The organism is Aliiroseovarius marinus, from assembly GCF_050881025.1.
Lineage (GTDB): Bacteria > Pseudomonadota > Alphaproteobacteria > Rhodobacterales > Rhodobacteraceae > Aliiroseovarius > Aliiroseovarius marinus_A.
The window spans coordinates 166,350-223,010 of the sequence record NZ_JBNNXQ010000004.1 but is presented as its reverse complement, the minus strand read 5'-3'; the positions used below and the strand labels follow the sequence as shown (position 1 = coordinate 223,010).

General features: G+C 58.8%; 57 protein-coding genes, 1 tRNA gene and 1 riboswitch (1 of these 59 cut by a window edge). Of the genes, 26 read left to right on the top strand and 32 right to left on the bottom strand.

All coding sequences use genetic code 11. From position 1 onward, the window contains the following. Positions 1 to 672, top strand: partial view of a DUF2332 domain-containing protein gene (locus ACRY08_RS13705; protein ID WP_432450517.1) — the 3' portion only. 351 nt of this gene lie to the left of the window's left edge; the window shows 672 of its 1,023 coding nt (coding positions 352-1,023); its start codon lies off the left edge, out of view; it ends in the stop codon at positions 670 to 672. Positions 673 to 692: 20 nt separating this feature from the next. Next, positions 693 to 1,859, top strand: coding sequence for a serine hydrolase domain-containing protein (locus ACRY08_RS13700; RefSeq protein WP_432450516.1), 1,167 nt, complete (start codon positions 693 to 695; stop codon positions 1,857 to 1,859). Positions 1,860 to 1,861: 2 nt separating this feature from the next. Here the strand turns inward: ACRY08_RS13700 and trpB are convergent, their stop codons facing one another. From trpB to miaB, 17 genes are all read right to left on the bottom strand, one after another. Beyond that, a complete protein-coding gene (trpB, locus tag ACRY08_RS13695) occupies positions 1,862 to 3,109 on the bottom strand; it encodes a tryptophan synthase subunit beta (protein WP_432450515.1) in 1,248 nt (415 codons plus the stop codon). 20 nt (positions 3,110 to 3,129) lie between these two features. Beyond that, positions 3,130 to 3,774: a phosphoribosylanthranilate isomerase gene (locus ACRY08_RS13690; protein WP_432450514.1), complete on the bottom strand. Its 645-nt coding sequence runs from the start codon at positions 3,772 to 3,774 to the stop codon at positions 3,130 to 3,132. 6 nt (positions 3,775 to 3,780) lie between these two features. After that, a complete protein-coding gene (locus ACRY08_RS13685) occupies positions 3,781 to 4,131 on the bottom strand; it encodes a LapA family protein (protein WP_432450513.1) in 351 nt (116 codons plus the stop codon). 9 nt (positions 4,132 to 4,140) lie between these two features. Then, positions 4,141 to 4,422 carry an integration host factor subunit beta gene (gene ihfB, locus ACRY08_RS13680; protein ID WP_432450512.1) on the bottom strand — a complete coding sequence of 94 codons (282 nt, stop codon included), beginning with the start codon at positions 4,420 to 4,422 and terminating at the stop codon, positions 4,141 to 4,143. A gap of 287 nt (positions 4,423 to 4,709) precedes the next feature. Then, the gene (gene rpsA, locus ACRY08_RS13675) at positions 4,710 to 6,386 is read right to left on the bottom strand and encodes a 30S ribosomal protein S1 (RefSeq protein WP_432450511.1); all 1,677 of its coding nucleotides are present in this window, start codon (positions 6,384 to 6,386) and stop codon (positions 4,710 to 4,712) included. Positions 6,387 to 6,591: 205 nt separating this feature from the next. After that, positions 6,592 to 7,122 carry a hypothetical protein gene (locus ACRY08_RS13670; protein WP_432450510.1) on the bottom strand — a complete coding sequence of 177 codons (531 nt, stop codon included), beginning with the start codon at positions 7,120 to 7,122 and terminating at the stop codon, positions 6,592 to 6,594. A gap of 72 nt (positions 7,123 to 7,194) precedes the next feature. Beyond that, the gene (locus ACRY08_RS13665; protein ID WP_432450509.1) at positions 7,195 to 7,800 is read right to left on the bottom strand and encodes a (d)CMP kinase; all 606 of its coding nucleotides are present in this window, start codon (positions 7,798 to 7,800) and stop codon (positions 7,195 to 7,197) included. After that, positions 7,797 to 9,149, bottom strand: a complete 1,353-nt coding sequence (gene aroA, locus ACRY08_RS13660; RefSeq protein ID WP_432450508.1) for a 3-phosphoshikimate 1-carboxyvinyltransferase — start codon at positions 9,147 to 9,149, stop codon at positions 7,797 to 7,799. The genes ACRY08_RS13665 and aroA overlap by 4 nt, the downstream gene beginning before the upstream one ends. Positions 9,150 to 9,320: 171 nt before the next feature. Continuing rightward, complete coding sequence (gene trmB / locus ACRY08_RS13655) at positions 9,321 to 10,049, bottom strand: tRNA (guanine(46)-N(7))-methyltransferase TrmB (RefSeq protein WP_432450507.1); 729 nt, start codon at positions 10,047 to 10,049, stop codon at positions 9,321 to 9,323. A 73-nt stretch (positions 10,050 to 10,122) separates the two neighbouring features. Then, a complete protein-coding gene (gene metK, locus ACRY08_RS13650; protein ID WP_432450506.1) occupies positions 10,123 to 11,289 on the bottom strand; it encodes a methionine adenosyltransferase in 1,167 nt (388 codons plus the stop codon). Positions 11,290 to 11,294: 5 nt separating this feature from the next. Then, positions 11,295 to 11,343: riboswitch (SAM-SAH riboswitch) on the bottom strand. A 32-nt stretch (positions 11,344 to 11,375) separates the two neighbouring features. Next, a complete protein-coding gene (gene lnt / locus ACRY08_RS13645) occupies positions 11,376 to 12,932 on the bottom strand; it encodes an apolipoprotein N-acyltransferase (RefSeq protein WP_432450505.1) in 1,557 nt (518 codons plus the stop codon). Beyond that, on the bottom strand, positions 12,925 to 13,869 hold the full coding sequence (locus tag ACRY08_RS13640) for a transporter associated domain-containing protein (protein WP_432450504.1): 945 nt from the start codon (positions 13,867 to 13,869) through the stop codon (positions 12,925 to 12,927). Before ACRY08_RS13640 ends, lnt begins: the two co-directional genes overlap by 8 nt. Before the next feature lie 32 nt (positions 13,870 to 13,901). After that, positions 13,902 to 14,381, bottom strand: a complete 480-nt coding sequence (gene ybeY / locus ACRY08_RS13635) for an rRNA maturation RNase YbeY (RefSeq protein WP_432450503.1) — start codon at positions 14,379 to 14,381, stop codon at positions 13,902 to 13,904. Positions 14,382 to 14,443: 62 nt separating this feature from the next. After that, positions 14,444 to 15,511, bottom strand: a complete 1,068-nt coding sequence (locus ACRY08_RS13630; protein WP_432450502.1) for a PhoH family protein — start codon at positions 15,509 to 15,511, stop codon at positions 14,444 to 14,446. Between the two features lie 150 nt (positions 15,512 to 15,661). Then, positions 15,662 to 15,970 (bottom strand): hypothetical protein, encoded by a 309-nt coding sequence (locus tag ACRY08_RS13625; RefSeq protein ID WP_432450501.1) that lies wholly within the window; start codon positions 15,968 to 15,970, stop codon positions 15,662 to 15,664. 11 nt (positions 15,971 to 15,981) lie between these two features. Then, positions 15,982 to 16,563, bottom strand: a complete 582-nt coding sequence (locus ACRY08_RS13620) for an OmpA family protein (protein WP_432450618.1) — start codon at positions 16,561 to 16,563, stop codon at positions 15,982 to 15,984. Between the two features lie 218 nt (positions 16,564 to 16,781). Next, a complete protein-coding gene (miaB, locus tag ACRY08_RS13615; RefSeq protein ID WP_432450500.1) occupies positions 16,782 to 18,122 on the bottom strand; it encodes a tRNA (N6-isopentenyl adenosine(37)-C2)-methylthiotransferase MiaB in 1,341 nt (446 codons plus the stop codon). Positions 18,123 to 18,339: 217 nt separating this feature from the next. Between miaB and ACRY08_RS13610 the strand changes: the two genes are divergently transcribed. The 3 genes from ACRY08_RS13610 (at position 18,340) to ACRY08_RS13600 (ending at position 20,676) form a co-directional block, all read left to right on the top strand. Beyond that, positions 18,340 to 19,170 (top strand): heparin lyase I family protein, encoded by an 831-nt coding sequence (locus ACRY08_RS13610; RefSeq protein ID WP_432450499.1) that lies wholly within the window; start codon positions 18,340 to 18,342, stop codon positions 19,168 to 19,170. Between the two features lie 92 nt (positions 19,171 to 19,262). Continuing rightward, positions 19,263 to 20,126, top strand: a complete 864-nt coding sequence (locus tag ACRY08_RS13605) for a hypothetical protein (protein WP_432450498.1) — start codon at positions 19,263 to 19,265, stop codon at positions 20,124 to 20,126. A gap of 121 nt (positions 20,127 to 20,247) precedes the next feature. Beyond that, complete coding sequence (locus tag ACRY08_RS13600; RefSeq protein ID WP_432450497.1) at positions 20,248 to 20,676, top strand: FKBP-type peptidyl-prolyl cis-trans isomerase; 429 nt, start codon at positions 20,248 to 20,250, stop codon at positions 20,674 to 20,676. 207 nt (positions 20,677 to 20,883) lie between these two features. On the opposite strand, the gene irrA is transcribed toward ACRY08_RS13600, so the two are convergent. Further along, complete coding sequence (irrA, locus tag ACRY08_RS13595; RefSeq protein WP_432450617.1) at positions 20,884 to 21,300, bottom strand: iron response transcriptional regulator IrrA; 417 nt, start codon at positions 21,298 to 21,300, stop codon at positions 20,884 to 20,886. 189 nt (positions 21,301 to 21,489) lie between these two features. Between irrA and fabA the strand changes: the two genes are divergently transcribed. The 16 genes from fabA to ACRY08_RS13515 all read left to right on the top strand — a co-directional run bounded on the left by fabA (position 21,490) and on the right by ACRY08_RS13515 (position 38,025). Beyond that, complete coding sequence (gene fabA / locus ACRY08_RS13590) at positions 21,490 to 21,999, top strand: bifunctional 3-hydroxydecanoyl-ACP dehydratase/trans-2-decenoyl-ACP isomerase (protein ID WP_432450496.1); 510 nt, start codon at positions 21,490 to 21,492, stop codon at positions 21,997 to 21,999. 51 nt (positions 22,000 to 22,050) lie between these two features. Further along, positions 22,051 to 23,280 carry a beta-ketoacyl-ACP synthase I gene (gene fabB, locus ACRY08_RS13585; RefSeq protein WP_432450495.1) on the top strand — a complete coding sequence of 410 codons (1,230 nt, stop codon included), beginning with the start codon at positions 22,051 to 22,053 and terminating at the stop codon, positions 23,278 to 23,280. A gap of 29 nt (positions 23,281 to 23,309) precedes the next feature. Then, complete coding sequence (locus tag ACRY08_RS13580; RefSeq protein WP_432450494.1) at positions 23,310 to 24,098, top strand: enoyl-ACP reductase FabI; 789 nt, start codon at positions 23,310 to 23,312, stop codon at positions 24,096 to 24,098. Beyond that, the gene (locus ACRY08_RS13575; protein ID WP_432450493.1) at positions 24,095 to 24,898 is read left to right on the top strand and encodes an RDD family protein; all 804 of its coding nucleotides are present in this window, start codon (positions 24,095 to 24,097) and stop codon (positions 24,896 to 24,898) included. The genes ACRY08_RS13580 and ACRY08_RS13575 overlap by 4 nt, the downstream gene beginning before the upstream one ends. Positions 24,899 to 24,970: 72 nt before the next feature. After that, the gene (locus ACRY08_RS13570) at positions 24,971 to 25,798 is read left to right on the top strand and encodes an alpha/beta fold hydrolase (protein WP_432450492.1); all 828 of its coding nucleotides are present in this window, start codon (positions 24,971 to 24,973) and stop codon (positions 25,796 to 25,798) included. After that, the gene (locus tag ACRY08_RS13565) at positions 25,795 to 26,766 is read left to right on the top strand and encodes a threonine ammonia-lyase (RefSeq protein ID WP_432450616.1); all 972 of its coding nucleotides are present in this window, start codon (positions 25,795 to 25,797) and stop codon (positions 26,764 to 26,766) included. Before ACRY08_RS13570 ends, ACRY08_RS13565 begins: the two co-directional genes overlap by 4 nt. Before the next feature lie 40 nt (positions 26,767 to 26,806). After that, positions 26,807 to 28,006 (top strand): endonuclease/exonuclease/phosphatase family protein, encoded by a 1,200-nt coding sequence (locus tag ACRY08_RS13560; protein WP_432450491.1) that lies wholly within the window; start codon positions 26,807 to 26,809, stop codon positions 28,004 to 28,006. Beyond that, positions 28,007 to 28,804 carry a 3-oxoadipate enol-lactonase gene (gene pcaD, locus ACRY08_RS13555; protein ID WP_432450490.1) on the top strand — a complete coding sequence of 266 codons (798 nt, stop codon included), beginning with the start codon at positions 28,007 to 28,009 and terminating at the stop codon, positions 28,802 to 28,804. Between the two features lie 101 nt (positions 28,805 to 28,905). After that, positions 28,906 to 29,997: a zinc-binding dehydrogenase gene (locus ACRY08_RS13550; protein ID WP_432450489.1), complete on the top strand. Its 1,092-nt coding sequence runs from the start codon at positions 28,906 to 28,908 to the stop codon at positions 29,995 to 29,997. A gap of 4 nt (positions 29,998 to 30,001) precedes the next feature. After that, a complete protein-coding gene (locus tag ACRY08_RS13545; protein ID WP_432450488.1) occupies positions 30,002 to 31,246 on the top strand; it encodes a mandelate racemase/muconate lactonizing enzyme family protein in 1,245 nt (414 codons plus the stop codon). Positions 31,247 to 31,358: 112 nt separating this feature from the next. Beyond that, positions 31,359 to 33,692 carry a glycosyltransferase family 2 protein gene (locus tag ACRY08_RS13540; RefSeq protein WP_432450487.1) on the top strand — a complete coding sequence of 778 codons (2,334 nt, stop codon included), beginning with the start codon at positions 31,359 to 31,361 and terminating at the stop codon, positions 33,690 to 33,692. 283 nt (positions 33,693 to 33,975) lie between these two features. After that, positions 33,976 to 35,160: a tyrosine-type recombinase/integrase gene (locus ACRY08_RS13535; RefSeq protein WP_432450486.1), complete on the top strand. Its 1,185-nt coding sequence runs from the start codon at positions 33,976 to 33,978 to the stop codon at positions 35,158 to 35,160. Between the two features lie 124 nt (positions 35,161 to 35,284). After that, positions 35,285 to 35,965, top strand: a complete 681-nt coding sequence (locus ACRY08_RS13530; protein ID WP_432450485.1) for a hypothetical protein — start codon at positions 35,285 to 35,287, stop codon at positions 35,963 to 35,965. A gap of 104 nt (positions 35,966 to 36,069) precedes the next feature. After that, the gene (locus ACRY08_RS13525; RefSeq protein ID WP_432450484.1) at positions 36,070 to 36,297 is read left to right on the top strand and encodes a helix-turn-helix transcriptional regulator; all 228 of its coding nucleotides are present in this window, start codon (positions 36,070 to 36,072) and stop codon (positions 36,295 to 36,297) included. 134 nt (positions 36,298 to 36,431) lie between these two features. Further along, positions 36,432 to 36,653, top strand: coding sequence for a hypothetical protein (locus ACRY08_RS13520; protein WP_432450483.1), 222 nt, complete (start codon positions 36,432 to 36,434; stop codon positions 36,651 to 36,653). Then, positions 36,640 to 38,025 carry a hypothetical protein gene (locus ACRY08_RS13515; protein WP_432450482.1) on the top strand — a complete coding sequence of 462 codons (1,386 nt, stop codon included), beginning with the start codon at positions 36,640 to 36,642 and terminating at the stop codon, positions 38,023 to 38,025. Before ACRY08_RS13520 ends, ACRY08_RS13515 begins: the two co-directional genes overlap by 14 nt. A 74-nt stretch (positions 38,026 to 38,099) precedes the next feature. Here the strand turns inward: ACRY08_RS13515 and ACRY08_RS13510 are convergent, their stop codons facing one another. The 7 genes from ACRY08_RS13510 to lepA all read right to left on the bottom strand — a co-directional run bounded on the left by ACRY08_RS13510 (position 38,100) and on the right by lepA (position 46,037). After that, on the bottom strand, positions 38,100 to 41,552 hold the full coding sequence (locus ACRY08_RS13510) for a class I SAM-dependent DNA methyltransferase (RefSeq protein ID WP_432450481.1): 3,453 nt from the start codon (positions 41,550 to 41,552) through the stop codon (positions 38,100 to 38,102). 187 nt (positions 41,553 to 41,739) lie between these two features. After that, positions 41,740 to 41,816 (bottom strand) — tRNA-Arg (locus tag ACRY08_RS13505). A 167-nt stretch (positions 41,817 to 41,983) separates the two neighbouring features. After that, entirely contained in the window at positions 41,984 to 42,163 is a 180-nt protein-coding gene (locus ACRY08_RS13500) for a CTP synthetase (protein WP_432450480.1), read from the bottom strand. Between the two features lie 76 nt (positions 42,164 to 42,239). Next, the gene (locus tag ACRY08_RS13495; protein WP_432450479.1) at positions 42,240 to 42,434 is read right to left on the bottom strand and encodes a CTP synthetase; all 195 of its coding nucleotides are present in this window, start codon (positions 42,432 to 42,434) and stop codon (positions 42,240 to 42,242) included. 46 nt (positions 42,435 to 42,480) lie between these two features. Then, positions 42,481 to 42,987: a PhnA domain-containing protein gene (locus ACRY08_RS13490; protein WP_432450478.1), complete on the bottom strand. Its 507-nt coding sequence runs from the start codon at positions 42,985 to 42,987 to the stop codon at positions 42,481 to 42,483. A gap of 132 nt (positions 42,988 to 43,119) precedes the next feature. Beyond that, a complete protein-coding gene (locus ACRY08_RS13485) occupies positions 43,120 to 43,815 on the bottom strand; it encodes a hypothetical protein (protein WP_432450477.1) in 696 nt (231 codons plus the stop codon). A 422-nt stretch (positions 43,816 to 44,237) separates the two neighbouring features. Further along, positions 44,238 to 46,037: a translation elongation factor 4 gene (gene lepA / locus ACRY08_RS13480; protein WP_432450476.1), complete on the bottom strand. Its 1,800-nt coding sequence runs from the start codon at positions 46,035 to 46,037 to the stop codon at positions 44,238 to 44,240. Positions 46,038 to 46,209: 172 nt separating this feature from the next. Between lepA and ACRY08_RS13475 the strand changes: the two genes are divergently transcribed. After that, on the top strand, positions 46,210 to 47,595 hold the full coding sequence (locus ACRY08_RS13475; RefSeq protein WP_432450475.1) for a hypothetical protein: 1,386 nt from the start codon (positions 46,210 to 46,212) through the stop codon (positions 47,593 to 47,595). Positions 47,596 to 47,644: 49 nt separating this feature from the next. Here ACRY08_RS13475 and ACRY08_RS13470 read toward each other — a convergent pair whose 3' ends face one another. Continuing rightward, positions 47,645 to 48,100 carry an Lrp/AsnC family transcriptional regulator gene (locus tag ACRY08_RS13470; protein WP_432450474.1) on the bottom strand — a complete coding sequence of 152 codons (456 nt, stop codon included), beginning with the start codon at positions 48,098 to 48,100 and terminating at the stop codon, positions 47,645 to 47,647. A 124-nt stretch (positions 48,101 to 48,224) separates the two neighbouring features. Here ACRY08_RS13470 and ACRY08_RS13465 point away from each other — a divergent pair, with 124 nt between their 5' ends. Both ACRY08_RS13465 and ACRY08_RS13460 read left to right on the top strand, forming a co-directional pair. Further along, positions 48,225 to 49,274: a Glu/Leu/Phe/Val family dehydrogenase gene (locus ACRY08_RS13465; RefSeq protein WP_432450473.1), complete on the top strand. Its 1,050-nt coding sequence runs from the start codon at positions 48,225 to 48,227 to the stop codon at positions 49,272 to 49,274. A 110-nt stretch (positions 49,275 to 49,384) separates the two neighbouring features. Then, on the top strand, positions 49,385 to 49,750 hold the full coding sequence (locus tag ACRY08_RS13460; RefSeq protein ID WP_432450472.1) for a hypothetical protein: 366 nt from the start codon (positions 49,385 to 49,387) through the stop codon (positions 49,748 to 49,750). Positions 49,751 to 49,753: 3 nt separating this feature from the next. On the opposite strand, the gene ACRY08_RS13455 is transcribed toward ACRY08_RS13460, so the two are convergent. Further along, entirely contained in the window at positions 49,754 to 50,215 is a 462-nt protein-coding gene (locus ACRY08_RS13455) for a low molecular weight protein-tyrosine-phosphatase (RefSeq protein WP_432450471.1), read from the bottom strand. Positions 50,216 to 50,326: 111 nt separating this feature from the next. Here ACRY08_RS13455 and ACRY08_RS13450 point away from each other — a divergent pair, with 111 nt between their 5' ends. After that, positions 50,327 to 50,977: a winged helix-turn-helix transcriptional regulator gene (locus tag ACRY08_RS13450; RefSeq protein ID WP_432450470.1), complete on the top strand. Its 651-nt coding sequence runs from the start codon at positions 50,327 to 50,329 to the stop codon at positions 50,975 to 50,977. Then, positions 50,974 to 51,660, top strand: coding sequence for an NAD-dependent deacylase (locus tag ACRY08_RS13445; protein ID WP_432450469.1), 687 nt, complete (start codon positions 50,974 to 50,976; stop codon positions 51,658 to 51,660). The genes ACRY08_RS13450 and ACRY08_RS13445 overlap by 4 nt, the downstream gene beginning before the upstream one ends. Before the next feature lie 240 nt (positions 51,661 to 51,900). On the opposite strand, the gene ACRY08_RS13440 is transcribed toward ACRY08_RS13445, so the two are convergent. The 5 genes from ACRY08_RS13440 to meaB form a co-directional block, all read right to left on the bottom strand. Continuing rightward, complete coding sequence (locus ACRY08_RS13440) at positions 51,901 to 52,428, bottom strand: copper chaperone PCu(A)C (protein WP_432450468.1); 528 nt, start codon at positions 52,426 to 52,428, stop codon at positions 51,901 to 51,903. Positions 52,429 to 52,466: 38 nt separating this feature from the next. Further along, positions 52,467 to 52,814 (bottom strand): hypothetical protein, encoded by a 348-nt coding sequence (locus ACRY08_RS13435; RefSeq protein ID WP_432450467.1) that lies wholly within the window; start codon positions 52,812 to 52,814, stop codon positions 52,467 to 52,469. Between the two features lie 129 nt (positions 52,815 to 52,943). Beyond that, entirely contained in the window at positions 52,944 to 53,231 is a 288-nt protein-coding gene (gene rpmB / locus ACRY08_RS13430; protein WP_432450466.1) for a 50S ribosomal protein L28, read from the bottom strand. A gap of 314 nt (positions 53,232 to 53,545) precedes the next feature. Then, positions 53,546 to 55,375 (bottom strand): ABC transporter ATP-binding protein, encoded by a 1,830-nt coding sequence (locus ACRY08_RS13425; RefSeq protein ID WP_432450465.1) that lies wholly within the window; start codon positions 55,373 to 55,375, stop codon positions 53,546 to 53,548. A 184-nt stretch (positions 55,376 to 55,559) separates the two neighbouring features. Then, positions 55,560 to 56,546, bottom strand: coding sequence for a methylmalonyl Co-A mutase-associated GTPase MeaB (meaB, locus tag ACRY08_RS13420; RefSeq protein ID WP_432450464.1), 987 nt, complete (start codon positions 56,544 to 56,546; stop codon positions 55,560 to 55,562). Positions 56,547 to 56,661: the final 115 nt, after the last annotated feature.

Here is a 56,661-nt window from a genome sequence, read left to right as displayed (position 1 = left end):
AACGAGGTGCGCCGCGCAGCTGTTCTGATCGCCGCAGGGCATTGGCTGGCACAGCATTACAAGCTTCCCATGCGCGTGCTAGAGCTTGGTGCGAGTGCCGGGCTGAACCTCATGTGGGACCAGTTTGCCTTGAAGGCAGGCAACGCTCGGTTGGGACCAAAAGATACCCCCGTGACGCTGTCGCCCGATTGGCGCGGGGATGTTCCGACGGGCACGACCCCAACGGTATTGTCCCGCCAAGGGGTTGATCTGATGCCGATGGATATGAAAAACCCCGATGATCTCCTGCGCATGTCGTCATATCTTTGGGCCGACCAGCCCGAACGGCTTGCGCGCAGCCGGGCTGCCGCGGCTATGCTGGACGCGAAGGTGGACGCCGGGGATGCTGCCGACTGGTTAGACACACAGCTTGCACAAGTCGGCCCAGACCACCTGACCTTGGTCTATCACACAATTGCGTGGCAGTATTTCCCGCCCGAGACACAAGCCCGCTGCGCCGCGGCCATCGAGGCCGCCGCACAGCGCGGGCCGGTTGCGCATTTCTCGATGGAAGCCGACGAGTTGGAAGGGCAAGGCGCTGGCATGCAGTTGGCGCTGTGGCCCGAGGGGCGCAAGTTGACCCTTGGTCGTGTCGATTTTCATGGACGTTGGGTAGATTGGACGGCACCCTGACCAGAAAATGGGAGGGTAGCATGCGAACGATCCTGAAGTTCTCGCTCAGAGCGGCCGTCATTCTTGTCGTTGTTGCGGCTGTGGTCGGGTTTTGGAAGCGGGAAGAAATATCCCGGCTGCTGGCAGTCAGCACGCTGTTCTCCGAAGAAAAGATCGTCGCCAACTTCTCGCATATGGACAGCGCTTTTCTGAGCCAGGAGCTGGACCGCGGAACCGGCCCAGTCAGCGACCTGCCCCAAGGCGACCCGATGGATTTGCCCGGCAGTTTCGACACCTGGCTTTCTGAACGCGCCGTCACCGCTCTTGTGGTTATGAAAGACGGAAAAATCCGCCATGAAAGCTATCACAAGGGCACCGGGGACGAAGATCGGCGCATCAGCTGGTCGGTGGCGAAAAGCTTTCTGTCCGCTTTGATGGGGGTGATCGTCGAACAAGGCGCCATCGCTTCTCTGGATGACCCGGTCGAGATCTACGCCCCCAGCCTGATCGGCGGGGCCTATGAGGGGGCGACGGTGCGCAATGTGCTGAACATGGCCTCCGGGGTCACTTTCGACGAAGACTATCTGGATCAAAGCTCGGACATCAACAAGATGGGGCGGGTTCTTGCGCTGGGGCGATCCATGGATGGGTTCGCGGCGGATCTTGAAGCGCGGTTCACCTCTCCCGGCGCCCAGTGGCAATATGTTTCGATCGACACACATGTGATTGGCATGGTGATCCGGGGGGCAACCGGGCGTTCGATCCATGATCTTATGGAAGAGTATATCGTCGACCCGATGGGGTTCGAAGCCGCGCCCTATTATCTGACCGACGGATACGGGGTGGCCTTTGTCTTAGGCGGATTAAACCTGCGCACGCGGGACTATGCGCGTTTTGGTCAGATGTTTTTGCAAAAGGGCCTGTGGGGGGACCGGCAGATTGTGCCTGCGCGATGGGTCACCGCTTCCACCCGCCCGTCGGCCCCGACAGCCGCCGGCGAAGTGCAATATGGCTATCAATGGTGGATCCCCAGCGACGCGCCGGAGGGCGAGTATTTCGCACGCGGCATCTATGGCCAATACATCTATATTGACGAGGCACGCGGGGTCGTGATTGCCGCCAATGGCGCGGATCGCGGGTTCAGAGAAGACGGGGCGCATGACCAGAACCTGGCCATGTTTCGCACCCTCGCTGCATCTCTGGAATAACGTCAGTCTGCGGTGCGACCTTCGGTGTCCGACATGTCAAAACCAAGGTATTTGGCGACGGTGAAGATGTCTTTGTCACCGCGCCCGCACATGTTCATGCAGATGATGTGATCCTCAGACAGGGTTGGTGCGATCTTCATCACATGGGCCAGCGCATGGCAGGGTTCCAGCGCGGGGATGATGCCCTCAGTCGCGCAACACAGCTGGAACGCTTCAAGCGCTTCCTTGTCGGTGATCGCCACATATTCGGCACGCCCAATATCGTGCAGCCAGCTGTGTTCCGGCCCAATGCCTGGATAGTCCAGCCCGGCCGAGATCGAATAGCCGTCAAGAATTTGCCCGTCGTCATCCTGCAACAGGAAGGTGCGGTTGCCGTGCAGCACGCCGGGACGCCCCCCGGTCAGCGAAGCGCAATGCTCCATCTTGTCATTCACGCCTTTGCCGCCCGCTTCAACGCCGATGATATTGACCGAGGCGTCATCCAGGAACGGATAGAACAGGCCGATTGCATTCGACCCGCCTCCGATCGCGGCAATCAAAGTGTCGGGCAGACGGCCCTCGGCCTTTTGCATCTGCTCTTTTGCTTCCTTGCCGATGATCGACTGAAAGTCGCGCACCATGGCCGGATAGGGATGCGGGCCCGCGGCCGTACCGATGCAATAGAAGGTGTCGGCCACATTGGTAACCCAGTCGCGCAGCGCGTCGTTCATCGCGTCTTTCAACGTGCCACGACCACTTTCCACCGCGATCACCTCGGCGCCCAGAAGGCGCATGCGGAACACATTCGGCGCCTGTCGCTGTACGTCATGCGCGCCCATATAGACGATGCATTTCAGGCCGAACTTCGCACAGACCGTGGCGGTGGCCACGCCGTGCTGCCCCGCGCCCGTTTCAGCGATGATGCGGGTCTTGCCCATGCGGCGGGCCAGAAGGATTTGCCCCAGCACATTGTTGATCTTATGCGCGCCGGTGTGGTTCAGCTCGTCACGTTTCATATAGACCTTGGCGCCGCCCAAATGCTTGGTCAGGCCTTCAGCAAAATAGAGCGGGCTGGGGCGGCCAACATAGTGGGTCCACAGGTCGTTCATCTCGGCCCAGAAGCTGTCGTCGGTTTTGGCCTTTTCATATTCAGCCTGCAGATCAAGGATCAGCGGCATCAGCGTTTCCGACACGAACCGCCCGCCGAAATCGCCAAAGCGGCCTTTTTCGTCGGGACCGTTCATGAAGCTGTTGAACAGATCGTTGGACATGGGTTCACTCCCCTCGTGGCTCAGACGCCGGATTGCGCAGCGGCGCAAAAGGCCGCGATCAGCCTGTCATCCTTGATCCCGGGCGCGGTTTCAACCCCTGACGAGACATCGACCTGCTTTGCGCCGGTCAGGCGGATGGCTTCGGCGACATTCTCGGGGGTCAGTCCACCGGCCAGCATCCACGGGCAAGGCCAGTATTTGCGCTGCACCAACCGCCAGTCAAAGCTGATGCCGTTGCCGCCGGGCAGGTCAGCGCCCTTTGGCGCTTTGGCATCAATCAGCAACTGATCGGCCGCGCCCGCGAAATCCTCGATCTGAGACACATCGTCGGGCCCGGCAATGCCGATGGCCTTGATGACCGGCAGGCCAAACCGCGCCTTCACCTCTGCCACACGTTCGGGGGTTTCCGAACCGTGCAGCTGGATCATATCCGTGGTTGTGCGCGACAGGATCTTGTCGATCCCCGCATCGTCCATGTTGACCACCAAGGCGACCTTGGCGACCCCAACCGGGACGTCGAGCATCAGCTCTGCCGCTTCATCAACAGTCACCGAACGCGGGCTTTTAGGAAAGAAATTGAACCCGATATAGCGCGCGCCAGCATTGGCCGCCGCCGCAATGTGGCGCGGGTCCTTCAGACCGCAAATCTTGACCGATATGGACATCTTGGTTCAGCGGGGATCGTCGATCAGCGCCAGAACATCATCCCCCGTCTGCGCCTTTGGTTCGCGCAGGGATTTCACCTCGCGCGCCAATTCATCACGTTCGCGGCGGTGACGTGCACCTTCGGCGCGCAGCTTGTGTTCACGCAGCCATTCCCAGACGAAGCCGATCAGGATACCCGCGATCACGCCGCCAAAAATGACGACGAAGAGCGGCAGGGTGATGGACCAGCTCCACCCCAGAAAGCCTGACAGTTCACCAGGCAGAAGATTCAGGGTCACACTGGCGCGATTGGCCAGAGCAACCGTGATCAGGACAGCCCCAAGAGCCGCCAAAAACGCGTAACGGATATACCGCATAAAGACCTCTTACTTACCGTTCAGACGATCGCGCAAAAGTTTCCCTGTCTTGAAGAACGGCACATGCTTTTCTTCGACTTTGACAGACTCACCCGTGCGCGGGTTGCGCCCGATACGAGCATCTCTTTTCTTCACCGAAAATGCGCCAAAGCCGCGCAGCTCGACCCGATCACCACGGGCCATGGCCTCGATGATCTCTTCGAAGATGGTGTTGACGATGCGTTCAACGTCGCGCTGATAGAGGTGCGGGTTCTCGTCCGCAAGCTTCTGGATCAGTTCCGACCGGATCATCCTTGTCCCCCCAAATTGGCTATCTAATGGATTTTTCATCCTTATTCCGTCTGATTATAGGATCAAACAGACGCGCAGGATACAAGTCTTGCGCGACGGAAAGTACAAATTCGCAGGAAATAGCCTGCTTTTTCACCCGATTTCCCCGGATGCTGCAGGCGCACATGACATCCCGGCTGAGTCGGGTTGGGTCAAGCGCTGTTTGATCTGGATTGATTCGTCAGTCCGAAAAAGAAAACGGCCCCGCAGTTTCCCACGGGGCCGTTTCAAAATTTCTGGTGCGGGACTTAGTCGTCCTGCTTCAGGGCAGCGCCCAGAATGTCGCCAAGCGACGCACCCGAGTCCGACGAACCATACTGTTCCACGGCCTCTTTCTCTTCTGCGATTTCGCGGGCTTTGATCGACAGGCCCAGACGACGCGATTTCGAATCCACGTTGGTCACGCGCACGTCAACCTTGTCGCCAACGCCGAAGCGTTCGGGGCGCTGTTCAGCACGGTCACGCGACAGGTCCGAACGACGGATGAAGGATTTCATGCCTTCATACTCAACCTCGATACCGCCATCTTCGATCGAGGTCACTTCAACAGTGATGATCGAGCCGCGCTTCACGCCGCCAACAGCTTCAGCGAAGGGATCGCCGTCCAGCGCTTTGATCGACAGCGAGATACGCTCTTTGTCGGTGTCAACTTCCGACACAACCGCTTTGACAACGTCGCCCTTCTTGAAGTCCTGAATGGCTTCTTCGCCACGCTGGTCCCACGAGATGTCCGACAGGTGAACCATGCCGTCGATTTCGCCGTCGAGGCCAATGAACAGACCAAACTCGGTGATGTTCTTGACTTCGCCTTCGACCTCGGTGCCCTCGGGGTGGGTTTCTGCAAAGACTTCCCACGGGTTGCGCATGGTCTGCTTGAGACCCAGCGACACGCGGCGCTTGGCCGAGTCGATTTCCAGCACCATGACTTCGACTTCCTGCGAGGTCGACACGATCTTGCCGGGGTGAACGTTCTTCTTCGTCCACGACATTTCCGACACGTGCACCAGACCTTCGACGCCCGGCTCCAGCTCGACGAACGCACCGTAGTCGGTGATGTTCGTCACGCGACCGGTGTGGGTCGATTCCAGCGGGTACTTCGCAGCAACCAGATCCCACGGATCGTCCTGCAGCTGCTTCATGCCCAGCGAGATGCGGTGGGTTTCTTTGTTGATCTTGATGACCTGAACTTTGATGGTCTCGCCGATCGACAGGATTTCCGACGGGTGGTTCACACGGCGCCATGCCATGTCGGTGACGTGCAGCAGGCCGTCTACGCCGCCCAGGTCAACAAACGCACCGTATTCGGTGATGTTCTTGACCACACCGTCAACAGCCTGGCCTTCGGTCAGGTTGCCAATGACTTCAGCACGCTGTTCGGCACGGCTCTCTTCCAGGATGGCGCGGCGCGACACAACGATGTTGCCACGGCGACGGTCCATTTTCAGAATCTGGAACGGCTGCTTCAGACCCATCAGCGGGCCTGCGTCACGCACGGGGCGCACGTCAACTTGGCTGCCGGGCAGGAAGGCCACAGCGCCGCCAAGGTCGACAGTGAAGCCGCCTTTGACGCGTCCGAAGATCGCGCCTTCGACGCGTGCATCGTCTGCGTATGCTTTTTCCAGGCGGTCCCATGCTTCTTCACGGCGGGCCATCTCGCGCGAGATGACAGCTTCGCCGCGGGCGTTTTCAGCCGCGCGCAGGTAGACTTCCACTTCGTCGCCAACGGCGATTTCAGGGGCTTCACCCGGGTTTGCGAATTCTTTCAGATCAACGCGGCCTTCCATTTTGTAGCCGACGTCGATGATGGCTTGGCCAGCTTCAACAGCGATGACTTTACCTTTGACAACAGACCCCTCTTCGGGCGTGTCCATTTCGAAGCTTTCGTTAAGGAGGGCTTCGAATTCCTCCATAGTTGCGTTAGCCATGTGGCGTTTCATTCCTTTACAGTCATTTTATCGGGCCGAGCGGTTGTCTCCGCCGGTCTTGGATTTGTCCAATTTGGTCAACAGGTTAGCCGCAAAACAAAGAGGGCCGGAGCACCGACCCTGCCTGTCTTTCCCTGTGTCGCGGCATTTGCACCTTGTCGACAGGGCGGGGATTACGCGGATTCTGTCAGGAAATCAAGGGGGATCAGAGGGGTAGCCCCTTCTTCTGCAGCTGCTCCAGAAGCTCCTGATGCAGCGCGTTGCTATCACCGCCGCCAAACTGAACGCCGCCGCCTGAGAAGGCTATGCCGAAGCTTTGCGCTGCGTTCACCACCTGCGCGAGCCCTGAAACCAACTCCCGGGTTTCCAGCGGCGATAGCGGGTGGATGAAGACCGACCAGACCTGCCCCTGCGCGATGGCATAGCGCGCATCCAGCACCGCGTCGAAATTGGCCTGTAGCAGGCGCATCGACAGGTCGGCGTCCAACGCCTCTGCCGGACCGATCCGCACCATCGCGCGCATGCGATCAGCCAACGGGTCGGCAATGACCAGCACAGGTGTGTCATTCACCAAAAGCTGGACGCGGGGGCCGATCAACTGCAATTGCGGGTCAATGGCAGTGAAAATGCGCACCATCCGCTCGATGGTCATCGGCGGTTCGGACACGGGAGCCTGCTGCGCGCGGGCCGGGGTCAGGCACAGCAAGAAGATGCCAAGTGTCGCGAGAAAGCGCATGTTCAGTCTCCTTTCCCCCGATGTTAGCGGGGCGGAGGGTCACATACGATGCACTATCCGGTGAACAGCCTGTCAGCGGGCCGCATTGATACGAGCGATGGCCTGCGCCACGGCGTCCTCGATCGACAGGTCGGACGTGTCAATGATCACCGCATCCACGGCGGGTTTCAATGGCGCCTCTTCCCGTTCGCTGTCGCGCTTGTCGCGGGCAATCACGTCGGCCAGAACTTGGCCGCGGGAGACCTCATGGTCTTTGGCGGAAAGCTCTAAGAAACGGCGTTCAGCCCGCACTTCGGCGCTGGCGGTGACGAACAGTTTCACATCTGCATCGGGGCAAATAACCGTGCCGATGTCGCGCCCATCAAGCACGGCACCGCCATCGCGGGCCGCGAAGTTGCGCTGGAAGTCCACAAGTGCCGCGCGCACCTCGGCGATCACGGCCACCTTGGAGGCTGCCTGCGCCACATCGGGGGTACGCAGGTTGCCCTGCATGTCGGCGGGGGTCAGGGAACGGGCGGCGGCGATGGGATCAGCGCCCGCCAGGGTTTTGGCTCCAACAGCCCGATACAGAAGCCCCGTGTCCAGATGGGCAAAGCCGAAATGCGCCGCAACGGCTTTCGAAATTGTCCCTTTGCCAGCTGCGGCTGGGCCGTCAATGGCAACTGTGAAACGGGTCATGTGTTTGACCGGGCAAGCTGTGCACCCAACCCCGTCATCAGCGGTTCAAACACCGGGAAACTCGTCGCGATTGGGTTGCCATCGTCCAGATCAACAGGGTTTTGCGCGGCAAAGCCCAAGCAAGCAAAGCTCATCGCGATGCGGTGGTCCAAAACGGTGGCGACGGTGCAGCCGCCGGGCACGCCGTCGGGACCAAGGCCTTCGACCGACCACCAGTCTTCGCCCTCGTCCACGGTGACACCCGCGGCGCGCAGGCCTTTGGCCATCGCGTCAATCCGGTCACTTTCCTTCACGCGCAGCTCGTGCACGCCAGGCATCTCGGTCTTGCCCGTGGCGAAGGACGCAACGACGGACAGAATGGGGTATTCGTCGATCATGCTGGCCGCGCGTTCGGCTGGCACGACAATGCCCTTCATGTTGGGCGAATACTTCGCGCGCAGGTCTGCGACGGGCTCGCCCCCCTCAAGGCGTTCATTTTCAAACGTCAGATCCGCGCCCATGTCTTGCAGGGTATAGAACAAACCCGCGCGGGTCGGGTTCAGGCCGATATTGGGCACCAATACCTCCGATCCGGGCACGATCAACGCGGCACAAACCGGGAAAGCGGCCGAGCTCGGGTCACGCGGCACCGCGATGGTTTGCGGCTTCAGTTCGGGCTGTCCGGTCAGGGTGATCTTGTGACCTTCATCGGTGTCTTCAACCGTAATCTCTGCGCCAAACCCGGCCAGCATACGCTCGGTATGGTCGCGGGTGGCTTCTTTCTCGATCACCACGGTTTTGCCGGGCACATTGAGGCCCGCCAGAAGCACCGCAGATTTCACCTGCGCCGAGGCCATGGGTGTGGTGTAGGTGACGGCAACAGGTTCACGCGCGCCGACGATGGTCATCGGGATGCGCCCACCCTCGCGGCCATAGCTTTCGGCGCCAAAGAGCGCGATCGGGTCGGTCACACGGCCCATCGGGCGGGACCGCAGCGAAGCGTCGCCGGTGAAGGTCGCCGTGATCGGAGAGGTCGCCATCGCCCCCATGATCAGCCGCACGCCGGTGCCCGCATTGCCGCAATCAATCACGTCTTCAGGTTCGGCAAAACCACCGACGCCAACGCCGTTTACGCGCCATTCGCCCTCGCCCAGACGTTCCACATCTGCGCCAAACGCGCGCATGGCGTCTGCCGTGCCCAGCACATCCTCGCCTTCCAAAAGTCCGGTGATGCGGGTTTCGCCCACCGCCATGGCGCCCAGGATCAACGACCGGTGGCTGATCGATTTGTCACCGGGAACAAGCGCCTCGCCCGTGAGCGGGCCAGATTTGCGGGCGGTCATGGGAATGGCGGGGCCGTGTCCGGACATGGGTGTTCTCCTATGGTCTTCGGCTTCTGATAGCGCAGACACTCATATGAGGCCAGAGCCAAAGCCTCCCGCGCCCCGGTCTCATCACAGATGAGACCTTCGGCTTGGGGGTGGCCCGTGCCTGCGGCACGGGTCCGGGCGCAAGTCGAACCCACCCCTGCTCTTCAGAGGTCAGATCCGGCGGAAGGTCAGATAGTGTGGCGTGCGGCCTTCGCGCAGGGCTTTTTGCTCATAGCGCGTTGAAATCCAGTCGCTCCATGGCCTGCGCCAATCCTCGGCACGTTCTCCCAGCCATTCAAAGCCCGCGCGCGGGACTTCTTCCAGCGTTTGGCGGACATAGTCGGGAATATCGGTGGCCACGCGGAACTCGGCGCCGGGTTTCAGAACACGGTGAAAGGGTTCAAGGTATTCCGGCGTCACAAAGCGGCGTCGATGGTGGCGCTTCTTTGGCCACGGGTCGGGGTAAAGCAGAAAGGCTTTGTCGATGCTTTCCGCTGGCAAAACATCAAACAGGTCGCGCACGTCGCCCGGATGCACGGCGACGTTCTCGCAGCCCGCGTCACGGATTTTGCCCAGCAGCATGGCGACGCCGTTGATATAGGGCTCGCAGCCGATGATGCCGATATCCGGGTAGGTCGCGGCCTGATGCACCATATGCTCGCCCCCGCCAAAGCCGGTTTCCAGCCAGACAGGCTTATCGCCAAACAGCGCCTTCAGGTCCAAGGGAGTGCGGTCGGGATTTTCGTCCCAGCCGACGGCACCGGGGCTGAGCGCGGCCAAATCCTCGTCCAGATAGGTTTTCTGGCTGTCCCGCAGCCCTTTGCCTTTCAGACGGCCATAGAAATTGCGCCACGGCGCGCCCGAGCGGTGTTTGTTTTGCGATGCGTCATCTTGGGTCATGGCCGCGCCTATGCAATGCAAAGGGCGGGCACGTCAAGTGACGGCCCGCCCTTTTTATGGTCATCAATCTGGTTCAGACAGCTTTTTTCAGCGCCTCGACCAGATCGGTTTTTTCCCAACTGAAGCCGCCATCGGCCTCGGGTGCCCGGCCAAAATGGCCATAGGCCGCGGTGCGCTGGAAGATCGGTTTGGTCAGCCCAAGATGCTCGCGAATACCGCGCGGGGTCAGGTCCATTTCCTGCGCGACGGCGCGTTCAATCTGGGCTTCCGGCACAACGCCGGTCCCGTGCGTGTCGACATAGATCGACAGCGGCTTGGCCACACCGATGGCATAGGACAGCTGAAGCGTGCAGCGTTCGGCCAGGCCAGCGGCCACGACGTTCTTGGCAAGATAGCGCGCGGCGTAAGCGGCCGAGCGGTCCACCTTGGTGGGGTCTTTGCCCGAGAACGCGCCGCCACCATGCGGGGCTGCGCCACCGTAGGTGTCCACAATAATCTTGCGCCCGGTCAGGCCTGCATCGCCATCCGGCCCGCCAATCACGAACTTGCCCGTCGGGTTCACGTGCCACTCCGTGCCGCCATTGATCCAGTCAGAAGGCACAATTTCTCGGATGTAAGGTTCGACCAACGCGCGCACATCGTCGCTGGTCATGGTTTCATCCAGGTGCTGAGTGGACAGCACAATCGACGTGATCTCGACCGGTTTTCCATCTTCGTAACGCAACGAGATCTGCGACTTGGCATCCGGGCCAAGCTTGGGTTCAGCGCCGCTTTTGCGCACCTCGGCAAGGCGTTTCAAAATGGCATGAGAATACTGGATCGGCGCCGGCATCAGCTCGGGCGTTTCATTCACCGCATAGCCAAACATGATGCCCTGATCCCCGGCCCCATCACGGTCAACGCCTTGGGCGATATGGGCGGATTGTTCGTGCAGGAAATTCAGAACGCGGCAGGTATTCCAGTGGAACTGTTCCTGTTCGTAGCCGATGTCACGAATGCAATCGCGGGCGATCTGCCCAATAGACCCCATCATCACCTTGAGGCGTTCCTGATCGGACAGGCCGACCTCTCCGCCGATCACAACCATTCCGCTGGTGGCAAAGGTCTCGCACGCGACACGCGCGTTGGGCTCTTCGGCCAGAAAGGCATCAAGCACGGCATCCGAAATGCGGTCACAGACCTTATCGGGATGTCCTTCGGATACGCTTTCCGAAGTGAAAACATAGTTCTTGCGTGTCATGGGGCTGCTCCGTTCATATCGACCCACCACGTCAGGAAGCCGTTGTGGCGGTGCTTGCTTCGCGTATCAGCCCTTTGCAGGGAAGGTCAATGCGAAACGCGCACCCCGCGCGACCTGTGTGACAGAAGGGCCATGGCTGCAGATATCAGAAACAGGGTTAACGGAAGGTCACCAAAGCGTGCATAGGCTGTTTGCGGCAATGCGCCGGGCAGATGGTGATCGACCCACCCATGCTGCCCCAGCGGGATCGAGGCACGCATATTCCCCCGCGCGTCGATGACGGCGCTGATGCCAGTATTGGCCACGCGCACCATGGGAAGACCAAACTCGATGGCACGGAATCTGGCTTGTGCAAGATGCTGCTGCGGCCCCGAAAAGCCGCCGAACCATGCGTCATTTGTCACCTGCAACAACCAATCGGGACGTGAGGCGGCTGCACGGATGTCACGCGGAAAGATCGCTTCGTAGCAGATCAGCGGCAGCACCGTACCAAGCGCCCCCATATCAATCATCTGCGCGCCCGGCCCCGCCGAATACCCCCGCCCCAGTTGAGCGGCAAAGGCGCGGATGCCAACGGATTGCAACATGTCACCAAAAGGAATGTATTCGCCAAAGGGCACCAGATGATGCTTGTCATAAAGCCCGGTCACCTGCCCCTGACCGTCCAGCACCACGAGGCTGTTATAAAACCGAAGCCCCTCGCCGCGTTGGATACCCAGCGCCACAGGCCTGCCCGAGGCCGCCTTTGCAATTTTGGCAAACAATCCGCTATCCAAATCCATCAAATACGGCACAGAGGTTTCGGGCCAGATCGTCAGCTCCGGCGCGGGGTCAGCAGAGGTGGGCGAAGCGGCGGTCAGATCGATCTGACGCTCTAAGAAAAGCGGCGCATGGCGCGGGTCCCATTTCAAATGCTGCGGGGCGTTTGGCTGTACGAGCCGGATACGCTCCGGCCGGTCAGCAGGCACATCAGGGCGATGCATCGGCAGGCTTGCAAACAAAACCAGCGCCATCGCGATCAGCACCAATCCGGTATTGCGCAACCGCGCGGTGCTGCGCGGCAGGGTGGCCAGGGCTGCGGCCAGCGAGAATGTCAACGCGGACAAGCCGGTCACCCCCACATAGGCTGCCAGTTGAGCGATCGGCGTATCCAGCCATGTCAGGCCCGGCCCGCCCCATGGAAACCCGGTGAAAAGCCATCCGCGTGCCATCTCGGCGGCGGACAAACACATGGCCCATGACAGCCAGCCAAATCCCCGCCCAGCGCCCCTTGTTGCCGGGGTAAGGCTGCGCGCCAGACTGCCCGCGACGGCCCAGAACAACCCCAGCCCCACGGCCATTCCGGCAAGGGCGAATGGCGCCATCCAACCGTGGCGCCACGGCTCGACGAAGAACGGGTTTACCAGCCAACTCAGGGTCAGGATGAAATACCCTGCCCCAAGGGCCAATCCGGGTAAGAACGCTTTGCCGGGTGTGGCGTTTTGCTGCCAGATCGCATGGCCCAACGCCAAGCCCGCCACCGTGGCAGGCCAAAGGCCAAATGGCGCCTGCCCCAATGCCGCCAATAGCCCGGCCAGAAACGCGCCTGCCAACTGCAGCCGACGCCCAGAGGCATCCAGCCCGGCAGGCCTGATGTCAGTCATCGCCCGGCACGTCGTCTGACGGCGCCTCGCCGCTGGGCGGAGCATTCTTGTGCATGCGTGTCGGTACGCGTACGCGCAGGCGTTTGATACGGCGCGGGTCTGCATCGACCACTTCAAACTCCGCCCCCGCGGGATGTGGGATCATTTCGCCACGCGCAGGCACCTGCCCTGAGAGCACAAAGACCAGACCGCCCAACGTATCAATCTCGTCATCATCCGCATCATCGCCATGCAGACGCAACCCGATCTCGGCCTCGAACTCATCCAGCGGCGCCTTCGCCTCGACCAGATAACAGCCGGGAGCTTCCTGCAACCACAACGCGCCTTCCTCAAGATCGTGCTCGTCCTCGATCTCGCCGATCACCTGTTCGATCAGGTCTTCGATGGTCACCAGCCCGTCAACACCGCCATATTCATCGATCACCAGCGCCATATGAATGCGTTCGGTCTGCATCTTCTGAAGCAGCACACCAATGGGCATGGAGGGTGGCGCGAACAATAACGGGCGTGTCAGTTTGCGCAGCGCAAACCGCGCGGTCTGCTTGCCGTTGAACCCGTGATTGAGCGCAAAATCTTTCAGGTGGATCAGCCCCACTGGATTGTCGAGCGTGTCTTTGAACACCGGCAGACGGCTCAGGCCACTGTCGCGAAACAGGGTGACCAGCTCGTCTTTGCGAATGCCCAGCGGCACGGACACAATCTCGGATTTCGGGATCATCACATCTTCGACCCGAAGCCTGCGCAGATTGACCATGCCCGGCGAAACAGGCTGCGGCATACCGTTTTCAGGGGTGGGCTCATGCACCGGGATCGCCGCCTCGCTGTCCGAGGGGCTCAGCGCACCGATGATACGGCTGAAAAAGCCGGAATTGCTACTGTCATTGTCGTCCTGCGCGCGTTGCGCCGCCGCAGAAGATCCGTCCGCTGTATCGCCCATTGTTCCTTTTCCATTCCTGCGCAAACGCGCGTCTACTCTTCATATGGGTTGGAAATGCCCATCTTGCCAAGGATTTCAACCTCCAAACCCTCCATCAGACCCGCATCTTTGTCATTTATGTGATCATAACCCAACAAATGCAGCAGCCCATGCACCATCAAATGGGTCACATGGTCTGATATTGGCTTGGCCTGCGCCTCGGCCTCGCGCAGGCAGGTCTCGTACGCGATGGCAATATCCCCAAGCTCCAGGTCGTCCGGCGCCAGCGGCGTGCCCCCCGGCACTTGCGCGCCCCGCTCTTGCGAAGGCCACGACAACACATTGGTCGGTTGCGGCTTTTCACGGAAGTCTCCGTTCAGCTCTGCAATGCGCGCGTCATCGCAGGCCAGAACCGCAACTTCAGACCCTGCAAGACCAAACCGCGCCTGAACTTCGTCAAACGCGGCCTCGGCAATTGCAGCCAACCCCACCCCTTCCCAGCGTGGGTCTTCGAATACTATGTCGACGCTCATCTCATTTTCTTGTCAAAAAATACCTCGGGGAGGCCGCTCAACGAGCGGCGGGGGGAGGCCGCTCAACGAGCGGACGGGGCAGAGCCCCCGCCCTTCTTCTCCGCCTTGCGCACCATCGCCTTTTGCGCGGCATCGTCATAGGCCTCGATGATCTTGGCAACCAACGGATGACGCACAACATCTTTCGAGGTGAAGTAGTTGAAGCTGATCTGGTTGATCCCCTTCAACAGCCCCTCGGCGTCGCGCAACCCGCTATCCACGCCCCGCGGCAGGTCGACCTGGCTGCGGTCCCCGGTGATCACCATGCGCGAGCCTTCACCCAGACGGGTCAGAAACATCTTCATCTGCATGGTGGTGGCGTTCTGCGCCTCGTCCAACACCACAAAGGCGTTGGCCAGCGTGCGCCCGCGCATGAAGGCCAGAGGCGCGATCTCGATCTTCTTTTCTTCGATCAGCTTGGTGACCTGCTTGCCCGGCAAAAAGTCATTCAGCGCGTCATAAAGCGGCTGCATGTAAGGGTCGACCTTGTCTTTCATGTCGCCGGGCAGATAACCAAGCTTTTCGCCCGCTTCCACCGCCGGGCGCGACAGGATCAGGCGATCCACATGCCCGCCCAGGAACATATTCACCCCAACGGCCACCGCCAGATAGGTCTTGCCCGTACCCGCCGGACCAATGCCGAAGGCCAGTTCATTTTCAAACAGGCTCTGCACGTAAGCCTTCTGGGCATCCGTGCGCGGTTCAATGGTCTTCTTGCGGGTCTTGATCTCGACCGCCGCGCCTTTGAACATCTCCATCTGGTCACCATCGCGGGTGCCGGTGCCATCGCCCGAGCCACCCATGCGAATCTCACCATCGATATCGCCCGGCTCGACCGCCTTGCCGGCCTCGAGCCGGATATAGAGCGCGCGCAGCACCTCGCAGGCTTTCTCGCGGGCGTCGGCCTCGCCCATCACGGCCAGTTGATTGCCACGCCGGATGATCTGAACGCCCAGATGGCTTTCGATATGTGTCAGGTTGCGATCAAACTCACCGCACAAATCAATAAGAAGGCGGTTGTCGGGGAATTCCAGCAGCGCTTCATGAGCCGTTTGTGCGTCAGGGGCTGCGGTCGGTTCTTCAAATCCCAAAGGGGTCTCCGTTTCAGGTTCCTGTCTTGATGGTGCCAAGAGGAGCGCGCGGGCGCAAGGGGGCGTCGGCAAACTTCACATGTCTGTCACGAAAAAGGGCCGCCGGTAATCCGGCAGCCCCTTCGGTCAAGCGATATGCCGTTGGCACAATCAAATTGTGTCCGCGAAGGGCGAACCCTTTTTGTAATTCCCGACCGCGTAGCCTTTCGGGTAGATGCTGTTGCAGATCGGCTTGCCGTATTTGTCCATACGGGCCGACAGGTAACCTTCGACGCCATCGTCAATGATCCAGTGCTGGCAGCCATTGGGGTCAACCCAGATGCCCGCGATCAACTGGCTGACGCTTTTGGTGTCAAAACCACGGTCGATGGTCTTGTCTTTCTTGTCGCCCAATTCATCCACACACCCGGCCAAAGCCACGGTCATGCCCAGAACAGCGAGGGGTTTGATCAGTTTCATATGCTCTCTCCTCAGCGCAGGCAGATGATTTCGACGCGGCGGTTCTTGGCCATGCCAGACGCCGTGCTGTTGGTCGCAATCGGATGACGTTCGCCATAGGCCCGCACCGAAGCAACCCGCGCGCCAACGCTTTGCGCAACACGCGCGACGGCATTTGCGCGACGCTCTGACAGGCGAATGTTATAGGCATCGGATGCGCGGCTGTCCGTGTGACCCGAGATCACATAGGCGCTTGCGCCAGCCTGCTGAAAGAAGTTTTCCAGCTTTGCACGACCTGCCGCGCTGATCGCATGCTTGTCAGTGGCGAAAAGCTGATCCGAATTCATCACCGCGCAGATATTGCCACGGCGGCAGACCGGGCGACCATCGGGGGTGACATGCGGGGTCATATAGCCTTCGACACCATCATCCATCACCCAGTGTTCACACCCGTCCGGGTCGACCCAGATGCCGGGGACATAGCGTTCGCCGGTAACGTATTGTTGTGCATGAAGCGGGCCTGAAGCCGTGCCGAGCGTCAAAACCAGAGCGGCTGCAACCGCCAGTCCCGAACCCAGGGATTTCTTGAGCGTGGTAATCACCGTTTCCCCCATTTCTTTCCGGCACGCCCGCAAAAACCTGAGCGGTATGTGCACCTTAATGAACTTGAGCCGCCAGATGCGGGGCATTTGACGAAGCTTTTGCTCAAACTATCAAAATCCACGGAATTGGGAAGATGTTTTCACAAGATATTGTGAACATGGCTGCGACAATACACCATGGACAGGGGTATTGTTGCGACTTTCCGGGAAACGCATTGTTTCCGGCTGAATTATTCGATCAGTTTGCCAGCCAGCGAATTCGGGCCACTTTCGATGATTCTCACCCGTTTCAGGTCGCCGGGCTGCAGTTCAGGCCCGTCCACATGCACCGCGTGCAAGTGGTCGGATTTGCCCACCATCTGCCCGTCAAAGCGGCCTTTTTTCTCAAAAAGAACGCCGACTTCCTGCCCAACCATCGCGTTTTGAATGGCGCGCTGCTGTTCGGTGATCAAGGCCTGCAATCGATAAAGCCGCTCAGAGGCAACCGCGTCATCCACCAAAGCCCGCTCAGCCGCCGGGGTGCCGGGGCGGGTCGAGTATTTGAAACTGAAGGCCTGCCCGTAGTTCACCGCGCGGATCAGATCCATCGTGTCCTCAAAATCCTGATCATCTTCTTCCGGGAAGCCGACGATAAAATCACCCGAAATCAGGATATCCGGGCGGGCCGCGCGGATGCGTTCGATCAGGCGAAGATAGCTGTCGGCCGTATGTGACCGGTTCATGCGTTTCAAAATTTTGTCAGAGCCCGACTGCACCGGCAGATGCAGATAGGGCATCAGCTTTTTGCAGGTGCCATGTGCGTCGATCAGGTCATCAGACATGTCGTTGGGGTGCGAGGTGGTGAAACGGATACGTTCCAGCCCATCCACCTTGTCCAGCGCCCAGATCAGTTGAGCCAACGACCAGTCCCCATCAGGCCCGGCGCCATGATAGGCGTTTACATTCTGACCCAACAGCGTGATTTCCCTGACCCCGCGTTCCACCAGTTCATTGGCTTCACGCAGGATGCGTTCCACCGGGCGGCTGACCTCGGCGCCGCGGGTATAGGGCACCACGCAGAACGCACAGAACTTGTCGCAGCCTTCCTGCACTGTCAGGAACGCAGCCGGGTTCCGCTTGGCCTTCTGGCCGCGCAATTTGGGCAGATGCTCAAACTTGTCTTCCTCGGGGAACTCGGTGTCCAGCGCCTTTTCGCCCTGTTTCACCTGCTCCATCATCGCAGGCAGCCGGTGATAGGTCTGCGGACCGACCACAAGGTCCACCATGGGCTGGCGGCGCATGATCTCTTCGCCCTCGGCCTGGGCCACACAGCCTGCAACCCCGATCTTCAGGTCCGGCTTTTCGGCCTTTAACCCTTTGAAACGCCCCAGTTCCGAATAGACCTTCTCAGCCGCCTTTTCGCGGATGTGACAGGTATTCAGAAGGATCATATCCGCGTCATCAGGCGTGTCCGTCTGCACATACCCATCCGCGCCCAGCGCCTCGGCCATGCGTTCACTGTCATAGACGTTCATCTGGCACCCATAGGTGCGGATGAAGAGTTTCTTCGGATCAGCTTTCTGGTCAGTCATCGCGCGGTCCTGCATTGGATCAAGCCGCCTCATACCGTGCATCAAAGCGCGGCGCAATCACCTGAGCAACAGCGGGCGCAACATCGGGGTCACCCGTTTTTTTGCCAAACCCCCTTGCTGTGCTAGCGTCGAGCCATCGATGAGTCGTTCATTTTGACCACGCGAAACACCCAAAGATGTCGAGACCCGCCTTATTTGATTTGAAAGGAGCACAGCCATGACCGTTTTCACAAAGCGCCCCGACCGAAGGTTCAGCACATGGGCCGTGATCACCATGGCCGCCCTTGCAATTGGCTTTGCCTTTCCAGACAGCGCTGCGGCGGGCCGCTTGTCGACCGAACGCAGCCTAAGCAAAACGAAACACGGGTATCAGATCGTGAAAGGCCACGCGCGGGCTGGTAAACGGTCACAAAGGTTCGAGGTCCGGCCGGGCGATTGCGGGCGTGATCCGGGCTGGAGCGATTGCGACAACAATCGCGAACGGTCAGAGGTTAAACTGAAGAAAAACATCCGGGTCGGATCAGAATGGTGGATCGGCTTCAGCATCTACCTGCCGAAAGACTTTCAATCCAGCCCGCGAGTTAAGACCTCGCTCGGGCAAATCCACCAGCGCGGCGGCCCGACAGGCTCGGCCGGGGGGCTGCCCTCTTTCCCGCCGCTTCTGCAAATGGATGCGATTGGCAATCAGTGGCAGGCCTGTGTGCACGTCCTTTCCGGGTCGGCAAGCAATGTGCGTGACGTCTGTGCGCACTACAATCTGGCCAGCCTCAACCAGATGCGCGGCCGTTGGACCGATGTGGAAATCCACATTCGCGCCACACCCGGCAACCCATTGCTCGAGGTCTATGTAAACGGCGCGCGTAAGCTGCAAAGCAATCAGTTCCTGCGTTTTGTGCCCAAGGAGTTTTACGTGAAATACGGGATATACCGGTCCTTTGTCAGTCGTCACGGCGGGCCGATGCCCACGCAAGTTGCCTTCTTTGACGAGGTGCGCATGGGCAAAACCCGCGACAGCATCGCCATCGATGGACGCAAACCGGTCGACTGAACCGCGCCTGTGCGACGTAACAATCTGTTGTGCCACGGGCTTTTCGAGAATATTCACATCCTTGAGGGTAAGATCCCTTCAAAGGACATCGCATGCGTTACACCGGTCTGACAGAGTTTCTGAAATCCGCCCCCGAGGCTTTGGCCAAGGGGCCTGTTGGCATGATCTTTGTCGAAGATCTGGTCGAGGTCGACACCACCATTCGCCACCATCAGAATGCCGGATTTCGCGAGCTTCTTGTCTTTGCACCAGATGCGTTGGAGTTGCCCAAAGGGCTGGAACAGGACGTGCATCGCATTCGCTATGACCTGTCACGCGACGGGGCGCTGGAACATGCGGTCAACCGGGTGATTGATGCCGCCCCGGGCCTTTGGCTCTATTACTGTTACAATGCCGAATACCTGTTCCATCCGTTTTGCGAATCCCGCTCGATCGGAGAGCTGTTGGCCTTCCACACCGAAGAACGCCGCGATGCTGTCTTGACCTATGTGGTCGATCTTTATGCCGATGATCTGGACCAACATCCCAATGCCGTGTCGCTGGACAATGCGTGGATGGACAAATCCGGCTATTACGCCTTGGGCCGCAAAGATGCCGATGGGCATGTGCATGAACGGCAGCTTGATTTCTTTGGCGGGCTTAGGTGGCGGTTCGAAGAACATATCCCCGCCCCAAAGCGCAAGATCGACCGGATCGCATTGTTTCGGGCAAAAAAAGGGCTGCAGCTTCTGCCCGATCACCGATTCAATGACGAAGAATACAACACCTACGCCTGCCCGTGGCACAACAACATCACCGTCGCGATTGTCAGCTTCCGCACCGCGAAGGCCCTGAAGTCGAACGCGGGGTCCACGTTCGATATTCATACCTTCAAATGGTACAACTCGACCGAATTTGACTGGTCCTCGAAACAGCTTCTGGATCTGGGATTGATGGAACCGGGGCAGTGGTTCTGAAAGGCGTAGGCCGGCTGCGTTTACAATCTTGTGGTTTTGGCTAAACTGCCGCCCTCATCCCACGAGCACCCGCTGCCACCGTGCCCGGCCTCGTATCCTTCCCTGACATAATGAGGTCAACATGTCCGAGGTCACCAAAGGCGCAAAGGTGCGCATCCACTATACTGGCACACTGGAAGACGGCAGCGTCTTTGACAGCTCTGAAGGGCGTGACCCGCTGGAGTTTGAAGTCGGGTCCGGCATGATCATTCCGGGGCTGGACAAAGCTCTGCCCGGCATGGCCGTTGGCGAGAAAAAGAAAGTCACGATCGCGCCTGAAGAGGCCTATGGCCCACGTCATGACGAAGCCGTTCTGGAAGTGCCGCGCACAGATATTCCGGCCGAAATCCCGTTGGAGGTTGGCATTCAACTGCAAATGTCCGGCCCTCAGGGACAACCGGTTCCGGTGACAGTCACAACGGTGACGGACGAAACCGTCACGCTGGACGCCAATCACGCGCTGGCGGGCAAGACGTTGATTTTTGATTTCGAAGTTGTTGGCATCGACTGACGCCAACAAAGTCAACATGCCAAGGCCGACCTGCTATAGCAGGTCGGTCTCCAACCTCGCGGGACTGTTTTCTTCGGAAAACAGCGAAAACTGGGCGCGCTGCGCGCGTAGGGGCTTTGCCCCTCGCCCTCGCCGATGGCGAGGCCTTCACCCCAAGGTATTTATGACAAGAAAATAACCACGTGATTCAGGAAGCCCGCACGCGACTTACTTGCGGCGCAGGCGGATCACCACATCGACCTTGGCGATTTCTGCCCCGTCTGGCGCATTCGGAAGCTGCGCGATTTTCAGATCTTTGTCTGGTGCATCCATCAGCTCTTCGGTGTCTTCCCAGTAGAAATGAGGATGGTTTGTGACATTGGTATCAAAATAGCTGCGCGCGCCGTTTACCGTAATTTCGCGCAGCAGCCCGGCCTCGGAGAAGACCCGAAGCGTATTGTAGACGGTCGCGAGGGATACGCGTTCGTCGCTGTCGCGCGACGCTTCATAAAGGCTTTCCGCGGTCACATGGCGATGCTCGCCATCCCCGATCAACAGGCTGGCAAGGGACAAGCGTTGACGGGTCGGGCGCAGTCCTGCGCTGGCCAGCCAAGTCGCTTCGATATCTGATCTGTTCTCGGCCATCCCTTTGTCGGTCACCCCTGATCACTTTGTCATCGTGTTAAATATAGGTGTTGTTGCGCCAAAGCGCCAACAAAAACTGGAAAGACACGCAAATCTTGCCGTTGGTGCGCGCCTGCTGCCCTTGCGTCCGGCTTTGCCCGGGTGCTAGAGGGTGAGGGAACGGAACACACAAGATATGGGGCGGAGTGAATGGCGGATTTTCCGACGAGCTTTGACAAGGATGACCTTCTGAAATGCGCGGCAGGCGAGTTGTTTGGCCCCGGCAATGCGCAGCTTCCTGCCCCCCCCATGTTGATGATGGACCGCATCACCGAGATTTCGGGTGACGGCGGGGCGCATGGTAAGGGTCACGTTCTGGCCGAGTTCGACATCACGCCCGACCTGTGGTTCTTTGATTGCCACTTCCCCGGCAACCCGATCATGCCCGGCTGTCTTGGCCTTGATGGCCTGTGGCAGCTGACCGGCTTCAACCTTGGCTGGCGCGGCTGGCAGGGACGTGGCTATGCGCTGGGCGTAGGCGAGGTAAAGCTGACCGGTATGGTACGCCCGGACCGCAAGATGCTGACTTATAAGATTGACTTCACCAAGGCGATCCAGACCCGCCGCCTGACAATGGGCGTGGCGGACGGTATTGTGGAAGCTGATGGAGAGGTTATCTATCAGGTCAAGGACATGAAGGTCGCTCTGTCCGAGAGCTGACCCGACTTACATCGGTGCCTTTGGTGGCACCCGCTACGGAGGAGTGCGCGCATGCGTCGTGTCGTCGTTACCGGTCTGGGCATTGTCTCGGCCATCGGGAACAACAAGGACGAGGTTCTGGCCTCGCTCAAGGCTGGCAAGTCCGGCATTTCCGCCAATCAGGACATGGTTGATCACGGCTTCCGCAGCCAGATCGCGGGCATGCCGGATATCGACATCAAAGAGCATGTCGACAAACGCTCCTTGCGCTTCATGGGGCCCGGCGCGGCTTATGCGCATATCGCCATGAGCCAGGCCATCGAAGACGCGGGCCTTGGCGAAGACGACGTGGTGAACCCGCGCACGGGTCTTGTGGCTGGCTCGGGTGGTCCGTCGACCAGCGCGATGTTTGCGGCACACCAGACCGCGCTGAAATCGGGCGCGACCAAGCGGATTGGGCCGTTTGCGGTCCCGAAATGCATGGGCTCGACCATTTCTGCGAACCTTGCAACCGCGTTCAAAATCAAGGGCATCAACTATTCGATCACCTCGGCCTGTTCGACCAGCCTGCACTGTATCGGCAATGCGGCCGAACAGATCATGATGGGCAAGCAGGACGTGATGTTTGCAGGCGGCGGCGAGGAGCTGGACTGGACGCTGTCGTGCCTCTTTGACGCGATGGGGGCGATGTCCTCGAAATACAACAACACTCCCGAAAAAGCCTCCCGCGCTTTTGACGCGGACCGCGACGGGTTCGTGATCGGCGGCGGCGGCGCCATTTTGGTGCTTGAGGATCTGGAGCACGCCAAAGCGCGCGGCGCCAAGATCTATGCCGAAGTCACGGGCTATGGCGCAACCTCGGACGGTCACGACATGGTCGCCCCCTCCGGCGAAGGCGGCGAACGCGCCATGCGTCTGGCCATGGATATGCTGCCCGAGGGCCGCAAGGTCGGGTATATCAACGCGCATGGCACATCGACCCCGGTCGGTGACGTGGGCGAAGTGGAAGCCGTGCGCCGCGTCTTTGGCGAGGGCGCGACGCCCCCGATCAGCTCGACCAAGTCGATGACCGGCCACAGTCAGGGCGCGACCGGCGCGCAAGAAGCCGTCTATTGCCTTTTGATGCTGGACAATGACTTCATCGCGCCGTCGATTAACGTGGAAAATTTGGACCCCGGCATCAATGAAGGCGAGATCGCCACCTCTTTGGTTGAAAATGCCGGGCTGGATTCCGTGATGACCAACAGCTTTGGCTTTGGCGGCACAAACGGGTCGATGATCCTGAGCAAATACCAAGACTGATTTGACACCAACTGATACGAGGAACTGATATGGCAGGTCTTATGCAAGGCAAACGCGGCCTCATCATGGGGGTCGCAAACCAGCGCTCGATCGCTTGGGGCATTGCGCAGGCAATGGCAAACGAAGGTGCAGAACTCGCGTTCTCGTATCAGGGTGAAGCCTTTGGCGGGCGGGTTGCTCCGCTGGCTGAATCTGTCGGGTCGGACATTCTGGTCGATATGGACGTGACGGATGACGCAGCCCTGGACAAAGGGTTCGATGATCTGTGGTCCAAATGGGACTCGATCGATTTTTTGGTCCACGCGATTGCCTATTCCGACAAGAACGAGCTGACCGGTCGCTTCGTCGACACGTCACGCGCGAACTTCAAGCATTCGATGGACATCAGCTGTTATTCCCTGATCGAAGTGGCCCGCCGGGTGGCCCCGAAAATGACGGATGGCGGCACGATCCTGACCCTGACCTATGGCGGATCAAACCGCGTAACGCCGTTTTATAACGTCATGGGCGTGGCCAAGGCCGCGTTGGAATCCTCGGTGCGCTATCTGGCCAACGACCTTGGCCCGGACGGCATCCGCGTGAACGCCATTTCGCCCGGCCCCATGAAAACGCTGGCCGGCGCGGCCATCGGCGGCGCGCGCAAGACCTTCCGCCATACGGAACAAAACGCACCTTTGCGCCAGAACGCCACGCTGGAAGCCGTGGGCGGTACCGCTGTTTATCTGGCAAGCGATTACGGCAATTGCACCACCGGCGAGATCATCACCGTCGACAGCGGCTTCCACGTTCTGGGCATGCCGCAGCCAGACAATTTGTGACACCACTTCTTAATTTCCAAACTGAGTTATCCACCAAATTGCCCAAGTTCTATTTCTTTCGCCGTCTTTTTGCATTCGCCATCGACTGGATTATTGTAGCGTTTCTAGCGGCAATTCTCACGCTACCATCTTTGCTGCTGCGAGGCACTGACAACGTGCGGCTAGGTTTGACGTCAATAAGCCTCCACTCGTGCGTTCCAGGCACCAGCATGTCGAAGGAGCTTGCAAATTACTTGGGTCAAGACCGGGTTGTCGGAGTTAGATACTGCCAACACAAAGCATTTTTCTTTATCGATAATGGTTGGACTGCGAATGTCGTCCTATCGGAAGAGCGAACAGGTAATGTTACTAAAAGAAGGGGTGCTAGTGTCCAGATTGACGCAGAGGGCAACCCAGTTGAGCACAACACTCCTGACGTTTTTATTGCCTTTGCCCTGATTATCGCAGGAAGCGCTTGGTGGGCGTCAAACCATGGGGGACAAACCCCCGGGAAACGGCTATTGGGCATTGCGATTTCTACAATCTCAAGACCTCAGTTGCTTAGGCGAGAATTCATCAAGTGGTCACCTATTGTCACGCTGGTCATTCTATCCGCAGCCATGGCCCTAGTTTTCTCTATGCTTTCACAATCTGAAAGCCCCGTGATGGCTATGTTCAAGCTCATCGATAGCACGCTCTATTGGTTTAGTGGTGCGGTTCTGGGAATTGCACTTTTGTGGTTCTACCTTTCTGCGCTTTTTAGAAAGGACCGCCTTGCGATCTGGGATCGACTGTCGGGAACAATGATCAAGCAAGTCTAGCCTAAGCGTAAGTCTGGACCCCATCCGCGATCTGGTGCTTACTGCGTCCGAACACGGAACAGGGATCAGACCATGCAGAAATTCACCGCCAATGACGGGTTAGAGATCGCCTTTCGGGATGAGGGTGAAGGCCTGCCTGTGCTGGCCCTGTCGGGGCTCACCCGAAATTCCGACGACTTCAACTTTGTCGCACCTCATCTGAAAGGCGTGCGCCTGATCCGCATGGATTATCGCGGGCGCGGCCAATCCGATTGGGGCGATCACGCAACCTATACCATCCCGCAGGAAGGGCTGGACGCGCTTTTCCTGATGAACCATCTGGGGATCGAGAAAGCCGCGATCCTTGGCACCTCGCGCGGGGGGCTGATCGCCATGGGGTTGGCCGCGACCGTGAAAGACAAGCTTCTGGGGGTCTGCATGAACGACATCGGACCCGAGCTGGCACCGGGCGGGCTGGACTACATCATGGGGTATCTGGGCCGCAAACCCGCTGCCAAAACCATCGAGGCCGCCGCCGAAGGGCGCGCGCGTGCGATGGCACAGGTCGGGTTTGAAAACGTGCCCATGACGCGTTGGGTCGAAGAATGCCACAACCTGTTTGAACAAGACAACATGGGGCTGAGCAATCGCTATGACCCCGCCCTGCGCGATGCGGTCGAAGCGGCTGGCGCGCAACCCGCCCCGGACCTGTGGCCGTTCTTCGATGCGATGGCAGACCTGCCACTGGCACTGGTCCACGGCGCAAACTCTGACCTCCTGACCGATGCCACCGTGGCCGAAATGCGCACACGCCGTCCCGATATGGGCTATGCGAAAGTGCCCGACCGGGGCCATGTGCCCTTTCTGGACGAACCCGAGGCGCTGGCCGCCATCAACGCATGGCTGGAGGAAATGCGATGAACATCAACGAGATACGGAACGCGGCCCAACGCGCAGCAGGCCATGTGCGACGCACGCCCCTGTTGTCCTCGCCCTTTCTGGACGAGATTGCGGGCCGCCGGGTCTTTGTGAAACCCGAGTGCCTGCAACACACGGGCAGCTTCAAGTTTCGCGGCGCGCATAACGCGCTGTCGCAGCTGAGTGCAGATCAGCGCGAGATGGGCGTGATTGCCTATTCATCGGGCAACCATGCGCAGGGCATCGCACTGGCCGCACGGCAAAACGGCGCCTCTGCGGTGATCGTCATGCCTGCGGATGCCCCCCGGATGAAGATCGACAACACCCGCGCACTGGGGGCCGAGGTGGTGCTTTATGACCGCGCAACGGAAGACCGTGACGCCATCGGAACCCGGATTGCCGACGAGCGCGGCCTGACGCTGATCAAGCCCTTTGACAACGAGGCGGTGATCGCCGGTCAGGGCACCGTCGGGCTTGAGATAGCCAATCAAGCGCGCGAATTGGGCATTTCAAACGCGCAGGTGCTGGTGCCTTGTGGCGGCGGCGGCTTAACCTCGGGCATTGCGCTGGCGCTGGATCACGAAGCGCCCGGCATGAAGGTGCGCCCTGTCGAGCCTGCCGGATTTGACGACGTGACGCGTTCGCTGATCAGCGGCCAGATCGAAGAGAACGCCCAGCGCGCCGGGTCCATCTGCGATGCGATCATCACCCCATCGCCCGGCCAGATCACCTTTCCGATCATGCAGCGCCTCTGCGGCTCCGGCATCGTGGTGCCTGACGAGGACTGCCTGCGCGCCATGGCGGCCGCCTTCAACCGCCTGAAGCTGGTCATCGAACCCGGCGCGGCGATTGCCTTGGCCGCTGCCCTGTACAACCCTGACCAAATCAAGGGCGACGCGGTGATCGTCGTGGCCACGGGGGGCAATGTGGACGCCCCCGTCTTTGCCGACGCCCTTGCGCGGTTTGCCTGACCCTTACCGCCTGCCCCGTTTCACCTGACCGGAGACCCAGATGACCGATTTCACGATTGCCTCGTTCAACGTCAAAAACCTGATTGGCGCGGACAAGGAATATTATCAGTTCCAACGCTACACGCCCGAGGAATACGCCTGGAAACGCGACTGGATGGCGGACCAGATGATGTCGCTGGACGCCGACATCATCGGCTTTCAGGAGATCTTCGAAGAAGAGGCGCTTTTGGATGTGATCGGCGAGGCCAACCTGCGCGCCCACGACCTGAACACCGCCACCATCCCCGATGAAAGCAAGCGCTATCACCGCAAGGCAATCTTTCGCAAACTGGCGACGCATCCGTGGCCCAAGGAAGGGCTGGCCTTTGCGCCAAACGCGGCGGATGGCGGCCCCGGCGAACGACGCCCCGGCGTGGCGGTGCTTTCGCGTTTTGGCTTTGTCGGCACGCCCGAGGTCATTCAGGACCTGCCCGAGCCGCTTTCCATCCCCTTCCCCGCCCTGCGTGGCGACAAGGGCGACGCGGGCCACTATACCCTGACCCGCCTGTCGCGCCCCATTCTGAAGGTGCGCGTGCCAGTGGGCGATCAGATGATCACCATTTTCAACTGTCACCTCAAGTCGAAACTGGGCGAGTTCATCCGCCCCGAAGGCGGCCCCTTCCCGCCCGAAGCAGACCTGACCGCCTATGACCCCGTGGGGCGCGCATTGGGGGCTGCACGATCCGCCATGCGCCGGATGGCCGAAGCCTGGGTGTTGCGCAAACTGGTGGTCGAAGAGCTGGCCAAAGGCCATCCCGTCGCGGTCATGGGGGACTTCAACGATGGCGAACATGCAGTCAGCTCCGAGATTATCGCGGGCGAAGTGCCGTTCAAGAACTACGCCTGGATGCTGCGCCACGATGCCAAGACCGACCGTGACCGCTATTCGCGCGAGGAAAGTGCGCAGATCACAGCCGAAATCGAGGCCGTGCGCCTGTATTCCGCCGAGAAACTGTTCGTCAGGAAATCCCTGCGCGACATGGTCTACACCTCGGCTTTTGGCGGCGTGTTTGAAAGCATCGACCAGATTTTCCTCAGCCGCCATTTCCACCCGGACAATGCCGCCCGCATCGCGGATATGACCTATTTCAGCGTGCTGAATGACCACATCACCGATGGCTCGCACCCCGAAGCGCCTTATAACAAGCTGGCCTCTGACCACGGGCAAATCATGGCGCATCTGACGTTGCGGGATGCGTGAATGTTCATAATCCCTGACTCCAAAGGCGTCACGCTTCACACGGTGGAAAGCGGGGCCAAAGATGGCCCCACCGTGGTCTTTGCCCATGCGCTTGGGTCCGACCTGAGCATGTGGGACGCGGTGGTTGATGCCTTACCCGACCACCTGCGCCTGATCCGTATGGACATGCGCGGCCATGGCCAAAGCCCCTGCCCTGACGGCCCCTATCCCATGGGCGATCTGGTCGGCGATGCGGGTGCGACGCTGGATGCGCTCAGGGTCAAGGGCTGCGTCTTTGTCGGCCTTTCCATCGGGGGCGTGATTGCGCAGGGGTTGGCGGCAGAACGGCTGGATCTGGTGCGCGGGATGGTGATCTCGAACACCGCGGTGAAGATCGGCACGCCGTGGGTTTGGGAGGCGCGGATCAAGAAGGTGCGCAAAAGCGGCATCGACGCCGTGGTTAATGCCAATATCGACCGCTGGTTTTCGCGTGCCACCAAGCGCGATCACCCGGAACTTCTGGAAGACGCCCGCGCGCGCATGCGTGCCACACCGCTTCAGGGCTATCTGGGCTGCATGGAGGCCATCGCGGACACCGATCTTTACGAAAGTACGGCGGCTCTGCGCCTGCCGACACTGGCGATTGCGGGGAGCGAAGATGGCTCTACGCCCGCCGATCTTGTGCGTGAAACCGCCGCCCTGATCCCCGGATCACGGTTCGAACTGATCCGGGGTACAGGCCACATGCCGCCTGTCGAAAAGCCCGATGACTTTGCAGCGCTTTTGTCGGGCTTCCTGCGCGAAATCGGACATTTCTAGGAAACGCTGCGTCGTTTTCGGCCATTCCTGTCGCAGACTTGTTGGCAAGCCCCGGTTTTCCGCGCAAGCTTTCAAGAAACAAGACACCAACAGGAGCCGCCATGGACCGGATCAAAGCCGCCGTCTGTCACGAGTTTGGGAAACCGCTTGTGATCGAAGAGATCGCCATCCGCCCGCCCGAAGGCAGCGAGGTCGAGGTGACGCTGGATGCGGTCGCCATCTGTCACAGCGATATCTCTTATCTGGATGGCGCGTGGGGCGGATCGCTACCCGCCGTCTATGGGCACGAAGCCGCAGGGCGCGTCACCAAGCTGGGCGATCACGCGAAAGGGCTGACCGTGGGCGACCCTGTCGTGGTGACCCTGATCCGCGCCTGCCAAACCTGCCCAAGCTGCGCGTCCGGGTCGCCCGTCACCTGCTCGACGCCCTATGACGGCGATCACGGCCCGATCAAGACCTCGGATGGCGGCAAGCTGCATCAGGCCATGGCGACCGGCGGGTTTGCCGAACGCGTTGTCGTTGAGCAAAGCCAAGTGGTGAAACTGCCCGAGGATATGGCGATGGACGTCGCCTCCCTGCTGGCCTGCGGTGTGATCACCGGGGTTGGCGCGGCAGTCAACGCGGGCAACGTACGGGCGGGCGACGTTGTGGTTGTCATCGGCGCGGGCGGCGTCGGTCTGAACGCCATTCAGGGCGCACGCATCGCCGGAGCCTCGCGCATCATCGCGGTGGACATGTCGGAAGAGAAACTGGACGCGGCGATTGAGTTCGGGGCAACGGACGGTGTCCTCGCCACATCCGACAAACCGTGGAAATCCGCCATGAAAGCTGCCGGGCGCGGCGCGGATGCGGTTTTGGTCACGGTCGGCGCCATCCCCGCTTATGATGCCGCGCCGCGATATCTTGCCCCCGGTGGCAAAGTGGTCATGGTCGGCATGCCTCATTCCGGCGACATGTCCAGCTATGAACCGGTGGTTCTGGCGGCCCTTGGTCAGGGCATGGTCGGGTCGAAGATGGGTGACGTGGTCATTCAGCGCGACATTCCGTGGATGATCGACCTCTATCAGCAGGGGCGATTGAAGCTGGACGAGTTGATCTCGGGCCGCTGGTCGCTGGATCAGATAAACGAGGCCATCGCCGACACAAAAACGGGTGCAGCCCGGCGCAATGTCATCCTGTTTGACAAGGGCTGATCGCATGAAGCTTCAGGATCTCGACATCATCGTGACCGCACCACCGGCCCCCGGCTGGGGCGGGCGCTATTGGATTTTCGTGAAGGTCACGACCGACACCGGGATCACCGGCTGGGGCGAGGTCTATGCCGCCGCCGTCGGGCCCGATGCCATGCGCGCGGTGATCGAAGATGTGTTCGCCCGCCACATGCAGGGCGAAAACCCCGAAAACATCGAACTGATGTTCCGCCGCGCCTATTCCGCAGGCTTCACCCAACGCCCCGACCCCACGGTGATGGGCGCGTTTTCAGGGCTGGAAATCGCCTGCTGGGACATCTTAGGCAAAGCACGAAGCCGACCCGTCTGGGCACTTTTGGGTGGCAGAATGAACGATCGGCTGCGGTCCTACACCTATCTCTATCCCGATCCAAAGCACGAGCTGCCCGCTTTCTGGACCTCGCCCGAAATGGCTGCCGAGGCCGCCGTGACCCGCGTTGAACAAGGGTTCACCGCGCTGAAATTCGACCCCGCCGGCCCTTACACAATCCGGTCGGGCCATATGCCGTCAATGAAGGACATCTCGCGATCCGAGGCGTTCTGCAAGGCGATCCGCGATGCGGTTGGTGACCGCGCAGACCTTTTGTTCGGCACGCACGGCCAGTTCACCACAGGCGGCGCCATCCGCATGGCCGAAGCCATCGCACCCTATCAGCCGCTGTGGTTTGAAGAACCCATTCCCCCTGACAATATCGCTGAAATGGCCAAGGTCGCGCGGGCAAGTGTGACGCCGATTGCCACCGGGGAACGCCTGACCACGAAAGCCGAATTTGCTGAAGTGCTGCGGCAAGGCGCGGCCTCGATCCTGCAACCTGCACTGGGCCGTGTCGGCGGCATATGGGAGGCCAAGAAAATCGCCGCCATCGCCGAAACCTACAACGCCCTCGTTGCTCCGCACCTTTATGCGGGTCCCATCGAATGGGCTGCCAACCTGCATCTGGGCACCTCCATTCCCAACCTCTTGATGGTCGAAACAATCGAACAGGGTGGCGATTTTCACCTGGCCCTGATCGGAAACACCATCAAATGGGAGGGTGGTTTCGTGATCCCACCAGACGCGCCCGGTTTGGGGATCGAGCCCGACGAAGCCCTGATGCGCGCGCACCCCTATCACGGAAACGATCTGCATCTGGAAATGCAGGAAGACCCCTGCAGCTACACACGCGAAAACTGCTTTGAGGGCGGGGCACCGGCAAACCGGGACGCGCCATAGGCGCAGTGACAAGCCGTGCATCCCCTCGCGGGGCCTTCCGCCTGTCAGGTGGACTTCGAAACCACGCTGCGCTAAGCCCATAGGGCAAAGCGTTGAAGGCCAAGGGCAGAAAATGATTGACGTTTCCATTATCATCCCTTGCTACAACACAGCACGGTATCTGGATGATTGCCTGTCATCTGCCCTGACCCAAACCGGAGTGCGCATTGAGGTTATCGCCATCGACGATGCCAGCACCGACCAGACTTGGGACAGCTTGTGCAACTGGAAATCGGATCATCCCAACCTGTTGTCCATTGAACGGCTGGATAAGAACCGCGGCCAAGCCCATGTGCGAAATCTGGGTCTGAAACGGGCCCGTGGTGAATTTGTCGCCTTTCTTGACAGCGATGATCAGTATCGGGATGCAGACACGTTGCAACGATGGCTCGAAACGGCCCGTGCGCAACAGGCAGAGCTTTGCGTGGCACAACGATCAACCTTGTATGAAAATGGCAAAATCGCACCACCGCTTTTGGTGCCCGTTCCCAAAGACGGCACAGGTAATGCACAAACAACCCCGGAACTGACAAACACCACACAGTGCTGGCAAATCCTCTATCGAAACGACTTCCTGACCCGGCATTCACTGGCTTTCTCAAGCCAATTGCGCCAACGAGAGGACCGCCTGTTTTTTCTGGAAGCATTCCTGCGCGCCGATCGTATCGCGGTGACCAAGCAGGACGTGATCCTATATCGTGATCATGCAAATTCAACGATGCGGCGGATAGATCTGGCCCAGCTGTCGCAGCTCAATACACATCTCAAACTGGCCTCTTCGCTGTTACAGAACGCCCGCGCCGAAGGTCGGGTTTCGCCCGATTTCGAGCGGGCCAACATCGTGTCCTACTGGTGTCAGCTTGCCCGCTACTGGCAGCCGCTCATCATCGCGGGATTAAGTGGTGGTGACAGCGAGGAACGCAGCCTTGCGCAAGCCCATCTGCACCATCTGGACGCGATGAGCCGGGGGCTGGAGCCCCTTTATCTTGACACCTATCGCGCCGGCGTGCCCCAAAACGAAGAGCTGAAACGCGAAGCGTCGCTGGATGTGATGCGCATGGCCGTATCTGCAGGTCGCAACGACATCTTGATCGACATGCTCCAAGGAGAACGCATTCACATTTCCCGACTGATCCCATTGATCGAACAAAGCACTTATGTCTGGGCGCGGGATGCGGTTCAGCATTACCTCAAGTTCAACCGATTGGCACAGTTCAAAGAAGAGCAGATTGCAACAGGAACGCCCCAGCGCCTTGATCAGCTGGTGAAGCGGGTTGTCCTGCATATCGGCATGCCGAAAACGGGGTCCTCTTCGGTTCAGGAGCATATTTTGTCCAACCGGCTGGCACTCTTGGATCAGGGTGTGCATTTTCCGATTTTTGGCGCAGGGCGCGAACATGGCGTACGCTGGCATCGCAGTTCGGGACATTTGGCGTTGTTTCGCAAGCTTCTGATCGACAATGAAGGCGACATGGTACGCCGACGTCTTGTCGCCGAGATCACCTCTCTTGAGCACCCGGTGCACACATTGGTGCTGTCCTGCGAAAACCTGTTGTCCCCGGTCTTCTGGAACGCGTTTGCCACAGATACCACAGACGGGCAGGACATACTCAGCCGGATCGCCCAGGGTTTGGGGATCGAACAATTCGACATCGCCCTGACCCTGCGCCGCCCCGATGACTGGTTTCGGTCCTACTACCGCGAGCTGACCGCCAACCCGTTTAACAACTTCATCGCCACACCTTCAGAAATGATCCGCAACCTTGATGAAACAGGGGTGCTCGATCACCGTAATAATCTCGACTACCTGAAAGAAAGCCAACACGTGGCAAATCTTCATGTGACCGGGTTCGGCGAGATGAAAGCACAGGGCGGCGCAATTCCGTGGTTCTTCAACCTACTGGGGACGCCCGACCCCGTCACCGCGCATGCCCAAAGCCCGATGGCCAACGAGTCCCTCTCAGATACCGTCGCCGCCAACATTCAGCTTCTGAAAAAGACGCACCCGGACCGAAAACAGGCCGAGCATGTTTTCAAAGAACTTCTCGAAAGCAATGTTCTTGATGGTCACGATTTCGATCTGATTGGTGCTGCGGATTGGGAATTTTTTGACAAAACCTTCGGCGCCAGAACCCAGGACTATGACGCGCTTTTCCCTCAGGAACGGCCCGTCAAACGCCCAGGCGACGAACCGACCCCCCTTGTTGTTCACCCCATGGTTCTGAACGTAACGTCTGGGCTGATTTGGAATGGCTTGCAAGGCACCCAGGGGCGATCTTCCTTGAACGCACCTCTTGCTCATATCCTCGAGAAATACCGCTATATGACCAACAGCTTGTCGTGGAAAATAACGCGCCCATTGCGCAGGGCGCTCGAAGCTTTGCGGCGATTACGACAGTCACGCTGACCAAGAAAGCGCGGGCAGAGCCCCGTTGGATGCGTATTCGCACCATGACATCTGAATTGGCGATCCCTGAAGGACTCGAACCCTCAACCTGCTGATTAGAAGCTCGGTCCAGACGGTTTCTCTGGAATTCTCAGGATTTCGCCATACCAACAAAAATGAATTTAAAACAATTATTTACGTTGACCGCCGCTGCGCCGAGCTTCCATGAATAGCGCCAAGTTTCGACGCCACTTGCTTCCGTATAGCTTCCGGATTTTGGCGTCATCTAAGCGGAGGGCGTGACATGCGGCTTACAAAAAGATCGGTGGATGGGTTGGAGGTCAGACCCAGCGACTACATCACTTGGGACTGCGATGTGAAAGGTTTTGGCGTCCGCGTCTATGGAACCGGCAAGCGCACTTATGTCGTCCAATACCGCGCGGGAAAGCGAACTCGACGCCTCACGTTGGGCCAGCATGGCCCGCTGACAACAGACGAGGCCCGCAAGCTCGCGATGCAACGCCTAGGCGACGTCGCGCGCGGAGAAGACCCGTCTGCCGACATTCAGACCAAACGCCGCGCACCGACCGTCTCAGCGCTCTGTGACCGCTTCCTAGAAGAATATGTAGCCCAGCACTGCAAACCGACCACCTACCGCTCTTACAGCACAATCATTCGCAATCATGTAAAACCAAAGCTGGGCGCGTTCCTTATCAATGATGTGAAACGCGCTGACGTAGCCGCTCTGCATTTTGACATGCGCAATACCCCCTACCACGCAAACCGCACGCTGATGGTCATTTCAAAGATGTTCAATGTCGCAGAGGATTGGGGGCTGAGAGAGGAAGGCGCGAACCCAACCCGCCGGATCAAGAAATATCGGGAAGAGGAAAAGAAGCGATACCTGACCGACCAAGAGCAGTTCCGCTTGGGGCAGGTGCTGCAAGAGGTCTTGGAAGATGGAACCGAAACCGAACATGTCGTGTCTGCCTTCTTGTTGCTCATGCTGACCGGATGCCGCCGTAATGAAATCCAAACCCTAAAATGGGAGTATGTGCACTACACTCATTTGGACCTGCCAGACAGTAAGACCGGGCGACGACGCATTCCCCTGCCCCGCGAAGCTTACGACATCATCACATCGCTGCAGCGACGCGATGGGAACCCCTATGTAATATTAGGCATCACTGAGGACGGGCATATCACTGACCTTGAACGGCCATGGCGGCGCATTCGTAAGCGTGCCGATCTAAAAGATGTTCGCATTCACGATCTGCGTCACACCTATGCGTCTGTAGCCATGCAGGACGGGATTGACCCGTTCACGCTGAAAGAGATTTTAGGCCATAAGAACCTGACCACGACATTGCGCTACGCGCATTTGGCAGATGACGCGGTGCAACGCGCAGCGGGGTCTGTGGCGAGCCGTGTAGCTGGTGCGATGGGACGGAGGGAAACGGGCAGACCGGGGTTGCGGGTGGTACGTTAGGTATATGTAATTGTAGGCATAGACAGCTCTCTTATACGTTACGCAAGAGATTGAGAGAGCTTATACATTACATAGGCAGAAATTCCGATTTTGTTGAAAACACCGATCCTGCACCAACGTACCCATGACCCAAGACCTTGAACCTTCTTGTGCCAACATTGATTTTGATCAGGCTTGGACCATGTGCGCACAGAATGGCACAGCGCCTCAAACCTTCATCGAGCAAATCACTGACGCTCTTCAGTTTTATTCAGCCAAAAGAAAAGCTTCCAAAAAGCCAACAAAACGCGATGTCGAACGGCAATTCACGAAAGTCGAGAAGACGGCCCAAACCCTTATTGAAGCAATGACCATGGCCACCGAGAAATATGGCTACATGCTCTATGAAGCCTACGAGGACACCTTACCGGATCACATGAGCAACGGGGACTTCGAGCAAAAAGCGATGGGTACTGAATATGAAGGGATGGCCTTTCATGAGGTGCAGATTTACCGCCTTCAAACGCGTCTTGGCACTTTGATCGAGGCCGCAAAAAATGCCCCCAAGTACATCGACACGGAAAAGGGTCGTCCAAAGCTCAATTTCCATCTCGAAAGCACTCTAAGAAATCTAGGTTGCGTCTACAGCGAGGCCACGGGTCGCGAACCTATGGACGGTTACTCTTATAAATCTATTGAAGGCACCTACCACGGACCATTTCTTGAGTTCGCCACTTACATTCTTTGGTCCTACGCGGGCAAGAATATCCCAAACCAAACGGCAATTGGGGATGCAGCACGAGAGGCGTTTGGGCTAAGAAAATAAGGGATGGGGAAAAGCTGCCAGACATTGGCAGCATTCTCCCATTAGAAATCTCACACATAACCTTCGATGTTCTTCTCATCACTTAACCGACGAGGAACAACGCTATGTCGCTTACTGAGAAACACGCTGACCCCAACCGCCTTATGGACGAGACCGAAGCGGCAGATTTGCTCTGCTATTCGGTCCGTGCGCTTCAGAATTGGCGCTATCGCGGTGGCGGTCCAAAGTTCATCAAAATCTCGGCGCGCTCCGTCCGTTACACCTATGGCGACGTGATGGAGTGGATCAATCAGCGCCGCGTGGCGAACACGTCGCAAGCACCGAACATCTGACACACAGTTTTGCCCTGCAAAGGTTGGTAGCGGTTGTGGGGATTTTGGGGCCGGACGGCTCGTCAAAGGGCGTGGGGTAAACGCACCTCACGCCCTTTTTGTATCCGCTGCCATCATCCAAAGGAGATTGCCATATGAGCAACCAACCCGCCCATAAACTCAGACTGGGCCTGATCACCGCAACCATCTGGGCCAATGATGGATTCTATTCCATCGACCTGACCCGCTCTTACAAGAACGCTGACGGGCAATGGCAGAACACCAATAACCTTGCGCATTCCGACCTTCTGAACGCCGCCAAATGCCTTGAACGGGCCGAGATTTGGATTGGGAGGCAGATCAATGCAGCCAAGTGAAGCCAATGCCGGGCGCACAGTCCGGCCCCAAAACAACAGCTACCCCGCCGGAGGCTCCAAAGCGCCCAGCGAAACCCGTCAGTCGAAGGGCGAACGCCCCAAGAGGGGGGTGATAGTAGCACCCCCCTCTGGAAATACAGAGACCCCGGAAGACTACACCGTGTTGCATCGCGGCTTTGACACTCTGGCCCTGTCAATTCAGGCCAATATCGGCCCGGAATTGTTTGAATATCTGGAAGCACAGAAAGCGATTGCCGAGGAAGAGCAGAAGGAAGTGCTGATCTCATTTGGTGGCGCGCAGTTCTTGCTGAAGCCTTATGGCGGCAAAGGGTATCGCTTCTTGCTGGACGGTGGCCCGGAAGGGGCAAACTGGTCGATCAAGAAACCCAATTCACGGGACAAATGGGGCATCCGCCTAAGCTTTGGTTCGTTCTTCATGTCCATCTATGGCCTAGGCGCCGCCAAGGCCCATTGTGAGCGCGTTCTAGACGCCTTTGGGGTGCGCTATGGCCCGGAGGACGTCAGCATCTCTCGTGCCGACTTCTGCGTCGATGTGCTGGTAAATGATCTGGTGCTGGACCCGAACAATCTGATCGCGCACAGCGCCGCCGGTCGCCGCGACAACATCACCTACGAGGATGTGGCCGTACATGGCAAATCCGGTTGGGTGTCGTCTGTCACATCTGGCGGCATCACCAACCGGCAGGTCATTATCTACAACAAGCGATCCGAAGTGATCGCACATGGCAAGCGCCACTGGTGGGACATTTGGAACCATACGTTACGTAGTGGGGTGGGCAACACTAACGCCCCCTATATGTTACATAGGGGCCATGTTTCCGGCCCTCTCACCCCGGACAAGACCCAAGCCGCCCAGAACCAAGTCTGGCGGGTCGAGTTTCGGGCGGGAAAGAGCCTGCTGAAAGACCGCTGGGGCATTCGTACATGGGAACAATTCTTTGAGCAGTTCGGAGACCTCTGCCGCTCCTCTGGCGAACGTATCCGCTACACCGAACCCGACCCCAACGACACGAACCGCGCCCGTTGGCCAAACCATCCGCTTTGGGACGTGGTCTGCGCTGAAATGAATGATGACCTGATCGAGATGCGCAGCGGGGCCGATCCGAACCCGATGAAAGAGGTGCACCGCGAGGAACACATCGCCAGCCTGCTGAAGCAGGTCACAGGCACCTGCATCACCATGGCCGCGCTGGAGGGCTGGGAGCATGAGGAACTGCCCGTGGCGTTTCATGGCTTTGCAGAGCGGATGAGTGAAGCGGTCGAAGCCGACCCCGAACGGTCCGCCAAGCAGCTACAGGATGCCAAGGATCGGTATGTGTTCACGAGAGACACCCGCGAGCCGCCTACGTAAGGTTACGTTACATAGGAAATCAAAAGAAGCTGAGAGCGCCCTATGTAATGTTACATGGGGCGCTTTCGCTTACCCTAGCGCGTGGACCGATAGGTATCGTCATTCATCCGTTCAGCCAAGCCAAGCGCGGTCATACTGTCCAGAAGCGGAATGACCGAACTTGCGCGCCCACGCTTGAAACTGCGTGCGATTTGTTCTGGCGTGGCTTGTGAAAGCTCTGCCAAGGCATCGCGGACGGCGGCAACTTGGTCGGGCATGGTTTTGGGCCATGCGGGTTTGTCTTTGGCATCCACAGGAGCATCGCCCAAGTCGAGCTTGCCGGATTTCGCCGCTGCGCTTGCACCGGTTGGGTTCTGATAATCGGGGCGCAGCCAACGGATCTTGCCCGCAGCCTCTTCCCGCGCGCGCTCGGCGTTCAGATCCACCAGCCGGTGCAGAATGTCATCGTCGGACAGATCATGCGGCCAGCCATAGGCGTCGGCCACGGCGGCGTCGATCCGGTCGTGAATTTCCTTCAGCAGGCCGATCAAACCTTGTTCGTAAATCTCTTTGTCCTTGCCTTCGATTGCTTCCCCCGCGCGGAGCTTTTCCAGCACGTTATACATCTGCGTCAACGTCAGCTTGGGGTGCGCGGCTTGCCTGTCCTTGCGATGCGCGTCCAGCTCCTCGCCCAAGGCGCGAAGGGTGGTTTTCTGCGCCTCGGTGAGGGTTGGGAAGGGGAAAGGGTCGAAGCAACGGGATTTGTTGTAGCGGGGCCGATCTTCCAACGTGCCACCTGAGCTGAGCGCCCAAGCAACGTGAAAACGGCTTGAAAGGATAGAAAGACAAGCTGCATCGCTCAAGCCGATTGCGATAAGCATGTTGTCGGGCAACACATTCTCATCAAGAAACTGGAACACGCGATGTTTGCTCGTTTCAACGGTTGCGATGTAGCGCGGTAAGCCTTTCATGGCGGGTCGCAAATCCTTGCGCGGCTCGCCGAACACCCACCAGTTCTTGCGATAGGTTTCGCGGTTATTCTGGTCCCGCTCAGGCTTCACCTTGTCCAAGACATGCTGATAAACTGCCGGATACTTCTGCCGTACCTCGGCTTCTGTGAGGCCAAACAGATCAATCACCATCACGCCGCGCGGCGTGGCAGTCAGGTCGCGCCCATTTCGGTATTCGCGAATGTGGTTTTCAAGTCCATCAACCGTACCAAGGCCAAGCTGCTTTGCTTCTTCGCGATTTACGATGAAGCCTGCACCGTGAAGTTTGACACCCGGCGACGAAATGCCCTCATTCGCCTTCAAAGCCTTCGCACCGGCCACATCAGCGCCGGTGCGTAGGTTGGCAAAGATCTTGCCCCGTTCCTCGTCAAAGTGGACCAAGCGGCCCTCATCCTCGGTCTGGCCTTTATGCTCCTCGGCAATGGTCAATAGCCGCCCCTCATGCCGCCCGGCCCGCCCCACGGTCATGGCAATGCGCACCGCCGCGCCCATCGACGCATCCACCCACGGGTGGTCGGGAATGGCATAGATCAGCGACAGGGGTTTCTTGGGGTCGCCCAGATGCGGCTCTAACACTTTGCGGTTAAATGTCTGGCGCAGGGAATTGGTGGTAATGAAGCCAAACCGCCGTGTGCCCTTCCCAGTTTTCGCATTGAACGCCCGCGCCTTCGCCGCCGCCTTTTCCCACCAGAACATCACGAAATCCGCTGATTTCGGCATTTTGGGGTAAGCGGACCACAGCGCCTCGGCATAGCCATCGCCAAGCGCGTCACGCATCCGGCTGGCCCCGATAAACGGCGGGTTGCCGACGATAAAGTCCGCCTCGGGCCATTGGGCAGGTTTCGGGGTGGCATAGTCCAGCACATCGACCCGCGCGGTGTCGTCTGGCACTTCCTCGCCCGTTACGGGGTGGGGTTTGGTGGTGATCCCGTCCCAGCGGGTGACTTTGGCCCCGTCCACCATGCGCGGGGTGGTGTCGCCGTGATCCAGCACGGCGTCGCGGTTTTCGATGTTGTGGAAATCACGCAGCACAGGTTCAGCGGGCGCGGCCTTGCCATAGGTGCGGAAATGCCATTGCAGGTATCCGATCCACAAGACCAGTTCCGCCACCCGTGCGGCCCATGGGTTCAACTCGATTCCCAGAAAGTTATGCGGGTCCACGGTAAAGGATGCCAGCGACAGGGCGGTTTGTTCTTCGCCCAGTTCTTCCAGACGGGCGGTGACTTCGCCTTCCAGCCGCTTCATCAGTTCCAGCGCTACGTACAGGAAGTTGCCCGACCCGCAGGCCGGGTCCAGCACGCGGGTGTCCGCCAGTTTAAGGTGGAACGCATGCACCGTATCGCGCGCTTTCTTCATGTCGCCTTGCTCTGCCAACGCATAGGTCGAAGCGCGCACGTCCTCCCAATCGCGTCTGAGCGGCTCTATCACCGTGGGCATGACCAGCCGTTCCACATAGGCGCGCGGCGTATAATGTGCGCCAAGCTTGTGACGCTGGCGCTTGTCCAGCGCCCGTTCCAGCAGCGTGCCGAAAATCGCGGGTTCGACGAATTTCCAATCCTTCTGGGCCGCACCAATCAGCAAGGCTATTTGCTGGCTGTCCAAGGGCAGCGCGCCCGCATCGGCAAACAGCCCGCCATTAAACCTAAGCACCTTGGTTTTAAGGATCGGGGAAAAGCCGCCTGTGTTCATCGTCTGCCACAGGTTTTCCAGCGCGGGGGCCGCGTTGTCAGGATCCTGCGCCATGTCCTTCAACAGGTCTGTGAAGCTTTCCTTGGGGATCAGGTCCACATCCTCGGCGAACATGGAAAACAGGCAACGCATAAGAAAGGCAGCTACCGTATCGGGTTCATGCCCCTGTTTCTCGAACGACCGGCCCAAAAGCGCGAGTTGATCGGCGATTTCGCGCGTGACTTTAGCCGCAGTTTTCGATGGATCCAAAGACTGAGGGTCATTCCAGATTGCTTGGAACAGTTCCTGGATTTCTGGTTTTTCCAGATCATCCAGAAAGACGCGGAAGGAATTGCCATCAGGGAACTGGGTATAGCCATGCCCCTGCCCTGAGAAATCAGCATATATCTCGAACACATAGCCAACGTCACAGACGATAATAAACGGTGGCCAGCCATCCTCGCGCGCGATGCCGCGAGCATAGTTGTCAGCCTGCCCCCGCGCCTTGTCCATCATCTTATCCCAAGCCCGCGTGCCGCGCACGCCATGTCCAACGCGTTTGACTGTCGGTATTTCGGGTAGGGATAATTGATCTGAAGGGGCTGATTTACCGTGCGCGCCCTGTTTCGTCTCAAGGATGAATGACCCTCTGCGGTACAGGTCGATATATTTCTTGGAGGTTTCGCCGATCGCCGCAGACGCCACAGGCCTCTCTAGGCGATAGTGATCATTTGAACCTGTATCAGTGACCGGCAGCGGCTTCTCGACGCCAAGTACTTCTGTCAGTTCACTTAGGAAAAGCCCATAGTTCGCACGCTCTGCCCCGCCCGAGTGTTTCCATCGCTCAATAAATTCTGAAATTGATTGCATGAAGCCCACATCAAACCACTTTTGGCGACGATGCCCGCCACGCGCAAAAGTTGCAAACTGATTCCACGCTTGACCGTATCCAAGCTACAACATGGTTCAGCATGCTTCCGTATTGCTTCCGGTAATTTTCACGGCGCAACACCGCTAGCCCGCGAAGCGTGCAAGTAGTTGTTTTTATGTAATAATATGGCGATCCCTGAAGGACTCGAACCCTCAACCTGCTGATTAGAAGTCAGCTGCTCTATCCAGTTGAGCTAAGGGACCGCACGCCAGAGCCTTACCCCCGGCGCACCACCCCTTTCAACCTCTAAAGCGTTTCCGGATTACGTTGAATGAACGTGATGTGGAAACGCCGCGCAACATGTAACGATGGTGGGCGTTTCCAGCTATTGCTGTGATCGGGCAATAACTGGAAACGCTTTAATCGCCGTTCATGCGTTGATCTGTTTGGCGATCACCCAAGAGACAGGCAAACCAACGGCAAAGCCGGCAATCGCCGCCCAAATAATCGGCTGCGCCGTGTCCATGCCCATCGTCAGAGCGGCCACCATGAAAATCCCGGCCAGCGACGTGCCGATCATTGCGTAAAGAACCAAAGCCAAGCGGAGCATAATCAAGTCCTCGCGTTAAGATGCACCATATGGAATACGTGATGCACCCGCCTGAATGGCGAGACTTTGATCCGGATCAATCGCCCATCATTGCGCGCGCGACATAATAACTCACCGGCAGGCCGATCGCGAAACCCACGGCAGCCGCGCCCAGCAAAGGCCACAGCCCGGAGATGCCGTTCACCAGTGCAATCACCACCAGAACCGACGCCACGGTCGACCCGATGATGCCGTAAAAGGTTGCAACGATTTTCCAAAGCGGGGTGCGCATGGGCAGGCTCCTTTTCGGGCGTCATAGCCCAGGGGGGCCGCGCTGCCTATTTCTTCTTCACAAACTGCGTCAGAATGACAATGCGCTGCCCTTCCACGCGGCCCTCGATATGGGCGGGATTGTCCGCCACAAGGCTGATCCCACGCACCGCCGTGCCGCGCTTGGCCGTAAATCCCGCGCCCTTTACAGGCAAGTCCTTGATCAACACCACGTTGTCACCCGCATTCAGCGTGACCCCGTTGCTGTCCTTGTGCTGCGAGGCCGCGGCAACATTGTCGACCCACGCCTGCGTGTCCTCGTCCAGATAGACCTGTTCGAGCAAATCCCGCGCCCACGCGGCATCCAGACGCTTCAACATCCGAACCGAGAGCACCTGAACCGCCACATCCTCGGACCACATCGAGGACGCCAGCCCCCGCCAATGGCTCTCCTCGGGCGTGCCGTCGATTTGGACGGCACAGGTGGCGCAGATCATAGCCGAGGCGTCAGAGGGTCCGCCGGGGACGGGGAATGCGGAGAGCGGCGCGTCAGCGGCGCAGAGCGGGCAGGGCATATGGATGGCTCCGGGGTTGGGTGGTGTTCGTATACGGAGCTATGGAGAGGAACGGAAGGGGAGTGGGAGTCACGCGGGTGGCTAAGAGCCGGCGAGTAGCCCACCGTCCGGTAAGTGCCTGTCGTCTTGTCGCTAATCACTAGATAGCGATTGCACAACTACGCTTCCATCAACCGATGCAAACCAGATGCAATCTTCACAATCTGTTCGGCCCCTTAGAACAAAGCCATCAGCAGTTCTCATAAGAATTTTGACTTCTACAAATTCTGAACTTGGAAGAACCACCTTCACGTTCTCGCCTGCCATCAAAATCGGCGCGCCAAAGCCTATAGCAAAAACGATCCATGATACTGCGAAAGACATCCCAAGAAAAAACTGGTTCCAACTCAAAATCCTAATTGGCCAAACGACTTTGAATTTAATCCATTTTGAGTCGTCGCCTGCTTCTTCTGCCTGCAACCACTCCACACCGGAAAACAATAGCGACATGCCCGCACCAAGTGATGAAAGGTACACGCAAGTTAGTAACCTTGAAATCTGTTCCCCATTGAGACCACTGAGTTTCAGATACGAAAGCAGAACTCCTAGAGTAAGAGCCGCAAGCAGTTTGGACACCATTTTCCATTTGGAGCCTTTAGGTAGATTGTTTGTGGCGTGCTCAGTTATTGTCCCAAGAATGAAGTAGCCGAAACCAAAGTAAAAGCAGAGTTCAGCAAGCGCAGCTGACGCTCGTAACCAGATGCCGAAATAGAAGTCGCCCCCTAGAACTGGCTGTACCCCAATGGGGATGTTGAAGTTGACGCCCAGCACAAAGAGAAAAGGCACCAAGAACAGAACAGCAATCGGTTTCCTATACTTCAGAATCAGACAAAGTGACTTTGTTAGCGCGCCAACGAGCAATTCAATAAACCCCTACTTTAACTCGATACTTTGCCAGAGTTTATTGCCCCACGCACCTCAAATATTCAAAGCAAGGACATCGCCCGGCCCTGGGTGGGCGGAACGCCCTCCCGTGGGGAGGGTCGGGCGTTGTCCGGTCTGTCGACCGGACGGGACGGTGTTGGGATGGGCCGACGGGTTAGCGCTCCGAGAGGGAGGCTAGGGATCTGGAATATGTGGCCACGAAAACGAAAGAACCGCGAGGGGGTGCGCACGCGATCTGGGTCTGTTGCGCTCCAGTTGGAACGGGGTGGGCACGCGATTTTCTACGAAATTCGCTTTCGCCCACTGTGCATTAAAATGAATGACTTCTAGTCATCCATTTTAAGTGCACTAATAAACGCTTCCTGCGGGATATCCACTTTCCCGAACTGGCGCATCTTCTTCTTACCCGCCTTCTGCTTCTCTAGCAGTTTCTTCTTTCGGGTGGCGTCGCCGCCATAGCACTTTGCGGTCACGTCTTTGCGCAGGGCGGACAGCGTTTCGCGTGCGATCACCTTGCCGCCAATCGCCGCTTGGATCGGGATTTTGAACATGTGGCGGGGGATCAGGTCTTTCAGCTTTTCGCACATCGCCCGGCCGCGCATTTCGGCGCGGTCGCGATGCACCATGGTCGACAGCGCGTCGACCGGTTCGTCGTTCACAAGGATGGACATTTTCACAAGGTTGTCCTCGCGGTAGCCCTCCATCTGATAGTCAAACGACGCATAGCCCTTGGTGACCGATTTCAGGCGGTCATAGAAGTCGAAGACAACCTCATTGAGCGGCAGGTCATAGACAACCATCGCGCGCGAGCCTGCATAGGTCAGGTCCAGCTGGATGCCGCGGCGGTCCTGGCACAGCTTCAGCACGTCGCCCAGATATTCGTCGGGCACAAGGATGGTTGCCTTGATGCGCGGCTCCTCCATGTGGTCGACTTTCGACAGGTCGGGCATGTCGGCGGGGTTGTGAAGCTCGATCATTTCGCCGTCTTTCATGAAGACGTGATAGATCACGCTGGGCGCGGTGGTGATCAGCTCGATGTTATATTCGCGCTCGATCCGGTCGCGGATAACCTCAAGGTGCAAAAGCCCAAGGAAGCCGCAGCGGAAGCCAAAGCCCAGCGCCGCCGAGGTCTCCATTTCGTAAGAGAACGACGCATCGTTCAGGGCGAGCTTTTCGATACTGTCACGCAGGTCTTCAAACTCCGCTGAATCCACCGGGAAGAGACCACAGAACACCACGGGCTGCGCGGGTTTGAACCCGTCCAGCGCGTCTGTCGTGCCCTTTTTCTCGTGCGTGATCGTGTCGCCCACGCGCGTGTCGCGCACCTGTTTGATCGAAGCGGTCAGAAAGCCGATCTCGCCCGGACCCAGCACATCAATCGGCTTCATCTCGGGCGTGAAGACGCCCACGCGGTCGACGGGATAAACGGCATTGGTCGAGAGCATGCGGATGCGCTCGCCCTTCTTCAGCTTGCCATCAATGACGCGGATCAGAACGATCACGCCAAGATAAGCATCATACCAACTGTCTACCAGCATCGCCTTCAGGGGCGCATCGGCGTCGCCTTTGGGGGCAGGCAGCTCGTTCACGATGGCCTCGAGCGTTTCGTGGATGCCCTGCCCGGTCTTGGCCGAGACCTGAATGGCGCCGGTTGCATCAATGCCAATGACGTCCTCGATCTGCTCGGCCACGCGATCACAGTCAGAGGCCGGCAGGTCGATCTTGTTCAGAACCGGCACGATGTCATGATCCGCGTCGATGGCCTGATAGACATTGGCGAGCGTCTGCGCCTCAACCCCTTGGGTCGAGTCCACAACCAGCAGCGATCCTTCGACCGCACGCATAGACCGCGAGACCTCGTAGGCGAAGTCCACGTGGCCGGGGGTGTCGATCAGGTTCAGCACATAGTCTTCGCCATTGTCCGCCGTGTATTCGATGCGAACGGTGTTGGCCTTGATGGTGATCCCGCGCTCACGCTCGATATCCATACTGTCGAGCATCTGCTCTTTCATGTCCCGATCCGCGACGGTGTTCGTCTCTTGGATCAGGCGATCAGCCAGCGTGGATTTCCCGTGGTCAATATGCGCCACGATCGAGAAATTGCGGATGTGTTTCAGGTCGGTCATAAGGGAGGGATATGAGGGGGATTGCAAAGCTGGTCAAGAACTATGAAACAGATAGGGTAACTAGTTCTGATTTGGAGCATCCCCAATGTCTTTACCGACTATAAGCATTCAGGGATTGGACTCTCTACCCTCGTTTACTCGACAGGTACTATTTGCACGACTCTTGCTAAGATTGGTTGGCACCACTGTTAGCAACCCGAATCTAAAAACTCCCCTCACCAAGAGCATTGTAATTGCCGCATTGCGCTCTGCATCAGCTGTTCTTTCTCAGCATGAGTTCCGAGCAAAAGCTTACCATACCCACGTTTCGAAAGCGAACGAGCCTTTCAACATAGGATTTAGCACCAAAAGGAACCTTTTTAACTTCTGGGTTGGTGATCTCGCCGAGCAACTCAAAGCTGAAGTTGGAATTATGGACAGCATCTACGGCGTCGCTGACCACATTGAAAAAACTAAGATCGAACTCCCGCTAAAGCTTCTTCAACTGGAAGTCGAGGAAATCTATGAAGATGCGCTATCGGATAGCGCAAATGTGACAATTAGAATTAAGACAGACGAAATCAAATCCAATCCGTTGTGGCATGGAAACGACAGCGCCCCATTCGAAGATTTAACTCAATCAGTGCTAGCTCGATACCACGCAAGCTCTAGCGCCTTCAGCTACTGGGTGACCTTGTATCAAGGTTTTCTCGACGGCAAACCGCTCGATTGGGAGCTTCAGCGCCGTGTGGCTCTTATTCCTGACAAAGATTGGGAAAAGGGGCCAGAGCATATTGCGGAGAAGATTGAAGAGGTCAAAGCGGAATATTTGGCAGCGCAACTCCCGCTCGCAGAAGACCTCGAGTTCGACCCAGACAGCGGCAATTTCCACACCGTCCCGCGCGAAATGGCCAAGCCTGATCTGTTGGGAGCGACGCTCAGCCAAGTTGAGGATGCGCTGGACGATGTGATGGAAAATTACTCCAACGGGATCAATGAACGGTCTGTTGAATGCCGTAAGCTCACCCGTACCTTCCGTAAATATGGCAACGACCCGCAGCGGATCGAAATGGATTTCACCACGCTCCACGCAGGCCTGACGCGGCAGATCATCAATGGGGAACTGCCCCCAAGCGAAGAAAACCTCGCGTTACAATCTGCACTTGAGGAAGGGGCAAAAGCTGTGCGAGCCACCCACCCCGAGGTGGCTGAAAACAGGCGCATTCTGCAAGAGCAGAACCTGCGAGAATTGACAGATGACGACAAAGCCACATTAGAGGAAGCTCTTCCTGTTTTGCGGGCAATCTCAGATGAGGCATTGGCTGAGGAATGGACGCAGGATATTCCGGCACTGACCAATGACAGCCTGTTGCCTGTGCCCGACAGCGCACCACGATTGCCGGGGGCAGATGAGGCAACGCGTATCTTTGGGCGTGCTGCGCGGATGGCCGTTGAAACCAAGAAATCTGAAAGCATTGTGCAAAGAATTGACGGGCATTCCGGATACAAGGCGCTTCGTATCATTCAAGTTCTTGAGTGGTTGGTGCAGTTGGGCATGCGCATTCTCATGTATTTCTAAGCACCCGCCCCTGCCCCACCGCCCCGCGTGATCCCAACTCCCCATCGCTTCACACCCCCGGCAGCACATTCCGTGTCACCATCGTGCGCAGGGTAAAGCTTGATCGCATCCGTGCGATGCCATCGACGCGCATAAGCGTCTCCTCCATGAAGCGGTCAAAGGCTGTCAGGTCGGCGACGACGACGCGCAGAAGGATGTCCCGGTTGCCGCTCATCAAATGGCATTCCATCACCTCGTGCATGCGCGACACGGCGCGTTCGAACTGGGTCAGCGCCTCGCGGTTCTGGCTTTCCAGTTCGACCGAGATAAAGACCGAAACCGGCAGGCCAAGTTTAGCCTGATCGACGCGCGCGCCGTAGCCTGTGATCACGCCTGCCTCTTCCAGTGCGGCGACCCGGCGGGCGCAGGGGGTGGGAGACAGGCCCACGACCTCGGCCAGATCCCCCAGCTTTTGGCGGCCATTTTCCTGAAGGGCTGCGATGATACGGCGGTCGATGGCATCCATGGTATTTCTCTCGTCATTCACGTGTTCAGTAGCGATTATCACTATCAACGGAAGATTTCACGCGAATATTTGGTGACAATCTCTAAGGCCAGCTTCGTAGGTTTGCAGGAAAAGGGAGGACAATATGACCATCACAGACGTGGCTGCGGCCCAACATGAAAATGTATATCGCGTCGAAGATCAGGCCTCGGGCCTTGTCGGCTTCATCGCCATTCACTCGACGGCGCTTGGGCCGGCAGCAGGCGGGTTGCGCATGAAACCCTATGCCAGCGAAGCCGACGCGCTGACCGATGCGTTGCGCCTGTCTGAAGGCATGACCTACAAGAACGCGGCGGCGGGACTGCCGTTGGGAGGCGGCAAAGCCGTGATCATCGGCGACCCGGCCACGCAGAAAACGCCGGACCTGTTGCGCGCCTTTGGCCGCGCGGTCGAGGCATGCAACGGGCGCTACTGGACGGCTGAAGACATGGGTATGACCCCGGCAGACATGGGTGTTCTGGCCGAAGAGACGCGCTTTGTCGCGGGGCTGGCAGATGGGGCCTTTGCCTCGGGCGACCCGTCACCGATCACAGCACGCGGGATTTTCAACGCGATCCGCCGCGTGGCGGTGCACCAGTTTGGCAGCGCGAACCTGTCGGGACGCCGGGTCGCCGTTCAGGGTTTGGGGCATGTGGGCTGGAACCTCTGCCATCGCCTGAAAGCCGCGGGCGCAGAGCTGATTGTCACCGATATCGACGCGGATCGGGTGGAAAAAGCGCGGGATGCTTTGGGCGCAACAGCCGTTGGCCTGAACGAAATCTATGCGGTGCCGGCCGATATTTTTGCCCCCTGCGCCATTGGGGGCATCCTGAATGGCGAGACAATCCCGCAGCTGACCGTGAAAGCCATTGCCGGGGGGGCCAACAACCAATTGGCCACGGCGCAAGATGCCGAGTTGCTGCATGCGCGCGGCATTCTTTATGCGCCGGATTACGTCGCCAATGGCGGCGGGATCATCAATGTGGCAACCGAAATCCTGCAGATCGAAACGGCAGAGGACTGGGTGTCAGAGCACCTCTCTGCGCTCGACAACACAATGGAGCGTATCCTGCGGGCCGCGAAAGAGGCTGATGTCAGCCCCGCGCTGGTCGCAGAGGACGTGGTTTTACAAACCATAAAGCGCCACGCAGCCTGATCCAAAACAGCTGGCGGGGGGGGCCGATTTCAACGCTCCCTCCGGCACCGTGACGACCTTGCAAAACCGTGAGCGCAGGGAAATTGAAACCTTCATCATCATGCGATATCATGTCCGGCAAATGGGGCTTAAGACCCCTGAAAGAGGCAGTTCCGAAAGGTCGCATGATGAAACGCCTGCTGTTTGTCGTCACCGTGTCGAGCATGACACTTTCCGCCCTACCCGCCTGGTCGGGCGGCACCATCGAACGGGCCTGCCTGCGCGCAGATCGCCCCAACGCCACGCGCAGCCTGTGCAGCTGCATTCAGAAAGTGGCCAATGCGACACTGACCGGCAGTGAACGCTCCAAGGTCGCGAAATTCTTCAAAGACCCGCATAAAAGCCAGTCCACACGCCAGTCCGACCGCCGCTCGGACGAGAAGTTTTGGAAGAAATACAAGCAGTTCGGGGCGCATGTCTCGAAATACTGCGGCTAAAGCTCAGACAGTCTTAAGATGTGAGATCAGCCCGCGCGATGCGACCTCGACCAGATCCAGCGTCTGGTCGAAATCGCGCGTGTAGTAGGGATCAGGCACGTGATCCATGCCGGTTTCAGGAGCGAAATCGGTAAATAGCGCGACGCGGGTCGAGCAGCCGACTGGGCGCAAAGCCTCGATGTTGTAGAGGTTATCCGCGTCCATTCCGATGATCAGATCGAACCGGTTAAAATCCGCCGCCTCGAATTGCCGTGCACGCAGATCAGACAGGTCATAGCCGCGCGCCCGCGCGGCCTTTTGCATCGGGCCATAGGGCGGGTCACCCACATGCCAACCCGACGTGCCCGCGCTGTCGGTTTCCACTGTCAGATCCGGGGTTGCACCGACGCATGCGCGAAACACCCCCTCGGCCGTGGGGGACCGGCAGATATTGCCAAGACAGACGAAGAGGATACGGGTGCTCATGCCCGTGTTTTATCGGTGAAATCACCGCCTGTCACCATCCCGCCCGGCACGGTTTTGCCACCTGCGAAATCACCCCTTGCAGCCCCGGCAACCCTGCGTCAAAAGGCGCGCATGTCACGTGCCAAACCCTATGCCCAAACCTGCCCGATTTCGCTTAGCCTCGACCTTCTGGGGAACCGCTGGGCGCTTCATGTCTTGCGTGAATTGCACGCAGGCCCGGCGGGCTTTGGGCAGTTGCGCAGCGGGTTGGAAGGGATCGCCACCAACATGCTTGCCGCCCGCCTGAGCGAGCTGGTCGATGCCGGGCTGGTTGCCAAATCGGGCCGCGCCTATAGCCTGACCGAGACCGGTCGGGCCACCCGTGGCATCTTGTTTGAGCTGGCGCGGTTCGGGCGCGACTTGCCTTGCCCGAACGGCGCCAAGGAAACCGACCAGAATACACAGCATGTGGTCGTTCTGGCCGGTGCGATTGAGCGGGCCGCGGGCCCATTGGATGATTTGCGTGCGGAAATCACGCTCGACGGCTTGCCCTTTTCACTGACCGTTGCGCAGGGGCGCGTGGTGTTCGAAGCGGGCGAAATGGCGCTGCCTCCGGTCAGGCTTGGCTTTGGCTGGGACGATGTCGAGGCCGTCGCGCGCGGCGACCAGCGCGTGGCCGATTTCGCCGCGAGCCGCGAGATCGAAGCGCAAGACCCCTTGCAAGTTGCTGCTCTGCTTGATCTTCTGCAAAAAGCGATGGACATCTACGGCGGCTTTAAATGACACATATCCTGATCCTGACCGGCGCTGGCATTTCTGCCGAAAGCGGGCTGGGCACGTTTCGGGACAAAGATGGATTGTGGACGCAATACGATCTGGAAGAGGTTGCAACGCCGGAAGGCTTCGCGCGAAATCCAGCGTTGGTACATGATTTCTACAATGCCCGGCGCGCGAATTGTCTGGAGGCCCAGCCCAATGCCGCCCACGCCGCTTTGGCCCGCCTTCAACGCGCGCACAAAGGGCACGTCACGATCGTCACGCAGAATGTAGATGACCTTCACGAACGCGCCGGCGCAAAGGACGTGATCCATATGCATGGCGAGTTGCAAGGCGCGCTATGTGCAGCCTGCGATCACCGTTGGCCCGCGCCGCGGGTCATGAGCCCTGATGCGCCCTGCCCCAGCTGCGACACACCCAGCACCCGGCCGGACATCGTGTGGTTCGGGGAAATGCCGTATCGGATGGAGGATATCTATACCGCTCTTGGCGATGCGGATCTGTTTGTGGCGATCGGCACCTCTGGCAATGTCTATCCGGCGGCGGGGTTTGTCATGGAAGCCCGCGCCATGGGCATTGCGACGCTTGAGCTGAACCTGGAGCCATCAGACACGGCCAGCGCCTTTGAGGACGCAAGATTTGGCCCGGCGACCCAAGTGGTGCCCGCCTGGGTCGAAGAACTTTTATAGCGTTTCGAGATTAAGCCCGATCACAACTTGATTTCGAAACGCCCACATCATTGATAGGGTCCGCACGTTTCGACATATTGTCGTGCCTCAGCAATAAGTCGAAACGCTTTAACAAACTGAAACAAGAAAGGCCGCAGCGAAACGCTACGGCCATCCGGGGTGACGAGCCCCTATAGGCACAGGCTGGGGACGCATTCACCGCCCGCGCCTTTGGTCCTGTTTTCAGACTTTCGAAACGCGTTAGTTCGACGTGTCGTCGCCCTTGTTGGCCTCGCCGTGACCCATTTTCGAATGGTCCATCTTCGAGTGATCCATGCCCCCGGCCATCGGGTTGCGCTTCAGATCAACAGGGATGTCCACGGTCATCTCACCGGCTTTTTCAAACACCAGCGTCACAGACAGCGTTTCGCCATCCACGAAGCTTTGGTTCAGCCCCATGAACATCACATGGTCGCCGCCGCGTTTCAGGGCGTGCATGCCACCAGCGGGCACCGCGAAGCCTTCTTCGACTTCCATCATCTTCATCACGCCATTTGCATCTTCTTTATGCGTGTGCAGTTCGACGCGTTTTGCCACGTCAGAGGTCGCCGAAATCAGACGGTCATCTTCCGCCCCGTGGTTCATGATTTCAAAGAAGGCAGCGCCAGCCTTGGCATTCATGCCAGAAGCGCGCGCATAGGCGTCGTTGATCATGATGTCACCCGCAAGAGCAGGCATGGCGAAAAGGGCGGCTGCACCGGCAGCCAGAACGGTTTTGATCGAGTACATTGTCTTTTCCTTTGGTCTTGGGATTGGTCGTGAAGGGATCAGACCAATGCCGGGGGACCTCGGGCAGACGGGGTAAGCTCATCACGTCCCAACAGGTCGACAACCTGCACCGGCACGCTGTGGGATACCAACCGGATTTCAGGGGTTGTCACGTCGGGAACGACAAAAGAGGCCGAGAATATGGACGTGCCATCGGGGCAGAGATGCACCGATTCGATGGGTTCGCCATCTGGTCCAAGCGTAATGGTGGTCATGCCGGTGCCAGTACACAGCACCATCTCAAACGCACCATTCATATCCGGGTTTTCACCACGGGCATCCGCCAGCGCAAAGCTGGTGATGGTCAGCGCAAAGGCCAGAAGATATGCAAACGCGGCACGAAACATGCCCCCTTGCTATGCCTGTTTCTGTGGCAGGACAAGCGACAAAGTGTAACAGGTATAGGACACGCGAAAACCGCCCAAAGCACAGGGCTTTGGGCGGTTCAAATCCGTTCGATCCGGAAAGCGCTTGGCTTAGGCAGCAGCCTGAGCTTTGGCGATATCTTTCTTGATCTTCAGAGCGTTGGCCGACAGTTCGTCGTTCTTGGCTTTCGCCAGGAACGCGTCCAGACCGCCACGGTGGTCTACCGAACGCAGCGCTGCCGCCGAGATGCGCAGCTTGAACGCGCGACCCAGTGCTTCGGACTGCAGGGTCACGTCGTTCAGGTTCGGCAGGAACCGACGCTTGGTTTTGTTGTTGGCGTGGCTGACATTGTTGCCAGTCATCGGGCCTTTTCCGGTCAGTTCGCAAACGCGCGACATGGTCTTTTCCTTGCTCTCTCGGGCCAGATTGGTGAAAGCTCAGCGCGCCCTCGCGCCGTTCACGTCCAGCCGGTCAATACAAACGGGCACTGCCACGGCAGCGCCCCGAATTCCGTCCGCGGTGAATAGACGCGTTCAAAGGGGACGTCAAGTGAGTCGTGGCGCTTGCGGGGCGGAAATTTCCACCCCGCAACAGGTCGTTAATGCGCTTCGAGATTAACTTGAGACACAAGTTGATTTCGAAACGCCCGCAACACCAGTAGGTCCCGCGCGTTTCGCCTCACTATTGTGCGACAACAACAAGTCGAAACGCTTTAGTCCTCGGCCAAAAACCCGCCGGACTGACGCGCCCAAAGACCGGCATAAATGCCCTCTTTGGCAAGAAGCTGATCGTGGCTGCCGTCCTCAATCACGCGCCCCTGATCCAACACCACAATCCGGTCCATTTGGGCGATGGTGGACAGGCGGTGTGCGATGGCGATCACGGTTTTGCCCTCCATCATGCCATAGAGCGTTTTCTGGATCGCAGCCTCAACCTCGCTATCGAGCGCCGAGGTGGCCTCGTCCAGCACCAGAATCGGCGCGTTCTTCAGCATCACCCGCGCAATGGCGACACGCTGACGTTGTCCGCCAGACAGTTTCACGCCGCGTTCGCCCACATGGGCGTCATATCCGGTGCGCCCTTTCGGATCTTCCAACGACTGGATGAACTCATGCGCCTCGGCCCGTTCGGCGGCGGCAATCATCTCGGCTTCGGTGGCAGACGGGCGACCATAGAGCAGGTTCGCCCGCACCGAGCGATGCAAAAGCGAGCTGTCTTGCGTGACCATCCCGATCTGCGCGCGCAGGCTGTCTTGGGTGACGCCAGCCACGTCCTGACCGTCGATCAGAATGCGCCCCCCTTCGGGATCGCGGAAGCGCAAAAGCAGGTTCACAAGGCTCGACTTGCCCGCGCCAGAGCGCCCGACCAGCCCAACCTTTTCACCAGGCGAGACCGTTAAGGACACACCATCCAGCCCACCCGAGCCTTTGCCATAGTGATGGGTCAGCCCATCAAACAGGATCTCGCCTTTGGTCAGGGCCAGCGCAGACGCGTTCGGCGCATCCGTCACTTCATGCTCGACCGAGATTGAGCGCAGCCCTTCGCGGATCACGCCCGCATGTTCAAAGAGCCGCACAGTCACCCACATGATCCAGCCTGACATGCCGTTCAGACGGATGGTCAGGGCAGACGCGGCGGCGACTTCACCCACGGTGACGACACCGCGGCTCCAGAACCAGATTGAGGTGCCAAGAACTCCGGTGATCAGAAGGCCATTCAGAATATTCAGACCGAAGCTAAGCTCGGTCATCAGGCGCAGGAACCGTTGCAGACGCAGGCGGTGGCGCTTGAGCGCGGACAGCACATAGCGTTCCTCGCTTTCACCCTGAGAGAAGAGTTTGACGCTTTCGATATTCGCATAGGCGTCCACGATCCGCCCTGACAGAAGCGAGCGCGCATCGGACCATTTTTCAGACGCTTCTGCGACGCGCAGCGCAACCCAGCGGGTATAGATGACATAAAGCACCAGCCAGATCAGAAGGGGTGCGGCCAGACGCGGGTCAATCTGGCTTAGGATCAGGGCCGCCGCGATGACATAGGTCAGCGCGTACCAAATGCCTTCAAAGGCCATATAGGTGCCATCCTCGACCGCGCCGCCCAGCTGCATCACCCGGTTGGACAGCCGCCCGGCAAAGTCGTTCTGGAAGAACCCCATGCTCTGGCCCAGCATGTGCTTATGCGCGCGCCACCGGACCTGATCATGCAAGTTGCCCACAAGGGTCTGCTCCAAGAGCAGGTGGTTCAGGCCAATCATGGCCGGGCGCAGCAACAGGATGAAGAGTGCGGCCAACAACAGCTCCAGCCCATGGGTCTGGAAAAACGTCGGCGCGTCGGTGCCATCCATTAGGTCGATCACGCGACCGGAATAGAAAATCAGCCCGGTTTCGATCAGGGCCACCACAACGCCTGACAGCGCCATCAGCGCCATCAACTTGCCGAAGCCATCATACTGAGACTTCAGATAGGGCCACAGTTTGGCAGGCGGCGTCTTGTCCGAAAACGGACGAAAAGGGTCGATGAGGTTTTCGAAAAAGCGAAACATGATGCGCTCCATGCGCTATAGGAAATACAAAGGATAATCGGGGCTGACGACAGCCCAACAGGACCAGCGTCTAGTGTCGCGGTGGGGTCCTGAACTGATTCATCCTGCATTCTCCTGCATGTTTCAAAGGCACGCTAACCCAGCTGTTAGCGCTGATCAACCCCTGATGGCAGAGCGGCAGATTTCAGCTTTCAGAGGCGACTTTCAGGAAGGCGAGCATCTCGTCCGCGGCACGCGAGGCTGACAATTCTCCGGCCGCCACCTGACCGCCCAGCGCGTCGATCCGCGCGCGGGCATCCCCGGTTTCCAGCGCGGACAGAAGCCCGATGCGCAGGTCTTCCTCGAACCAATGACGGGCCTGCGCCGCGCGGCGTTTGTTCCAGTGCCCGTGTTCGCGCCGCCAAGTGACCAGCTCTTCCATCGTGTCCCATGCCTCGGGCAGGCCATCATGGGTGACGGCGGACACCATCAGAGCTTTCGGGAAACCTTCAGGGTCATAGACACGTTTGCGCAACAGGCGCAGGGCGCCTGCGTAGTCGGCACAGGTGCGCATAGCTGTTTCTTTCAAGGGGCCGTCAGCCTTGTTGACCAAGATCAGGTCGGCAATTTCCATGATGCCGCGCTTCACGCCCTGCAGCTCGTCGCCACCGGCGGGGGCAAGAAGCAAAAGGAACAGGTCGGACATCTCGGCCACCATGGTTTCAGACTGGCCGACACCCACGGTTTCGATCAGCACGATGTCAAAGCCCGCAGCTTCACACAGCGCCACCGCTTCGCGGGTGCGGCGCGCAACCCCGCCCATTTGCGCCTGTGAAGGCGAGGGGCGAATGAAGGCGTTCTTCTCGCGGCTCAGGCTTTCCATCCGGGTTTTGTCACCCAAAATGGACCCACCCGACCGGGCAGAGCTGGGGTCAACGGCCAGCACCGCAACCTTCAGCCCCTTTTCGATCAGGAACATGCCGAAAGCTTCAATGAAGGTGGATTTGCCGACGCCGGGCGTGCCGGACAGGCCAATGCGCAGGGCTTGACGGTTTTCCGGAGCCGTCGCCTCCAACAGCGCGACCGCCTGTGCGCGGTGGTCTGCACGACCGCTTTCCACCAGCGTGATGGCGCGCGCCAAAGCGCGGCGTTCGCCTGCAATCACCCGTTTGGCAAGATCCTGAATGTCCATGTCGCCTCCGCCTGTTGGCCGTGTTTTTGACGCCTGCGCCCGCGCCTGTCCAGAGGCCGCGCACATGTTAGCGCCGATTGCGCCCATCAGCTGACCTGTGATCCGGGCTGGACCC

Coding starts and splice junctions, on each gene's coding strand:
- ACRY08_RS13700 (WP_432450516.1), top strand. CDS start 693: ATGCGAACGATCCTGAAGTTCTCGCTCAGAGCGGCCGTCATTCTTGTC.
- trpB (WP_432450515.1), bottom strand. CDS start 3,109: ATGTCCAACGATCTGTTCAACAGCTTCATGAACGGTCCCGACGAAAAA.
- ACRY08_RS13690 (WP_432450514.1), bottom strand. CDS start 3,774: ATGTCCATATCGGTCAAGATTTGCGGTCTGAAGGACCCGCGCCACATT.
- ACRY08_RS13685 (WP_432450513.1), bottom strand. CDS start 4,131: ATGCGGTATATCCGTTACGCGTTTTTGGCGGCTCTTGGGGCTGTCCTG.
- ihfB (WP_432450512.1), bottom strand. CDS start 4,422: ATGATCCGGTCGGAACTGATCCAGAAGCTTGCGGACGAGAACCCGCAC.
- rpsA (WP_432450511.1), bottom strand. CDS start 6,386: ATGGCTAACGCAACTATGGAGGAATTCGAAGCCCTCCTTAACGAAAGC.
- ACRY08_RS13670 (WP_432450510.1), bottom strand. CDS start 7,122: ATGCGCTTTCTCGCGACACTTGGCATCTTCTTGCTGTGCCTGACCCCG.
- ACRY08_RS13665 (WP_432450509.1), bottom strand. CDS start 7,800: ATGACCCGTTTCACAGTTGCCATTGACGGCCCAGCCGCAGCTGGCAAA.
- aroA (WP_432450508.1), bottom strand. CDS start 9,149: ATGTCCGGACACGGCCCCGCCATTCCCATGACCGCCCGCAAATCTGGC.
- trmB (WP_432450507.1), bottom strand. CDS start 10,049: ATGACCCAAGATGACGCATCGCAAAACAAACACCGCTCGGGCGCGCCG.
- metK (WP_432450506.1), bottom strand. CDS start 11,289: ATGACACGCAAGAACTATGTTTTCACTTCGGAAAGCGTATCCGAAGGA.
- lnt (WP_432450505.1), bottom strand. CDS start 12,932: ATGACTGACATCAGGCCTGCCGGGCTGGATGCCTCTGGGCGTCGGCTG.
- ACRY08_RS13640 (WP_432450504.1), bottom strand. CDS start 13,869: ATGGGCGATACAGCGGACGGATCTTCTGCGGCGGCGCAACGCGCGCAG.
- ybeY (WP_432450503.1), bottom strand. CDS start 14,381: ATGAGCGTCGACATAGTATTCGAAGACCCACGCTGGGAAGGGGTGGGG.
- ACRY08_RS13625 (WP_432450501.1), bottom strand. CDS start 15,970: ATGAAACTGATCAAACCCCTCGCTGTTCTGGGCATGACCGTGGCTTTG.
- ACRY08_RS13620 (WP_432450618.1), bottom strand. CDS start 16,563: ATGGGGGAAACGGTGATTACCACGCTCAAGAAATCCCTGGGTTCGGGA.
- miaB (WP_432450500.1), bottom strand. CDS start 18,122: ATGACTGACCAGAAAGCTGATCCGAAGAAACTCTTCATCCGCACCTAT.
- ACRY08_RS13610 (WP_432450499.1), top strand. CDS start 18,340: ATGACCGTTTTCACAAAGCGCCCCGACCGAAGGTTCAGCACATGGGCC.
- ACRY08_RS13605 (WP_432450498.1), top strand. CDS start 19,263: ATGCGTTACACCGGTCTGACAGAGTTTCTGAAATCCGCCCCCGAGGCT.
- ACRY08_RS13600 (WP_432450497.1), top strand. CDS start 20,248: ATGTCCGAGGTCACCAAAGGCGCAAAGGTGCGCATCCACTATACTGGC.
- irrA (WP_432450617.1), bottom strand. CDS start 21,300: ATGGCCGAGAACAGATCAGATATCGAAGCGACTTGGCTGGCCAGCGCA.
- fabA (WP_432450496.1), top strand. CDS start 21,490: ATGGCGGATTTTCCGACGAGCTTTGACAAGGATGACCTTCTGAAATGC.
- fabB (WP_432450495.1), top strand. CDS start 22,051: ATGCGTCGTGTCGTCGTTACCGGTCTGGGCATTGTCTCGGCCATCGGG.
- ACRY08_RS13580 (WP_432450494.1), top strand. CDS start 23,310: ATGGCAGGTCTTATGCAAGGCAAACGCGGCCTCATCATGGGGGTCGCA.
- ACRY08_RS13570 (WP_432450492.1), top strand. CDS start 24,971: ATGCAGAAATTCACCGCCAATGACGGGTTAGAGATCGCCTTTCGGGAT.
- ACRY08_RS13565 (WP_432450616.1), top strand. CDS start 25,795: ATGAACATCAACGAGATACGGAACGCGGCCCAACGCGCAGCAGGCCAT.
- ACRY08_RS13560 (WP_432450491.1), top strand. CDS start 26,807: ATGACCGATTTCACGATTGCCTCGTTCAACGTCAAAAACCTGATTGGC.
- pcaD (WP_432450490.1), top strand. CDS start 28,007: ATGTTCATAATCCCTGACTCCAAAGGCGTCACGCTTCACACGGTGGAA.
- ACRY08_RS13550 (WP_432450489.1), top strand. CDS start 28,906: ATGGACCGGATCAAAGCCGCCGTCTGTCACGAGTTTGGGAAACCGCTT.
- ACRY08_RS13545 (WP_432450488.1), top strand. CDS start 30,002: ATGAAGCTTCAGGATCTCGACATCATCGTGACCGCACCACCGGCCCCC.
- ACRY08_RS13540 (WP_432450487.1), top strand. CDS start 31,359: ATGATTGACGTTTCCATTATCATCCCTTGCTACAACACAGCACGGTAT.
- ACRY08_RS13535 (WP_432450486.1), top strand. CDS start 33,976: ATGCGGCTTACAAAAAGATCGGTGGATGGGTTGGAGGTCAGACCCAGC.
- ACRY08_RS13530 (WP_432450485.1), top strand. CDS start 35,285: ATGACCCAAGACCTTGAACCTTCTTGTGCCAACATTGATTTTGATCAG.
- ACRY08_RS13525 (WP_432450484.1), top strand. CDS start 36,070: ATGTCGCTTACTGAGAAACACGCTGACCCCAACCGCCTTATGGACGAG.
- ACRY08_RS13520 (WP_432450483.1), top strand. CDS start 36,432: ATGAGCAACCAACCCGCCCATAAACTCAGACTGGGCCTGATCACCGCA.
- ACRY08_RS13515 (WP_432450482.1), top strand. CDS start 36,640: ATGCAGCCAAGTGAAGCCAATGCCGGGCGCACAGTCCGGCCCCAAAAC.
- ACRY08_RS13510 (WP_432450481.1), bottom strand. CDS start 41,552: ATGCAATCAATTTCAGAATTTATTGAGCGATGGAAACACTCGGGCGGG.
- ACRY08_RS13500 (WP_432450480.1), bottom strand. CDS start 42,163: ATGCTCCGCTTGGCTTTGGTTCTTTACGCAATGATCGGCACGTCGCTG.
- ACRY08_RS13495 (WP_432450479.1), bottom strand. CDS start 42,434: ATGCGCACCCCGCTTTGGAAAATCGTTGCAACCTTTTACGGCATCATC.
- ACRY08_RS13490 (WP_432450478.1), bottom strand. CDS start 42,987: ATGCCCTGCCCGCTCTGCGCCGCTGACGCGCCGCTCTCCGCATTCCCC.
- lepA (WP_432450476.1), bottom strand. CDS start 46,037: ATGACCGACCTGAAACACATCCGCAATTTCTCGATCGTGGCGCATATT.
- ACRY08_RS13470 (WP_432450474.1), bottom strand. CDS start 48,100: ATGGATGCCATCGACCGCCGTATCATCGCAGCCCTTCAGGAAAATGGC.
- ACRY08_RS13465 (WP_432450473.1), top strand. CDS start 48,225: ATGACCATCACAGACGTGGCTGCGGCCCAACATGAAAATGTATATCGC.
- ACRY08_RS13460 (WP_432450472.1), top strand. CDS start 49,385: ATGTCCGGCAAATGGGGCTTAAGACCCCTGAAAGAGGCAGTTCCGAAA.
- ACRY08_RS13455 (WP_432450471.1), bottom strand. CDS start 50,215: ATGAGCACCCGTATCCTCTTCGTCTGTCTTGGCAATATCTGCCGGTCC.
- ACRY08_RS13450 (WP_432450470.1), top strand. CDS start 50,327: ATGTCACGTGCCAAACCCTATGCCCAAACCTGCCCGATTTCGCTTAGC.
- ACRY08_RS13445 (WP_432450469.1), top strand. CDS start 50,974: ATGACACATATCCTGATCCTGACCGGCGCTGGCATTTCTGCCGAAAGC.
- ACRY08_RS13440 (WP_432450468.1), bottom strand. CDS start 52,428: ATGTACTCGATCAAAACCGTTCTGGCTGCCGGTGCAGCCGCCCTTTTC.
- ACRY08_RS13435 (WP_432450467.1), bottom strand. CDS start 52,814: ATGTTTCGTGCCGCGTTTGCATATCTTCTGGCCTTTGCGCTGACCATC.
- rpmB (WP_432450466.1), bottom strand. CDS start 53,231: ATGTCGCGCGTTTGCGAACTGACCGGAAAAGGCCCGATGACTGGCAAC.
- ACRY08_RS13425 (WP_432450465.1), bottom strand. CDS start 55,375: ATGTTTCGCTTTTTCGAAAACCTCATCGACCCTTTTCGTCCGTTTTCG.
- meaB (WP_432450464.1), bottom strand. CDS start 56,546: ATGGACATTCAGGATCTTGCCAAACGGGTGATTGCAGGCGAACGCCGC.